At 46.0% G+C, this 57671-nt stretch carries 47 protein-coding genes (2 of these 47 cut by a window edge); 8 read left to right on the plus strand and 39 right to left on the minus strand.

Translation table 11 applies throughout. The annotated features are described in order from the left end of the window. On the plus strand, positions 1 to 489 hold the 3' portion of the coding sequence (locus BUR42_RS14235; protein WP_074239866.1) for a cysteine desulfurase family protein. 639 nt of this gene lie to the left of the window's left edge; the window shows 489 of its 1128 coding nt (coding positions 640–1128); its start codon lies off the left edge, out of view; its stop codon occupies positions 487 to 489. A gap of 97 nt (positions 490 to 586) precedes the next feature. Next, positions 587 to 1369 (plus strand): ATPase, encoded by a 783-nt coding sequence (locus tag BUR42_RS14240; protein WP_084185566.1) that lies wholly within the window; start codon positions 587 to 589, stop codon positions 1367 to 1369. An 80-nt stretch (positions 1370 to 1449) separates the two neighbouring features. Here the strand turns inward: BUR42_RS14240 and BUR42_RS14245 are convergent, their stop codons facing one another. The 3 genes from BUR42_RS14245 to BUR42_RS14255 all read right to left on the minus strand — a co-directional run bounded on the left by BUR42_RS14245 (position 1450) and on the right by BUR42_RS14255 (position 4770). Then, positions 1450 to 2142 (minus strand): LytR/AlgR family response regulator transcription factor, encoded by a 693-nt coding sequence (locus BUR42_RS14245; protein ID WP_074239868.1) that lies wholly within the window; start codon positions 2140 to 2142, stop codon positions 1450 to 1452. Then, positions 2120 to 3529 carry a sensor histidine kinase gene (locus BUR42_RS14250; protein ID WP_084185567.1) on the minus strand — a complete coding sequence of 470 codons (1410 nt, stop codon included), beginning with the start codon at positions 3527 to 3529 and terminating at the stop codon, positions 2120 to 2122. Before BUR42_RS14250 ends, BUR42_RS14245 begins: the two co-directional genes overlap by 23 nt. A gap of 239 nt (positions 3530 to 3768) precedes the next feature. Next, positions 3769 to 4770, minus strand: coding sequence for a Kelch repeat-containing protein (locus tag BUR42_RS14255; RefSeq protein WP_234979703.1), 1002 nt, complete (start codon positions 4768 to 4770; stop codon positions 3769 to 3771). Between the two features lie 321 nt (positions 4771 to 5091). Here BUR42_RS14255 and BUR42_RS14260 point away from each other — a divergent pair, with 321 nt between their 5' ends. Both BUR42_RS14260 and BUR42_RS14265 read left to right on the plus strand, forming a co-directional pair. Further along, positions 5092 to 6390 carry a DUF4270 family protein gene (locus tag BUR42_RS14260; protein ID WP_159442273.1) on the plus strand — a complete coding sequence of 433 codons (1299 nt, stop codon included), beginning with the start codon at positions 5092 to 5094 and terminating at the stop codon, positions 6388 to 6390. Between the two features lie 7 nt (positions 6391 to 6397). After that, positions 6398 to 7630: a BamG family beta-barrel-assembly machinery protein gene (locus BUR42_RS14265; protein WP_074239872.1), complete on the plus strand. Its 1233-nt coding sequence runs from the start codon at positions 6398 to 6400 to the stop codon at positions 7628 to 7630. Between the two features lie 90 nt (positions 7631 to 7720). Here BUR42_RS14265 and BUR42_RS14270 read toward each other — a convergent pair whose 3' ends face one another. Beyond that, entirely contained in the window at positions 7721 to 9064 is a 1344-nt protein-coding gene (locus BUR42_RS14270) for a GH1 family beta-glucosidase (RefSeq protein WP_074239873.1), read from the minus strand. A 123-nt stretch (positions 9065 to 9187) separates the two neighbouring features. On the opposite strand from BUR42_RS14270, the gene BUR42_RS14275 reads away from it, so the two are divergent. Beyond that, on the plus strand, positions 9188 to 10234 hold the full coding sequence (locus BUR42_RS14275) for a formylglycine-generating enzyme family protein (protein ID WP_084185568.1): 1047 nt from the start codon (positions 9188 to 9190) through the stop codon (positions 10232 to 10234). Between the two features lie 61 nt (positions 10235 to 10295). Here BUR42_RS14275 and BUR42_RS14280 read toward each other — a convergent pair whose 3' ends face one another. The 20 genes from BUR42_RS14280 to hisG all read right to left on the minus strand — a co-directional run bounded on the left by BUR42_RS14280 (position 10296) and on the right by hisG (position 30434). Then, positions 10296 to 12185, minus strand: a complete 1890-nt coding sequence (locus BUR42_RS14280) for a M56 family metallopeptidase (RefSeq protein WP_074239874.1) — start codon at positions 12183 to 12185, stop codon at positions 10296 to 10298. 64 nt (positions 12186 to 12249) lie between these two features. Continuing rightward, on the minus strand, positions 12250 to 12606 hold the full coding sequence (locus BUR42_RS14285; protein WP_074239875.1) for a BlaI/MecI/CopY family transcriptional regulator: 357 nt from the start codon (positions 12604 to 12606) through the stop codon (positions 12250 to 12252). Position 12607: 1 nt separating this feature from the next. Beyond that, positions 12608 to 13780 (minus strand): carboxypeptidase-like regulatory domain-containing protein, encoded by a 1173-nt coding sequence (locus BUR42_RS14290; protein WP_074239876.1) that lies wholly within the window; start codon positions 13778 to 13780, stop codon positions 12608 to 12610. A gap of 271 nt (positions 13781 to 14051) precedes the next feature. Next, a complete protein-coding gene (locus BUR42_RS14295; protein ID WP_074239877.1) occupies positions 14052 to 15194 on the minus strand; it encodes a TlpA disulfide reductase family protein in 1143 nt (380 codons plus the stop codon). Between the two features lie 79 nt (positions 15195 to 15273). Then, positions 15274 to 16377: a TlpA disulfide reductase family protein gene (locus BUR42_RS14300; protein WP_074239878.1), complete on the minus strand. Its 1104-nt coding sequence runs from the start codon at positions 16375 to 16377 to the stop codon at positions 15274 to 15276. Beyond that, a complete protein-coding gene (gene hisIE, locus BUR42_RS14305) occupies positions 16374 to 16970 on the minus strand; it encodes a bifunctional phosphoribosyl-AMP cyclohydrolase/phosphoribosyl-ATP diphosphatase HisIE (RefSeq protein ID WP_074239879.1) in 597 nt (198 codons plus the stop codon). The genes BUR42_RS14300 and hisIE overlap by 4 nt, the downstream gene beginning before the upstream one ends. Before the next feature lie 23 nt (positions 16971 to 16993). Then, positions 16994 to 17749: an imidazole glycerol phosphate synthase subunit HisF gene (hisF, locus tag BUR42_RS14310; protein WP_074239880.1), complete on the minus strand. Its 756-nt coding sequence runs from the start codon at positions 17747 to 17749 to the stop codon at positions 16994 to 16996. Continuing rightward, a complete protein-coding gene (hisA, locus tag BUR42_RS14315) occupies positions 17749 to 18894 on the minus strand; it encodes a 1-(5-phosphoribosyl)-5-[(5-phosphoribosylamino)methylideneamino]imidazole-4-carboxamide isomerase (RefSeq protein WP_074239881.1) in 1146 nt (381 codons plus the stop codon). Before hisA ends, hisF begins: the two co-directional genes overlap by 1 nt. Then, positions 18891 to 19484, minus strand: a complete 594-nt coding sequence (gene hisH / locus BUR42_RS14320; protein WP_074239882.1) for an imidazole glycerol phosphate synthase subunit HisH — start codon at positions 19482 to 19484, stop codon at positions 18891 to 18893. Before hisH ends, hisA begins: the two co-directional genes overlap by 4 nt. 6 nt (positions 19485 to 19490) lie before the next feature. Further along, a complete protein-coding gene (gene trpA, locus BUR42_RS14325) occupies positions 19491 to 20261 on the minus strand; it encodes a tryptophan synthase subunit alpha (protein ID WP_074239883.1) in 771 nt (256 codons plus the stop codon). Positions 20262 to 20267: 6 nt separating this feature from the next. Then, the gene (gene trpB / locus BUR42_RS14330) at positions 20268 to 21473 is read right to left on the minus strand and encodes a tryptophan synthase subunit beta (RefSeq protein WP_074239884.1); all 1206 of its coding nucleotides are present in this window, start codon (positions 21471 to 21473) and stop codon (positions 20268 to 20270) included. Between the two features lie 8 nt (positions 21474 to 21481). After that, positions 21482 to 22117, minus strand: a complete 636-nt coding sequence (locus BUR42_RS14335; RefSeq protein ID WP_074239885.1) for a phosphoribosylanthranilate isomerase — start codon at positions 22115 to 22117, stop codon at positions 21482 to 21484. Then, the gene (gene trpC, locus BUR42_RS14340; protein WP_074239886.1) at positions 22114 to 22917 is read right to left on the minus strand and encodes an indole-3-glycerol phosphate synthase TrpC; all 804 of its coding nucleotides are present in this window, start codon (positions 22915 to 22917) and stop codon (positions 22114 to 22116) included. The genes BUR42_RS14335 and trpC overlap by 4 nt, the downstream gene beginning before the upstream one ends. A 5-nt stretch (positions 22918 to 22922) precedes the next feature. Next, the gene (trpD, locus tag BUR42_RS14345) at positions 22923 to 23915 is read right to left on the minus strand and encodes an anthranilate phosphoribosyltransferase (RefSeq protein ID WP_074239887.1); all 993 of its coding nucleotides are present in this window, start codon (positions 23913 to 23915) and stop codon (positions 22923 to 22925) included. 10 nt (positions 23916 to 23925) lie between these two features. Continuing rightward, entirely contained in the window at positions 23926 to 24495 is a 570-nt protein-coding gene (locus BUR42_RS14350) for an anthranilate synthase component II (protein WP_074239888.1), read from the minus strand. A gap of 1 nt (position 24496) precedes the next feature. After that, the gene (locus tag BUR42_RS14355) at positions 24497 to 25906 is read right to left on the minus strand and encodes an anthranilate synthase component I family protein (RefSeq protein ID WP_074239889.1); all 1410 of its coding nucleotides are present in this window, start codon (positions 25904 to 25906) and stop codon (positions 24497 to 24499) included. Between the two features lie 198 nt (positions 25907 to 26104). After that, positions 26105 to 27235, minus strand: a complete 1131-nt coding sequence (gene hisB, locus BUR42_RS14360) for a bifunctional histidinol-phosphatase/imidazoleglycerol-phosphate dehydratase HisB (protein ID WP_074239890.1) — start codon at positions 27233 to 27235, stop codon at positions 26105 to 26107. Next, positions 27232 to 28278 (minus strand): histidinol-phosphate transaminase, encoded by a 1047-nt coding sequence (hisC, locus tag BUR42_RS14365; RefSeq protein WP_074239891.1) that lies wholly within the window; start codon positions 28276 to 28278, stop codon positions 27232 to 27234. The genes hisB and hisC overlap by 4 nt, the downstream gene beginning before the upstream one ends. A gap of 6 nt (positions 28279 to 28284) precedes the next feature. After that, positions 28285 to 29565: a histidinol dehydrogenase gene (hisD, locus tag BUR42_RS14370; protein WP_074239892.1), complete on the minus strand. Its 1281-nt coding sequence runs from the start codon at positions 29563 to 29565 to the stop codon at positions 28285 to 28287. Positions 29566 to 29576: 11 nt separating this feature from the next. After that, positions 29577 to 30434, minus strand: a complete 858-nt coding sequence (gene hisG / locus BUR42_RS14375; protein ID WP_200798259.1) for an ATP phosphoribosyltransferase — start codon at positions 30432 to 30434, stop codon at positions 29577 to 29579. A gap of 465 nt (positions 30435 to 30899) precedes the next feature. Here hisG and BUR42_RS14380 point away from each other — a divergent pair, with 465 nt between their 5' ends. From BUR42_RS14380 to BUR42_RS14390, 3 genes are read left to right on the plus strand one after another with little or no spacing between them, the layout of a single operon-like run. Beyond that, positions 30900 to 31934: a sensor histidine kinase gene (locus BUR42_RS14380; RefSeq protein WP_074239894.1), complete on the plus strand. Its 1035-nt coding sequence runs from the start codon at positions 30900 to 30902 to the stop codon at positions 31932 to 31934. Next, entirely contained in the window at positions 31903 to 32592 is a 690-nt protein-coding gene (locus BUR42_RS14385; protein WP_074239895.1) for a LytR/AlgR family response regulator transcription factor, read from the plus strand. Before BUR42_RS14380 ends, BUR42_RS14385 begins: the two co-directional genes overlap by 32 nt. A gap of 56 nt (positions 32593 to 32648) precedes the next feature. Beyond that, positions 32649 to 34571 carry a heparinase II/III domain-containing protein gene (locus BUR42_RS14390; RefSeq protein ID WP_159442274.1) on the plus strand — a complete coding sequence of 641 codons (1923 nt, stop codon included), beginning with the start codon at positions 32649 to 32651 and terminating at the stop codon, positions 34569 to 34571. 44 nt (positions 34572 to 34615) lie between these two features. Here the strand turns inward: BUR42_RS14390 and BUR42_RS14395 are convergent, their stop codons facing one another. The 15 genes from BUR42_RS14395 to BUR42_RS14465 all read right to left on the minus strand — a co-directional run. Beyond that, positions 34616 to 36277: a hypothetical protein gene (locus tag BUR42_RS14395; protein WP_074239897.1), complete on the minus strand. Its 1662-nt coding sequence runs from the start codon at positions 36275 to 36277 to the stop codon at positions 34616 to 34618. Between the two features lie 54 nt (positions 36278 to 36331). Then, entirely contained in the window at positions 36332 to 36742 is a 411-nt protein-coding gene (locus BUR42_RS14400) for a hypothetical protein (protein ID WP_074239898.1), read from the minus strand. Between the two features lie 9 nt (positions 36743 to 36751). Further along, the gene (locus BUR42_RS14405) at positions 36752 to 41170 is read right to left on the minus strand and encodes a DUF6443 domain-containing protein (RefSeq protein ID WP_084185570.1); all 4419 of its coding nucleotides are present in this window, start codon (positions 41168 to 41170) and stop codon (positions 36752 to 36754) included. 27 nt (positions 41171 to 41197) lie between these two features. Continuing rightward, the gene (locus BUR42_RS14410) at positions 41198 to 44446 is read right to left on the minus strand and encodes a hypothetical protein (protein WP_143197447.1); all 3249 of its coding nucleotides are present in this window, start codon (positions 44444 to 44446) and stop codon (positions 41198 to 41200) included. Between the two features lie 219 nt (positions 44447 to 44665). Continuing rightward, positions 44666 to 45478: an alpha/beta hydrolase gene (locus tag BUR42_RS14415; protein ID WP_084185571.1), complete on the minus strand. Its 813-nt coding sequence runs from the start codon at positions 45476 to 45478 to the stop codon at positions 44666 to 44668. Further along, entirely contained in the window at positions 45475 to 46653 is a 1179-nt protein-coding gene (locus BUR42_RS14420; protein WP_074239902.1) for a n-acyl-d-glucosamine 2-epimerase, read from the minus strand. The genes BUR42_RS14415 and BUR42_RS14420 overlap by 4 nt, the downstream gene beginning before the upstream one ends. Continuing rightward, on the minus strand, positions 46653 to 47585 hold the full coding sequence (locus tag BUR42_RS14425; protein ID WP_074239903.1) for a DUF4434 domain-containing protein: 933 nt from the start codon (positions 47583 to 47585) through the stop codon (positions 46653 to 46655). Before BUR42_RS14425 ends, BUR42_RS14420 begins: the two co-directional genes overlap by 1 nt. Before the next feature lies 1 nt (position 47586). After that, positions 47587 to 48255, minus strand: a complete 669-nt coding sequence (locus BUR42_RS14430) for a GDSL-type esterase/lipase family protein (protein WP_074239904.1) — start codon at positions 48253 to 48255, stop codon at positions 47587 to 47589. Further along, positions 48255 to 48926, minus strand: coding sequence for a GDSL-type esterase/lipase family protein (locus BUR42_RS14435; RefSeq protein WP_074239905.1), 672 nt, complete (start codon positions 48924 to 48926; stop codon positions 48255 to 48257). The genes BUR42_RS14430 and BUR42_RS14435 overlap by 1 nt, the downstream gene beginning before the upstream one ends. Continuing rightward, on the minus strand, positions 48923 to 50767 hold the full coding sequence (locus tag BUR42_RS14440; protein WP_074239906.1) for a sodium:solute symporter family protein: 1845 nt from the start codon (positions 50765 to 50767) through the stop codon (positions 48923 to 48925). Before BUR42_RS14440 ends, BUR42_RS14435 begins: the two co-directional genes overlap by 4 nt. 10 nt (positions 50768 to 50777) lie before the next feature. Continuing rightward, positions 50778 to 52058, minus strand: a complete 1281-nt coding sequence (locus tag BUR42_RS14445) for a DUF5009 domain-containing protein (RefSeq protein WP_200798260.1) — start codon at positions 52056 to 52058, stop codon at positions 50778 to 50780. 75 nt (positions 52059 to 52133) lie between these two features. Further along, on the minus strand, positions 52134 to 53525 hold the full coding sequence (locus BUR42_RS14450) for a family 10 glycosylhydrolase (RefSeq protein WP_074239907.1): 1392 nt from the start codon (positions 53523 to 53525) through the stop codon (positions 52134 to 52136). Between the two features lie 11 nt (positions 53526 to 53536). Next, on the minus strand, positions 53537 to 55216 hold the full coding sequence (locus BUR42_RS14455) for a DUF5018 domain-containing protein (RefSeq protein WP_074239908.1): 1680 nt from the start codon (positions 55214 to 55216) through the stop codon (positions 53537 to 53539). Between the two features lie 32 nt (positions 55217 to 55248). Continuing rightward, on the minus strand, positions 55249 to 56955 hold the full coding sequence (locus BUR42_RS14460) for a RagB/SusD family nutrient uptake outer membrane protein (RefSeq protein WP_084185573.1): 1707 nt from the start codon (positions 56953 to 56955) through the stop codon (positions 55249 to 55251). 11 nt (positions 56956 to 56966) lie between these two features. Continuing rightward, positions 56967 to 57671: the final stretch of a SusC/RagA family TonB-linked outer membrane protein gene (locus BUR42_RS14465; RefSeq protein ID WP_074239910.1), read on the minus strand. The gene runs 2490 nt beyond the window's last position; the window shows 705 of its 3195 coding nt (coding positions 2491–3195); its start codon lies beyond the right edge, outside the window; its stop codon occupies positions 56967 to 56969.

Here is a 57671-nt window from a genome sequence, read left to right on the forward strand (position 1 = left end):
TACATCAATGAGAATGTAAAGATCACTCCTTTTGTACAGGGTGGTTCCCAGGAACGTAACATGCGTGCAGGAACTGAAAACCTGTATGGCATCGTAGGATTTGCCAAAGCACTTGAACTGGCAACGGCTAATTACGAAGAACATAGCAAATACATCAACAGCATCCGCCAGTACATGGCAGATCAACTGGAAAAACATATTCCGGGCGTAGGTTTCAATGGCGATCTGCGTGGCCGTAGTTTATATACTGTGCTGAATGCATCATTCCCTAAATCTGAGAAGAGCGAAATGCTGCTTTTCAATTTAGATATCAACGGTATCTGCGCTTCCGGCGGCAGTGCCTGTACATCCGGAGCGGATGCAGGTTCTCACGTGATCCGTTCCATCAATAACGATCCGAATAAAGTAGCCGTACGTTTCTCTTTCTCCAGGGATAATACAAAAGAAGAAGTGGATAAAGTGGTGGAGAAACTGAAGGAATTAATATGATTGTAACGCAATCAAGTTATGAACCGGCGCATTTTATGTGCCGGTTTTTTTATAGTTTTATTTCTGTATTGTTAACCCATAAAGTAAACTAAAGCTTATGCCGAAGATGTATATCATTGCCGGTTGTAACGGTGCAGGAAAAACTACTTCATCGTTTGCCATACTTCCTGAGATCCTCCACTGTAAAGAGTTTGTGAATGCAGATAATATTGCATCCGGCATCTCTCCTTTCAATCCTGAAAGTGTGGCGATCGAGGCAGGAAGGTTGATGTTAACCCGTATTGATCAGTTGATGCAGGCAGGAGAAGACTTTGCATTTGAAACAACATTGTCCACCCGCAGCTATGTATCTCTGATCCAAAAAGCCCAGGCATTCGGTTATAAAGTGCAGTTATGTTATCTCTGGTTAGAATCTCCCCAATTAGCATTAAGAAGAGTAAAAAGCCGGGTAGCCAAAGGTGGCCATCATATTCCGGAAGATGTGATCATCCGGAGATACCACAGGAGTGTGGAGAACCTTGTTTCGCTTTACATTCCTGTGGTGGACAAATGGTCTGTGCATGATAATACCAGCAAAAAACCTGCATTGGTAGCTGAAGGGAATGGTATTGTCCCGTCCAATATTTCCATCCCGGAAACATGGTTTCTTATCAACAAACAAACAGATGTTATGGAACATTACAATCAGCCAGTGAGCGAGTTTTCTATTAAGGTTACGGAAGGCATCAGCGCTTATATGCGAAAATTAATTGAAACAAATGCCGCATTGAATCAAACGATGATCATCGGCGACGGCAAAGGAAATGTATTGGAAGTACCAGCAAAAGAGTTGCTGGCAGAATATGAAAGAGAAGATGCAGAAAAATTACGGCTGCAATAGAAAACGGACAATTACATCAACCCATTATAGATCACATTCTGAAACGTGCCGGCAGCAGCACGTTTCAACAACCTCCCCACCTAAGAATATTTCGTGATCACATCATAGAACTTATCCCTGTACCCCTCGCTGATCGGTATCGGCTGATTAGCGATCATCACTGTATTCCGTTCTACGGAATTGATCTTATTCATGGCCACCAGGTAGGAACGGTGTACGCGGATAAATTTGTCTTTAGGTAACCTGCTTTCAAAAGCTTTGAGGCTTTTCAGTGTCAGTACCGGTTGATTGGGAGTATAGATCTTTATATAGTCTTTCAGTGCTTCGATGTAAAGAATGTCTTCGAGATTGATCTTAATGATCTTGTATTCTGTTTTCACGAAGATGTAATCATTGTCCATGCTCTTAGGGCTGGTATTAGACAGGTATTCCTGCGCTTTGGTAACGGCTTTGATGAACCGCTCAAAGGGGATGGGCTTCAGGAGGTAATCTACCACATCCATGTTAAACCCATCCACAGCATACTCCTGGTAAGCAGTAGTGAAGATCACCATGGGAGGATGCTTCAGTGCTTTCAGGAATTGTATGCCTGTGATATCAGGCATTTTGATATCAAGGAATAACAGGTCTACATGTTCTTCCTGCATGTAACGAAGGGCCAGTGCGGCGTTCTCGAATGTTTTTACCTGCATGGGAAACGGCGCCTTAGCGGCAAAATCTGCGATGATCTCCAGAGCCAATGGCTCATCATCAAGAGCTAAACACTTCATCATGTTTCAGCGCAATTTTAAGGTCAGCAATAAATTCATCTCCATGCTCTCTGACAGTTATGGTATGTGCATCTGTATATAACAAACTCAAACGTTTGAGTACATTGTTCAATCCTACGCCGCCCTTTTCTGAAACGCGCTGCTTAAATAAACTGTTGCGCACGATCAAGTGTAATGTGCCGTTCTTTCCTATTTCCAGGCTGATGTTGATGAAAGCGCTTTCCGTATAACTGATCCCGTGCTTGAAAGCATTTTCCACGAAGGGGATCAGTAACATCGGTGCAATCTCAAGCCCTGCAGGATCGCCTTCCACGTTAAATTCAACCGGGATATTACGTGCCATCCGGAGGCGTTGTATATCTATATAATCCTGTAAATACCGTAGTTCGTTTTCCAGCATCACTTTATCTCCGTTGCTCTGGTAGATCATGTAGCGCAATATGGTGGACAGTTTCACCAATGCATGTTCGGTTTCCGGGGAGCGGCGGTGTGCCAGTGAATAGATCGTATTCAGGCTGTTGAATAAAAAATGCGGATTGATCTGTGACTTCAGGAACTTCAGTTCCGCATTCAGGTTAGCCACTTTCAGGGCTTCCTTTTGTTTCTCACTTTTAAACCATTCCAGCGCAATCTTTATAAAGCCGCTCATGAATAACATCAGCAATGCAAATGTGGCGGACTTCCTAAGCACTTCCGGAAAAAAGAAATGCCGCAGGAAAATACCATCTTCAAAGGGGCGCACTGCAGCAAGACTGGCCACTCCTCCCGAAGGAAAAGAATCCCTGTACTCCACTATCCTCGGCCGCTGGTTATGCCAGTTGGTGTATAAGCGTTTACGCCATGGCACCAGTGAAGGCTGATCTGCTGAATCAAACATCCTGTCCCTGAAGATCATTCTGCCATATCCATGATGCGGGCGCGGTACAGAATCTGCTGCAACGAAAGCTACTTGCTGTGGCGCAGTGGTAATTGCCATACTGCCGCCATACCCTGTATTGATCGCTATTGCAGGGCCAGGAACAGCATGCAGGGTATTCGCAGGCATGGTTACACCATAAAACCCCGCGGGGGACCGGTTCATCATGTAGGTCATGAACTTGTATTCCACAAAGGCCTGCTGCCCTGCGAGTAAAACAAGTACCAGTATCACGCAACCGATATAGATCCCGATCTTTTTTAAAGTAAAGAACTTCGGGATCAGCACGTATACATTCAGGTAAAATAATCCTATCAGGAATAAAGTATTGATCGCCTCTTTAATGTAAAAAGAATGATCCTGCACCCTGATACGATATACAAAGAATGGGAACAGGAAAAGGCACGACCAGGCTGCGAGATGCAAACCTATTATTACGAGACGATTCCTGAATATATTTCTTAAATTAAACATAGGTGCTAATCCGGGTTAAACATACATCACATTACTCTTAAGCAAGTGTTAAAACACCTTGCCTTAGTCTTAAGTAAGTGTTAAAGTTGGATGTGAGCCTTTTTTCCTGTCTTCTTAAACGTGGAACGGCACTGACCGGAGTAATGTTACAGACTTTTATTTCATCCTGACAATGAACTGATAGTAGTCCGAACATCCACCGGTAGTGCCTTCCATATTCCTCAAGCGACGGAATGCCTTTAATCGTTCTTATTATAAGTTGCGTTAGGCGTGAACTGGAACATGTTATCCAATTGCAGGCCTGCTGAACGGCCGGATAATACATACCCTTTTCCTCCCAGTGTAAAGGCTACTGCACCTTCACGCGCAACACCTTCAAATGCGCGCTTCTTGGCCCAAAGGTCTGTGATGGGATCATACTCCCAGTTCTCCGATGAAAGGCCCGGCTTAGCACCTGTGGTCAGATATGCTTTGTTGCCTGCTACAAAAACAACAGCATTGCTGCGTATCATTGTATACTCATTATCATAATCTTCATCTTCGTTGGAGTTATCTATCTTCCGTTTGGCCGTCCATTCATCTGTAAGGGCGTTGTATTCATAGAAGTCGGTTTTCAGCTCACTGTTATTGGTGCCTGTTACCACATAGGCTTTATCACCGATCACAAATGATACGGCATCCCTGCGTTTTTCTCCCCTGAAGGAACGCTTGCCGGACCAGCTATCTGTAGCGGGATTATATTCCCATACATCGTTCAGTGCGCCGCCATCATACCCGGAAACAACATAACCTTTTCCATTCAGCGAAAAGCTTACTGCATCCCTCCTTGCGAGGCTTACTGCAGCATCCGGGCTTTTCAGCCGGGCACATTCTTTCCACTGACCGGTGGCCGGCGTATAAGACCAGAAATCATCCAGGTATCTTTTTCCATCGAAACCGGTACCTACATAAGCAACACCATTCACTACAAATGCAGTGGCACTGATGCGCCCTACTGCCTGAGCCGGAAAATCCACTGCTTTTTCCCAGCCGCGGCCAAGGCTGTATTTCCAGAAATCATACTTATACTCTCCTTCTGTTTCATTCCCCAGCCCTGTTCCAATATAAACGGTATCTCCGATCGTAAAGGAGACTGCTTCAGAACGTGGTTTGCCGGACATTTCGCCCATCCTCACCCAGTTTCCGTTGTTCTCATCTTCATCATCAGTGCTTTTTGAACATGCTGCCAGCAGGCCCGCCATTATCAAGCACAAAAGTTTTGCATTCCGCATACAGATATTTTTTTAATCAGGCCAAAATTATCCGGGTAACTGTTATGGGTAATATAAAATAGACGGATAGGGAGCAATAGCGGATGAATATTCCCTTTTTATCTGCCAATGGGCTATTTCATGCAACCAGCGCAAAACAGCCTTATACGGCCTTAAAATGGCAACTAACGGCATGATGCAATTACTCATCGATAAATACCTGTCATTGGCATAATACCCTTAAAACAGGCAAGGCTTCCTGATTATCATTGCGCATCTATGCTAGTTTAAAACCATTGCTTAATGTTCAGGATGAGATTTATTGGAGTAATAGCGGTGTTGTTCTTTTCAGCCTGTGAAAAGAGCGGCTTCAGTTATGAAGATGTACCTAAGGACGGTGATCTGCAACAGACCTTACTGGATACTGTCAGCATCACCATGCGTACCGTGCAGATGGATTCTGTTATCACTTCAGGTACCGGCGTTGCGCTGATAGGAGGATACAACGATCCGTTCTTCGGAAGGATAGATGCCGGCACTTATTTCAGGGTTGGATTACCCACGGATAAAACTGTACCGGACCGTGCAGTATATGATTCCATTGAGATCATCATGAGGCCAACGGGATATTATTACGGCGATACCACAAAGCCGCAACGCATTATGGTACATCAGCTCACACAGGAGCTTAAGTTACCGGATGACTTCAATGCCTTTTATGCCCATCAGTCCTTCCCCGTAAAAGTGGCAACACTTGGTGATCAGCAGCTCGAGATCTTACCTACTTCCGGCAAACTGGTCAGGTTCCGGCTGGATGATATGAAAGGCCGTGAAATGTTTGACCTCCTCAAAACAAAAGCGCAGGAAGTTTCCACGGAAGACCTTTTCCTGGAATATATGAAAGGGCTGGCCATCAGGGGCAGTAATAATTCTGCCGCACTGGGCTTCCAGGCAAAAGACAGTTCTCTCTTCATCCGCGTGCATTACCATGTAACCACTACTGAAATTGAGAAAAAGTATTTCGACTTCTTCCTGTCCAGGCCCGATCTGCAATTCAACGAAATAAAAAAAGACCGCACAGGTACGCCGCTTGCAGCTTTACCACGTGGTGCCAACGGGCTTTTAACCAGCGCTACAGATAAGCAGGCATTTTTACAAAGCCTTACCGGCACTGCCATCCGCATGGACTTCTTCTCCCTGCCGGAACTGGTGAAGCTGGGGCGTTACGGACGGATCATGCGGGCGCAGCTGGTAATTAAACCAGTGAATGGTACTTTCCAGGATTATGCACTTCCTCCTAAAATAACTATCTGCCTTGCAGATTATAAGAATGTGGTGGCGCCGGGAGACACTGTACCTAACAGCAATTCAGCCCTGCAATACGGAGACCTGGTGGTAGACAAGATCAATCCTGAAAACACCAGCTACACCTATGATGTTACGGCATACTGCAAGGCGGTAATAGCCAGTGATCTGTATTCCTACAGGGGTTTACTGCTGGTACCTACCGCCGGGGATTACCGGACACAATTCAACCGCCTGATCATAGGCGATGGAAAAAACGCCGGCTACCGTGCACAATTGAGGATCTATTATCTGTTATACCAATAATACCGTGATGCGAAAAATTATACTGGGATGCTTTTTATTACTGGCCGCAGAACATGTACAGGCACAGAAAGGTGTGAATTCATTATACTCTGCTTTTGGTATTGGCGACCTGGAGGAAAAAGATTATAGCCGGAGCTTTGGAATGGGTAGTGCGGGTATTGCACGGCCATCCGGCAGTTTCCTGAACGAACTGAATCCTGCTTCCTATGGCCGTATACCTATGGAAACGTTCCTGTTTGAAGTATCGCTGGCTGCCAAAACTTTGCAATACAATACATCTACAGAAAGCCAGCCGGCCGGCGACGTTAATTTCAAACGGGTGGCTATGGGTTTTAAGCCACACAAGTTATGGGGTGTTGGTATAGGACTGATGCCCTACAGCCGTGTGGATTATAAATTGCTGAACACAAAGTTCATTGAGGGTACCAATACGGGTATCCGCAATGCCATAGAAGGAAGTGGTGGTATTAACCGTTTGTATCTTTCCAATGCGCTCCAGATCAGCAAGAATTTCTCTGTTGGCGTGTCCACTGCTTTCCTGTTCGGGCCTGTTACTACCACAGACAGTCTTGGCAGCAGCGGGTCAGATGAGGATATCTATTCTGAACAACGCCGGTCCTACCGCAGTTTTAATCTTACTACTGGCTTACAATACAGCGGCAGGATCGGGGAATGGCAATTAGGCCTTGGAGCCACCTACCGTTTTAAAAGTACGCTCTCAACGGACGACGATTTTTCCATTCACAGCAAAGATGCTACCGTACTCTATGAAGAGAAACGCAGTGCCAGCAATTATGTGCTCCCGGAGCAGATCGGTGCAGGGCTTTCTTTAACGAACGGGGCTATCACCTGGGTAGCAGATTACCGGCAGCAAAACTGGAAAGGAATGAATCCCAACCTTCAGGATTATAAGTACGTGAATTCCCGCCGTTATGCGGCCGGCGTGGAATACTCTTTCTATAAATATTACTTCGATTCACGGGTGGAGGGACTTTCGCTGCAGGCAGGCTTTAATTACCATACTGGCTATATGCAGATTAAAGGACAACAGATCAATGACCTGGGGTTCAGCCTGGGCGGCTCCCTTCCCAGTAAAACAGGGCACCTGCGTTATTATTTAGGAGTGGAAGCAGGGCAACGCGGAACTGCGCTGCAGGGCCTGGTGAAAGAGAATTACGTCAACTTTGTATTACATCTTTCCATGCGGGACAACTGGTTCTTCAAACGCAGGGAATACTAACAGCCCGGCGGGTAAAAGTCATCTCCTGGAAAATACGGCAAACCTTTATACATTCTCCCCCAAAACCAGGACCCTTTTGCCCGCCGGCGCTTATCTGCCAATACGCTCAGGCTGCAGCAGCAATTGCCTGAACCAGCGGCCGGAAGCTTTTATTGTTCTTTGCTGGGTAGCAAAATCTACATGTACAAGGCCAAACCTCGCTTTGTATCCTTCCGCCCATTCAAAATTATCTGTTAAGGTCCAGGCGAAATAACCTGTTACGGGCACTCCTTCTTTTTTTGCTTTCAACACCGCCTCCAGGTATTCTTTAAAGTATGCAATACGGTTTTCATCTTCCAGGCTATCGTCAAAAGCAGCCCCGCTTTCCGTGACCATCAGCTCCTTTACACCTTCATAAGCGCCAAACTGTTTCAGGATGTTGTACATGCCCGTTCCGCTGATCTCCCAGCCAAGGGAAGTGAGCGGTACATTGCGGTAGCGGGCCTTTACTTCAGATACCTGTACATAGGGCATAAAGGGGTTATAACGTACTACTAAAGGAAAGTAGTTCTGAATTCCTATAAAATCAAAATCGAAAGGCAGTTTATCCCAATCGCGCCAGAGGGCGTAACGGCGTTCAATCCTTTTAAGCAGCGGGAAAGCATCTGAAGGATACCCCATACCCAGCGCGGGTTCTATAAAGAGGCGGTTAAATAATGCATCTGCTCTTGCAGCGGCACGTACATCCTGTTCGCTCTGCGTATAGGGAATGATATGAGAGCAGGAATAAGTAGTGCCAATCCTGGCATTCGGCACTTCTGCCCTTATTACCCGTGCGCCTTCTGCCTGGGCAAGTGCCACGTGATGTACGGCGGGCAGGAAATAGGAAAGACCGAATTTTCCGGGTGCATGTACGCCCAGCATATAACCCAGGGAAGTAAAACCAAAGGGTTCGTTAAGGATGATCCAGTTCTTCACTTTATGGCCAAAGGCCTGTGCGCAAATGGTCGCAAAGTTTTCAAAGGCATGTACCGTACCACGGTGACACCATCCGCCCTTTTGCTCCAGGGCATGTGGAAGGTCCCAGTGATACAGGGTTACATAAGGTTCCAGGCCCAGTTCCAGGCAATAATCTATTACCCGTTGGTAGAAATCAATGCCGGCCTGGTTCACGGCTCCTGTGCCCTGTGGTATGATGCGCGGCCAGGAAAGTGAGAACCGGAATACGTTAAAACCCATTTGTTTGGCCAGCAGTATATCCTCCCGGTAGCGATTGTAGAAATCGCAGGCATGGCGGGCATCTGTTTTATCCCTGATCTTTCCCTTACGGGTAGTGAAGGTATCCCAGATGGAAAGCCCTTTGCCATCGGCATCGTAGGCCCCTTCATTCTGAAAGGCAGAGATCACAACACCCCATTTGAAATCATCCCCGAAATCATCACGACTAATGGACATGTAGATCCAATTATGATTTATAAATATTGCACGCTCGCTGTAATATGTAATTCGTATTTGATATTTCCATCTTTTACCAACAATTTAACAATTTCACAATCAGGGTCGTACATTTGCAACCGTATGAAGCGGAATACTTTCTATTCAATTGTCACTACAGCTGTTCTACTCTCAGCCTGCAGTGCCCCCACCACCAAACAGGCGCAACCTAAGATACCGGAAGCTGTGGCAAAGCTCAATCCGATGGTACTCATTCCCGGCGGATCTTATAAAATGGGCGCGGACGATGATACAGGCATGCCGGACGAATATCCCCTGCATCCGGTAAAAGTGGATTCCTTCTGGATAGATGAACATGAAGTAACGAATGCAGAGTTTAAAGCCTTTGTACAGGCAACAGGATATGTTACCACAGCTGAGATCCCCATTTCCAAAGAAGAGTACATGCAGGCAGCGGGGCCTGGTGCCCCGGCGCCGGACAGTGCGATGCTGCTTCCCGGCTCGCTGGTATTTGTACCTACCAAAGGAGCAGTGGACCTGAATGATGTATCCCAGTGGTGGAGCTTTGAACGCGGCGCCAACTGGAAACACCCTGAAGGGCCGGAAAGTAATATCGACGGGAAAGACCAGTACCCAGTAGTACATATTTCCTGGGACGATGCGCAGGCATTTGCCAGATGGGCCGGCAAACGTTTACCTACAGAAGCAGAGTGGGAACTGGCAGCCAGGGGCAAACTCGTTGGCAAACCTTTCCCCTGGGGAGATGAAATACCGCAGACAGGTAAAGCCAAAGCCAATATCTGGAACGGGCATTTCCCTTATGAGAATACACAAACAGACGGTTTCTATAACATAGCGCCCGTTAAATCCTTTGCACCCAATGGCTACCAGTTGTTTGACATGGCTGGTAACGTATGGGAATGGACGGCAGACTGGTATGATAATTCCTGGTACTCGAAAGAAAAACCGGATGTAGTTAACCCACAGGGACCTAATACTCCTTTTGACGCTATGGACCCACAATCTCCCAAACGTGTGATCCGTGGCGGTTCTTTTATGTGCAGCGATGAATACTGCAGGGGGTACCGGGTATCGGCCAGGATGAAAACCACGCCCAGCTCAGGATTATCCAACCTCGGGTTCCGTTGTGCAAGAACTTTCCATTACTAAAATGAAAAATGGATAGCGCACGGGAAGTGGCTATCCATATACTTTTCATTTTTATACTTTATCAGGTTTTAGAGAGCCTTGAAGTTATTTTCACGCCGGGTGCGGAAAGCGTGAGGATATATATGCCGGCAGGGAAACGGCTGAGATCTATTTTCTCATTAAAGTTCCCGGGGCCGGATATTTGTTTATTGTAAACAGGCCTGCCATTCATGTCCTTCACTTCGATATATCCCTTTCCCTCTTTCGGAAGATAATACGCCAGGTTAAATACGCCGGTGCCCGGATTAGGAGATACTGTTGCGGAAGCCCCGTTGTTATCGCTCTCGTAATTTTTATCCCTGGGGGTGGTACTCTGGGCCAGCCCGCTTACCTTGCCTGTGACACGGGGAGATGATGCATACCCGGTAACTACTACTTCTTCCACATCATCTCTTTTCACATTGCCCAACCGTGCGGAATCTGCCATCACTACAACACCTTTAAGCGTATGTGCTCCTTCCGGATCTGCGCTCCTGGTGCCATAACCTACTACCACTACTTCCTGCATCACTGGTTTTGATGCAATCCTCACCTCTTTCACCTGGGCTGCTTTTTTCTTGGTAGTGATAATGATCACACCATTGTTTCCGGCAGGGCCGTAAATGGCGGCGGCAGACTTATCTTTCAATACAGAGATGGATTCGATCTCATTGGGATTAACATGCTGCAGCGCGTTCTCACCTGGTGCGGGTTTCATTGGTTCGCCATCCAATATAAACAAAGGAGAGGCTTTGATATCATCTCTTTGCACAAGGCTCAGGCGTACAGAAGTATCCCTGGAAATGGCATAACCTGTTACCGTCTTCGTGTTATAAACTTTCAACATTTTCCTGGCAAGTCCGGTATCTGCCTTTGTATCCCTTTCTATTACAGCAAGGCCCACTACCGTGTCTTTCCTGCCGTCTTCCAATGTGATCATTACGGACTCCCCTGTTTCGTTCCTCTTCTTTATTTTTTCTACGATCACTGATTTGGCAGGAACCGTATCCTTCGGCTCTTCGATCAGTACACCTTTCACTTCTTTCACTACATTATGCATTACCGCGGTACCTGCTTTCGTAAAGTTGAGGGATAAAAGGACCCCGCATGTGAGGCATCCCAATAGCGCATATCTGTAGATATGCAGGCGGGACGATCTTTGTTTATTCATCATTTTAATGCGGTTTTTTAAGTGAGAAAAATTGAAGTTGTTGGCAATCCCTGCTGCATACTGTGCAGCATTCACCTGCACCAGGCTGTATTGATAAGACTTCTTATCCACGCCTGTTCGCAGCATTTTACGGTCTGTAAGGAATTCAAGGTTTTCCTTAATGGCTGTTTTCATCAGCCATGCACCGGGATTAAACCAATAGAAGATATTATTCACTTCACCCATCAATACATCCGCGGAGTGCCACTCTTTTACGTGGATGGATTCATGCTGCAGGATGGCCTGCAATTCCTCCGGTGAATGGAGGCTGGGATTAATGTATATATGGCGGAAGAAGGAGAATGGGTTCATGGCCTTACTCATCACCCGTACAGGGCGTTCCTGGATCTTAACAGTTCCTGTTTTCCTATGCAGGAAGAAAAGGGATACCAGTTGTACCACCAAACGCAGGAACATCACGGCCACACCAGCCCAGAATACCCAGGCCAGGAAGGTCCATACTGTAAAGGTCTCTGCCTGTGCAGGTTTCCATGCTGCAAGGTCCGGTACGTAAGTGACCACCTGCTGCGCCAGTTTTTCGTTGCGGTTAAAGAAATCATTTACATCCACCAACGGGAACAGGGATGAAAATACAATGCCGGTTAAAAGGAAAAAACGGTTGAGCGTATAGAACGTTAGTCTCCGCAGTCCCAGCCTGTATGCCAGGTAGAACAGGCACAATGCGATATTAGCTTTGATCAGGTATATGAACAGTTCAGACATGCCTTTGTGTTTGAGCGTAAATAAAATAGCAGCCGGTACCGGTAAATGTGGAATTTATAAATGCTTATTTCTTTTCTATCATGTTGATGATCTCCTGCAATTCCTCCGGACTGATCTTCTTATCTTTTGCAAAGAAAGTAACCAGTTCTTTATAGGAGTTTTCGAAATAATCTTTCACAAATCCGTTCATGAACTTCTTCTTATACTCTCCTTCTTCAATGGTTGGTGTATACTCATATACATTCCCCATTTTACGGGCATCCACATATCCTTTTTTCTCAAGGTTCTTGATAGTGGAAGCCAGTGTGGTATAAGGAGGCACAGGTGCGATGTGCGCTTCCAGGAAATCTTTTACAAAGCCCTTTCCAACTTTCCAGATAGCCTGCATTGCGGCTTCTTCTTGTTTGGTAAGTTTTTCCATTTTATTTTTTTGAGTTTGTATTGATAATTTTAAAATCGAGTGGCAGCATCTCCGCCATTTTTTCCCATCCCCAGTATTGTTCTACGATCAGATCTGTGGGTGATTCAATATTTCCATTCCCGTCTACATTTACTGCCGGCGCCAGTAATCGCAGGTAAGAGATCTGCGGGCCTGGTTTTACGTTTGCCGGGTAATTGTGATATTCCATATATTTCCTTTCCTGCTTCTCCCTTGTATAAGTGATAAACAGATAGTTCCCGAAGATCAGTGACTTTGTGCCGTTATTGTCTGTGATCAGGCTATCGTATGGTACCTGGCCAGGGTACAGATAGTTCACATACTTTGAAAACATGCCGTCTGATCTGATCTTTATATCCTTTGTTGTATCTATACCTGTGGGTGCTACAAAATCTCTCTTCTTTTCTTTCCTTACCATCTTCTGTACTAAAAAACCATCTTCCATCAGTGTTCTATTAAGCAGGCTACGGTAAAAATGCATGGAGGAGCCGTTGTACGCTTCTATCCGTTTCTTCTCCCAGTTCCTTTGCTGCCTTGCATTACGGGGCTTCATCAGTTCAAACAGCGGATTGCCGTAATACAATGAATAACCGGAGTAACGCTGGTATTCAAAATGCATGAGTAAGAACTTCACCCGGTACCCTAATGCCCTGTTCTCTAACACAATGAAATCGTCTGAGGTAGCTTTGAGTATTCCTTTATCTTCATCATTCACCAGGTCTATTACTTCATCATTCAGGATGGTACATTGCTCTGCGTTTCCACTTCTTCCTACCCAGATCGATTTAAAGATGTTCATCAACCTGTCCCGCTCCGCATTCCTCCTTACTACTACTTCCTTCAGAATGCCCGCTTTGGGCTTTAATACGGCCACTACCCCTGAAAGGTCATTACTTACTGTAACCGGCACTAATAATGGCTCATATCCGAGATAAGACACGATCAGATCATATTTTCCCGGTGGCACGCCTTTGATGGTAAAATTTCCGGCCTCTGTAGTTCTGTCTCCCAAAGTTGTCTGGCTAAGGAAGGCGCTGGCAAACGGTAAAGGCTTTCCTTTTTCATCCTGCACCTGTCCGGTGATCTTATACGTTTGTGCTGTTGCCGGACTGAACCACCCTATGCAAAACACGATAATTGCCAATACGATCTTCATTAGTACGAGTCTGTCGTAAATCTACGAACAGTTCGTAACTAATCCAAATTTTATTTTTTAATTGTCTGAAATAACCCTTCAAGGGGTGATATGGCCATTTATTATGACCTCATAGTGTATTGATAGTGCGTTGATAGTGCGTTGTAAGAGCGTTGTAAGTGTATTGGTAGTGTATTCTAATAGCGCTGATAGTGTATTGGTAGTACGGTGGATATACGGGTGCAAAGCCATTGAGAAGCCATTGAGAAGCCGTTGAGAAGTAATAGAAGCCCTATTTCAGTAACTCTTCCAGCTTAGCTTCTAATGCTTCCGCGCGGAGATTTTTGGCGATGATCTTTCCCTGGGGGTCCAGCAGGAGGTTTTGAGGAATAGCGCGGATACCGTATAACTGGCCTACTGCATTTCCCCACCCTTTGAGGTCGGATACCTGCGTCCATGCCAGCTGATCATCCTGTACTGCCTGCAGCCACTTTTCTTTGTTTTCATCGAAAGAAACACCGAGGATGGTGAATCCTTTTTCTTTATACTTATGGTAGGCTTTCACCACATTGGGGTTCTCTGCACGGCAGGGACCGCACCAGCTGGCCCAGAAATCAACAAGCAGATATTTACCCTTGAAAGAACCCAGGTTTACGGGTTTACCGGCTGCATCGTTCTGGCTGAACTCAATGGCCGGATTGCCAACGGTCAGTTTCTTTGCAAGTTCAAGGCGGTATTCAAACTGTTTACCGGAAGGGTAATTCCGTACGGTTTTAGAGAGTGTATTGAAAACGGGATAGAATTCATCTGCATCCAGCTCATATCCTGCCACCTGGTTGATCACGTACATGCCAATGGGGGTATGCGGATTATCTTTCAGGTATTTGCTCATTACGGCCAGGCGGCTCGCATTTAATTCATCGAGGCGGGACTCATATTTCCTGATCAGCGCATCATCCTTTGCCCTGGCAGCTTTCATGTATTTACCATACACCTCGTCTGCTTCTTTGGTAAAGGGCCAGGTAAGGCTGTTCAGCTGATTGAAGGCTTCCTGTTCCGGTGTACCGGTAGCAGTGCCGCGGCTGTTAATATCATTTATATTGACGGTGGTGGCACCCTGGCCCAGGAATAACATGATCACTTCTTTGCGGCCAACGGGATTCTCCGGCGTGGGGGCTACCTGTGTAAATAATTGTGCGGTTTGCGGTTCGGGTATATTACCCAGGAAGAGGAACCTGCCATCGGGTGTGATCACACTGTCTATGATCATTTTCCCTTCTGTTTTTCTACGGAGGTATATTTTAGTGGGTTTGTCCTGCTTTGCTATATTCCCTTCTACCTGAAAGGAATATACTTTCTCTTTTTTTCCTCTTTCCTGCGCAAACAGCATTACAGCCGGACATAGGAGCACAGCTGTAAATATCAATATCTTCATGTTAACTAGCAGTTTTTGATCTTATTAGAACAAAATTGCTGATTCCGCTACGGAATAGCAAATGCATAGTGATAAGCGGTTACTGCAATACTTCTGCCAGTTTTCTCTCCAGGGCGCCGCCACGGAGATCTTTAGCGATAATGTTGCCGGAAGGGTCTATGAGGTAATTCTGCGGGATACTTCTCACGCCATATAATGCGGCTACCGCATTACTCCAGCCCTGAAGATCAGATACCTGGGTCCAGGTGAGTTTGTCTTTTTCAACGGCATCCAGCCAGTCTCTTTTGTTCTTGTCAAGGGAAACACCTAAAACAGTGAAGTTCTTGTCTTTGAATTTATGGTAGGCAGCCACCACGTGTGGATTCTCTACTCTGCAGGGGCCGCACCAGCTGGCCCAGAAATCGATCAGTACATATTTTCCCCGGAAAGAAGACAGCTTCACCATTTTTCCATTGGGATCTTCCTGCTCAAAGTCCTTTGCCTTGATGCCGGTCATCACCGCATTACCACCGGAACCGGATACCTCTGCGATCTGCTCCCCTATCTTCTTACCGAATTTGGTGTTCTTTACGCTGGCATCGAGGGAATTGAATTGTTTTGCAAACTCGTCTTCCGTGAGGCGGCTCCGCAGTTCTCCCATGAGCAGGAACAGGCTGGCCTGGGCTTTGGGATGGGCCTTGATGAAGTCCGTTCCTGTTTTCAGTACTTCTCCTTCAAATGCTTTTGCTTTTTCGCGGAAGGCTGCCTTTGCATCTTCATCCGTTCCGCTGATGCCTGCAGCTTCTGCATTGAGCGCATTGGCCTTGCTGATCACCGGTTTGAAAGTACGGTGATATTCCTGCATCCATTCCGCCTGCTGCCCTCCTTTGAAAGTAGTGGCTACAGGGAAAATGCTTTGTTCTGATTGCAGGGCTACTTCCGGTTTATCTGCTACCAGGATCATGGGATATGGACGCCCTTTCAGGATCAGTGCAAACATATCTTCGCCGGAGGTTTTATAAGGTGTGCTGAAAGAAAACTCCCCGTTCGTTAAAACAGTGGAATCTGCCGTACGCCCATCTTCACTAAAGAAGAACAGTTTAGTACCTTCTTCCGTACCGGCAATCTTTCCGTTTACTTTAAACTGCGCATGCGCTGTTGTAATAGCTGCAAAACAAATGATCAGGAATGAAATACGTTTCATTTATGACGGTCTTTTAAAATGTTCACTACATCTTCCAGTGTAAAGCCTTTGGCCTGTAACAGGATCAGGTAATGAAAAAGCAGGTCTGCTGCTTCGTTTATAAAAAGGTGATCGTTATTGTCTTTTGCTTCTATCACCAGTTCTACTGCTTCCTCCCCTACTTTCTGCGCTACCTTATTGATGCCTTTGGCAAATAAGGAAGCAGTGTATGATTTATCAGTCGGGTTTTGCTTCCTGTCCCTGATCACCTGCTCCAGGTTACCCAGGAAAGAAGCTGCGTCTTTATTCACCTCATTCCAGCAGGTATCTGCCCCGGTGTGGCAGGTAGGGCCTTCAGGATGAACTTTCAGTAGTAGCGTATCCGCATCGCAATCTATTGCCGCATGTTTCAACTGAAGGAAGTTACCACTCTCTTCTCCTTTGGTCCACAGCCTGTTTTTAGAACGGCTGAAAAAGGTCACTTTCCCTTCGGCCAGTGTTTTATCCAGCGCCTCCTGGTTCATGTACCCCAGCATCAATACCTTATTGGTAATGGCATCCTGTATAATAGCTGGCACCAGGCCGTCCGGGGACTTTGAAAAATCTACCTGCATTAAATATAATAATTATTTATCAATTAAAACCGGATCTGCACACCTCTTTTGTAGAGATATGTTTTCAGGTCCGGGATTTCCATTTCTTTGTAGTGGAAGATGCTGGCTGCCAGGGCTGCATCTGCCTGTGCTTTTTCAAATACATCCGCAAAATGTTCCATGGTACCAGCACCGCCGGAGGCAATCACGGGTACATGCAGGTTTTGCGATAAGCGGGATGTGATATCCAATGCAAAGCCCTGTTTGGTACCATCGTTATTCATGGAGGTGAGCAATATCTCTCCTGCTCCGCGTTCCACAGCTTCCCTGGCCCAGTCCGTTGTTTTCGTTTCTGTTTTTACCCGGCCGCCATTGAGGTATACGTACCAGTCCCCTTCTTCAAAACGGGTATCGATGGCCAGTACAATACACTGGCTGCCGAACTCCCGGGAAAGGCCGTTCAGTAATTCCGGGTTGCGGAAAGCGGCGGTGTTCACGGATACTTTGTCTGCACCCGCATTCAGCAATACGCTTACATCTTCCACAGAAGAAATGCCGCCACCTACGGTGAAGGGAATATTTACGTGACGGGCAATGCGGGTAACCAGTTCAGAAAGTGTCTTCCTTCTTTCGTTGGTAGCCGTAATATCCAGGAACACCAGTTCGTCCGCCCCCTGGTGGGCATAGAGCGCGCCGAGTTCAATGGGATCGCCTGCATCGCGGATATTCTCAAAGTTCACACCTTTTACGGTGCGGCCATCTTTTATATCCAGGCAGGGTATGATGCGTTTTGTAAGCATTATAAAAATTTCTTTAATTCAGCGAGTGTGATCAAACCTTCATAAATGGCTTTGCCGATGATCACACCGGCCAGCCCTGCTTCCTGCAGTTCGTAAACATCTTCTATCTTACTTACTCCGCCACTGGCAGTCAGCTGAATGCCCGGCAGTTCTTTGATGATCTTCTTATACAGTTCTGTAGAAGGGCCCTGCAGCAGGCCATCCTTCGCAATATCGGTACAGAATATTTCCTGCACCCCTCTTGCCATATTACTTTTCAGGAAATCGTATACACTCAGTTCCGTGGTTTCCAGCCAGCCACCTACTGCAATCTTTTCTTCTTTCACATCTGCGCCCAGGAACATTTTATCTGCGCCGTACTGTTGCAGCCAGCTAAAGAAAAGTTCCGGCTGTTTCACGGCCACACTTCCGATAGTAGCCATGGCAGCCCCTGCTTCAAATACGATCCTTACATCTGCATCACTTTTAATGCCTCCACCAAAATCCACTACCATACTGGTTTTACCGGCGATGGCTTCCAGTACTTTCCAGTTCACCACGGCACCTTTTTTAGCGCCGTCCAGGTCTACCAGGTGCAGGCGGGTGATACCACTTTCTTCAAATTCCTTTGCTACTTCCAGCGGATGTTCGTTGTATATTTTCTTCTGCTCGTAATCGCCCTGCGTGAGGCGCACGCATTTTCCACCAATGATATCAATGGCGGGAATGATGCTGAAATTCTTTTTTGCAGCTGGTTCCAGGCTGATCTCCATTTTGTAATAAGCAATATTGTCTTTATAAAATAATTCGCTGCTGCGTTTAAAACCGAGTTGCTGATAGAATGATTCCGCCGTTGTGCGTGCGTTGCACCAAAGGCTTTCCATCTGGCGCTGACGGCATTCTTCCATCAGGTGTTTCAGTAATAAAGAGCCATAACCTTTCCGCTGGCGGTTGGTAACCGTGGCCAGTTTGCGGAACTGTGCCCTTTTACCTTTAAAGAACAGGGACACCACGGTAACCAGGTCTTTTTCTTCGAACACGCCAAAGTGCAGGCCTTCCGCATCATCGCTGATCCTCACATCGTCCAGCCCCCAACCGGGATATAACATATCCCTGCGTAAATGCAGTGTTTCTTCTGCGGTGATGTATCGGATATTCACACTCATAATTTCAGGAAGCTCTCCAGTATACGCTGCCCCCCATCGGCAGACTTTTCCGGGTGGAACTGAACTGCATAGAAATTATCCTTTTGCAGTGCAGCGCTGTAATTGATCACATAATTGGCGATAGCCGTTGTTTCCGGGCCAAGGGCTACAAAGTAACTGTGTACAAAGTACATGTAGGAGTTTTCGGGCACATGTTCAAAGATCACGCTATGCAGGCCGGCAATATTGTTCCAGCCTATCTGCGGGATCTTGAGCAGGTTCTCTACCGGGGATTCAAATTTCTTCACCGGCAGGTCAAAGATGCCCATACATTCCGTATCGTTCTCTTCTGAATGTTTGCATAATAACTGCATCCCGAGGCAAATACCTAAAACGGGTTGTTTAAGGTCTTTGATCAGCAGGTCCAGCTTACGCTCTTTCAGGTAATTCATGGCAGTGCTGGCCTCTCCCACTCCCGGAAAGATCACTTTATCCGCAGCACGCAGCTCTTCCGGGTCATCGGTAACTGTGGCTTCCACACCCAGGCGTTCCAGGGCAAAGAGCACAGAGCGGATGTTACCGGCGTTGTATTTAATGATGGCTGTTTTCATGTTTGATCAACCTTTTATGCCTTGCACAAAACTTTGTATTGAAGACTGCAAGTTAGTACTGTTTTCGATGGCTTTTACAAAAGCGCTACCAATTATGGCACCATTGCTGTTGGCGCAGGCAGCCTGGAATGTTTGCTTATCCTTAATCCCAAATCCTATCAGCACCGGGTTCTTTAATTTCATTTCCTTCAGACGGGCAAAATAGGCCTGCTGATCTCCCATGTCCTTATCCTTTCCGGTGGTGGAAGAAGAAGAAACGGCATATACAAATCCTTTACTCAGGCTATCGATCTTGCGGATGCGCGCTTCGCTGGTTTCAGGTGTTACCAGGAAGATCAGGTGTAAGCCGTATCTTTCGAAGATGGCACGGTATTCTGTTTCGAATTCATCCATCGGCAGATCAGGCAGGATGATGCCATCTACACCTGTTTCCGCGCATTTCTTACAGAAATTTTCCACGCCGAACTGTAATACCGGGTTCATATATCCCATGAGGATAACGGGCAGGGAAATACGGTCGCGGAATCCTTTCAGCTGCTCAAACAATACACTGATCCGCATACCATTGGCAATGGCGCGGGTGCTGCTTTCCTGGATCACCGGGCCATCTGCCAGGGGATCGGAAAAGGGCATGCCCAGTTCTACCATATCTGCACCGCTTTGCTGCAGGGTTTCCATGATAGTGAGGGTATCGTTAAGGGCCGGAAAACCGGCAGTGCAATATATATTGAGTATCTCTTGCGGTTTATTGAGAAACAATTGATCTATGCGGTTCATTGCCTTTTACTTTAAATGTTTGATATAGGTTTCCAGGTCTTTATCACCACGGCCGCTCAGGCATACTACCACTACGTCTTCCGGTTTCAGTGGCAGGTCTTTCAGCTTGGCCAGTGCGTGCGCAGATTCCAGTGCGGGGATAATACCTTCCAGCAGGCTCAGTTCATATGCTGCTGCCAGCGCTTCATCGTCTGTAGCATTCAGGAATTGCGCACGGCCTGTTTCGTACAGATGTGCATGTAATGGCCCTACGCCGGGATAGTCCAGCCCTGCAGAAATGGAATGCGGCTCTACGATCTGTCCATCGTCCGTTTGCATGAGCAAAGTTTTACTGGCGTGAATGATCCCCATCTTTCCCAATTGGGAAGTAGCTGCTGAAAAACCGCTGTTTACCCCTTTCCCTGCCGCTTCCACGGCAACAAGCTTCACCTGCTCTTCATCCAGGTAATGGAAGAAAGCCCCTGCGGCGTTACTGCCTCCACCCACGCAGGCAATTACATAATCAGGATTGGCGTTCCCTGTTTTTTCCTGCAGCTGTTTGCGCATTTCTTCACTTACTACAGATTGGAAACGTGCCACCATATCCGGATAAGGATGTGGCCCTACTACAGAACCAATGATGTAATGCGTATCTACGGGATGATTGATCCAGTGACGGATAGCTTCGTTCGTGGCATCCTTCAGCGTTTTGCTGCCGCTGGTGGCTGCTACCACGGTGGCTCCCAGCATTTTCATACGGGCCACGTTCGGCGCCTGCCTTTCTATATCTATACTTCCCATATATACCACGCATTCCAGCCCCATAAGTGCACATACGGTAGCCGTTGCCACACCGTGCTGCCCTGCGCCTGTTTCTGCAATGATCTTTTTCTTACCGAGGCGTTGGGCCAGCAGGATCTGGCCAATGGTATTGTTCACTTTGTGGGCACCTGTATGGTTCAGGTCTTCCCGCTTCAGGTATATTTTTGCTTTATATTTTTCGGATAAACGTTTGGCGAAGAACAAAGGGGAAGGGCGGCCTACATAGTCTTTCAACAACTGCTCAAACTCTGCCTGGAAAGCAGGTTCACCAATGATCTGCAGGTACTGTTCCTTTAATTCCTCTACGTTGGGATAGAGCATTTCCGGAATGTATGCTCCGCCAAACCGGCCGTAATAGCCTTTATCGTTTACATGATATTTAGAATGTGATGTATTCACGGCTATGTCCATGATGCGTCTTATTTTACTTTTACGGGTTCTTTTTTAATTGCTTTCAGAAAGGTGCCAACTTTCTCCATGTCTTTTACGCCGGGTGAAATTTCAAACCGGCTGTTCACATCCAATGCGAACAAGGATTTGTGGCGCCATCGCTGTATGGCTTCCACATCATCCGGACCAATTCCCCCGCTCAGGAAGAAAGGTTTATCCAGCTTATAATTATTCAGCAGCTCCCAGTTGAACTGTTTGCCTGTACCACCATACTCTTTACTGGCAGTATCGAACAGGAAGTAATCGCTATGTGGCAGATAAGGGGCTGCATTCTGGAAGCCATTTGCGTCTACAGGAAATACTTTAATTACAGGTACTGTTAATCTCAGCTGCTGACAGAAAGCAATGGATTCATCCCCATGCAGCTGCACGGCATCCAGGCCATAATCTTTCACCGTCTGCAATACCTGCTGTACATCCGCATTTACAAATACGCCTACTTTGCCAATGTTCTTACCGGCTTCCCGTACGGTGCGGCCATCCAGCCTGTTACCCACAAAACGTGGTGACCTGTTATAGAAAATAAAACCGGCATAGTCTGCACCCAGTTCCACGAGGGCTTCCAGGTCGTCCCGCTTAGTGATGCCACATACTTTTACTTTCATAAGGCTGCGAGTTTTGTTTTAAGCACTTCTGCAAAAGATTCAAAAGCACTGCCGGGGTTTTCATCTCTCATGAAATGTTCCCCGATCAGGAAACCGTCAAAACCGGCTTTCTTTAAGGTGATGATGGTATCTGTATCGTCCATGCCGCTTTCAGCTACTTTGCTGTGACCAGCGGGTATCTGCTTCAGCAGTTCCATGGAACGGTGAATATCTACTTTGAATGTTTTAAGATCGCGGTTGTTGATGCCCACCAGGTGTGTGTGCGGTGTGATCTTCTCCAGCTGGTCTCCGCTGTGTACTTCCAGCAATACTTCCAATCCCAGGTTATGGGCAAAAGCAGCGAGGTGTTTCACTTCTTCTTTGCTGAGGCATTCTGCTATCAGCAGGATCACATCTGCACCGATCGCTTTGGCTTCTACGATCTGGTATTCATCTATCACAAAATCTTTGCGGAGGATGGGGATATTATTCACTGCGCGGGCTTGCTGGAGATCGTCCATAGAGCCGCCAAAATAGATCTGGTCTGTAAGTACGCTCAGGCCGGATGCGCCGCTCCTTGCATAAGCAGTAGTTACATCCTGTACCATGGCTGTACCATTGATCAGGCCTTTGGAGGGCGACTGCCTTTTGAACTCGGCTATAATACCGGTACGGTCAGGCTGTTTGAGGAAGTTGCGGAGAGAAAGTGCTTCGCGGCTGAACATGGAAGCTCCTTCCAGTTCCTGTACACTTCTTACTTTCTTGCGGTCGGCCACTTCCGTGATTTTACTGGCCACTATTTCAGCTAAGATATCCTTCATAATAATTATTGTAACGCAATCAGTTTCTGGAACGATCTATAGGCAGCGCCGGACTCCAGGGATTCTACCGCAGCCTGGAAACACTCGTCGTAGGTAGGATATTTTTCCAGGCAGAACAGTCCCATAGCGGCATTGGCCATTACTACGGAATGTTGTGCCCAGCTTCCTTCTCCCTTCAACACTTTCATAAAGATCTTTGCAGCTTCTTCTATGGAATTACCGCCGTAAATATCTTCAGGATGTACTTTGCGTTTACCTAATGCTTCGGGCGTCCAGTCCTGCTCTCCTTTGTTGGTAATGATGCGGGTATCGCCGGTGAGGGAGATCTCATCATAACCATCCAGGCTGTGAACGATCGCAAACCGCTTGTCCGTTTGCTGGAACAGGTAATTGTAAATACGTGCCATTTCCAGGCTGTACACTCCTATCAGCTGATGATCTGCAAAAGCAGGATTCACCAGGGGCCCCAGCATGTTAAAAAAAGTACGGACACCTAACTGGCGGCGAACAGGGGCAACATTTTTCAGGGCGGGGTGAAAGAGCGGGGCGTGTAAGAAACAGATACCTGCCTCTTCCACTTCCTGCGTTAATTTGCCCTGGTCTGCCTTGAACTTGTATCCTACAGATTCCATTACGTTGGAAGCGCCGCTGATCGAAGATACGCCATAGTTACCGTGTTTCGCTACCTTTCCGCCGGCACCGGCTACAATGAAGCAGGACAGGGTGGATACGTTGAAGGTATTCTTCCCGTCCCCGCCTGTACCTACAATATCCAGTACGGCATGGCCATCCAGGTTGATGGGTACGCAGAGTTCCAGCAAGGCATCCCGGAAACCCAGTAATTCTTCGATAGTGATGCTGCGCATGAGGAACACCGTCATGAAAGCAGCGAGCTCACTTTCGTTATACACGCCTTTGGAGATATTCGTCAGGATCTCTTTGGCGCCCTCCCGGCTGAAGGTTTTATGTTCAAACAGATAGTTGAGGATCTTTTTCATCTTTTATGATTTAAAGGGCTAACCAGTTGCGTAAAATTTGTTCTCCTTCCGGCGTCAGCACACTTTCCGGGTGGAACTGCACACCACTTACATCATACTTTTTATGCTGCAAAGCCATGATGTAACCATGTTCATCCCTCGCCGTTACTTCCAGTTCCGCCGGTAAAGTGGATTCATCCACTACCCAGGAATGATAGCGCCCTACTTCCAGTTCATCCGGCAGGTTGTTAAAGATCCTTCCACTGCGGGAAGTTACTTTCACAGGAGTAGCGATGCCGTGATACACTTCTTTCAGGTTGGTGAGCTTTGCACCGAACGCTTCCCCAATAGCCTGCTGGCCAAGGCATACACCAAAGATGGATTTGGTGGGAGCATATTGTTTGATCAAAGGCAGCAGCAAACCTGCTTCTACCGGGATGCCAGGACCGGGGGAAAGGATGATCTTATCGTACTGATCTATATCTTCCAGCTTGATCTCATCATTCCGCACCACGGTTACTTTATCATGGATGATCTTTTCAACAAGGTGTACCAGGTTGTAAGTGAATGAATCGTAATTATCGAACACCAGGATCTTCATATCAAATATTTTGCGCCAGGATAATGGCCTGTTTTAATGCGTTGAGTTTATTGTTCACTTCCTCCAGTTCAGAACTGGCCACTGATTTAGCCACAATACCTGCTCCCGCCTGGTAGTATAAAGTATTATTCCTGCTCAGGATAGAACGGATCATGATGGCATGATTGAAGTTGCCGTTAAAGCCTACAAATCCTACGCAGCCGCCATAAAAGCCCCTGGCTGTAGGTTCATAGCTATCGATCAGTTCCATGGCTTTGTACTTGGGTGCGCCGGACAGGGTGCCTGCGGGGAAAGTAGCGGCCAGTATTTCAAAGGGATTGCTGTTCTCCGGCAGTTGCCCTGTTACTTCACTCACCAGGTGGATCACATGCGAGTAGTATTTGATCTGGCGGTAAGTTTCCACTTCCACCTCTGAAGCTTTCCTGCTGAGGTCGTTGCGGGCAAGGTCTACCAGCATCACGTGTTCTGCATTTTCTTTCGGATCTTCCAGCAGCTGTGCTGCCAGCTCTTTATCCTGCTCATCGTTGCCGGTACGTTTGAAAGTGCCTGCTATAGGGTGGATCACCGCTTTGCGATCTTTGATGATCAGCTGTGCTTCCGGAGAAGAGCCCATTAATTTATAATCGCCGTAATCGAAATAGAAGAGATAGGGAGAAGGATTAATGGAACGCAATGCACGGTATACATTAAATTCATCTCCGGAGAATTCACGGCTGAATGCACGGGAGAGTACTATCTGGAATACATCACCGCGGAAGCAGTGCTGTTTACCTTTCTCCACCATTTCCATGTATTGCTCATTGCTGAGATTGCTTTTTTCTTCGCCTTTTCCGGTGAAGGTATAACTGGGAAAATCTTTGTTGCGGATGAGGGATTCCAGGTATTCAAACTCGCTTTCCTGGCCATCTACCTGGTTTTCTATGAGATGCAGTTCATCTTTGAAATGGTTGATGGCAATTACATACTGGTAAAAACGGTAGCGCATCAGGGGAATGGTATTACCTGCTTTCTCCCGTTTTTTAAACACGATCTTCTCAAAGAACTGAACGGAGTCGTAGGTGCTGTAACCGAAGAGGCCTTCCGCATATGGCACCGGGGACTTTTCACTGAATGAAAAGCTCTTCAGGAAAGCATCCATTTCTTTCACTACTTCCTTGCTGCTCTTCAATTGTTTTCTCTCTACCGGCTGGCCGGGGTATTTGAATTCGAAGATATCCGTAGAGGTTACTTCTATCCCCGCAATAGGTTTGATGCCTATAAAAGAGAAGCTGTTCTCACTGGCATGAGAGTCCGTACTCTCCAGAAGGATGGAGCCGGGGAATTTGTCCCGGATGCGGAGGTAGATGCTCACAGGTGTGAATACATCTGCCAGCATTTGTTTGGATCGTGTTTTTACCTGGATCTTTTTCATCTTGATGATGTGTTTAAAACGAAGAAGGCCCGCTGTGTACAGCGAGCCTTCTTAAAGTATTTAAAATACGAACATGGCAGCGTTACACAGCGAAGAGATTCGTTGCGTGCCACCAAAGTTTGTATGTATTGTTCATTTGCATTATGAGGGCAAATATGGGGGGATTTCTCCAAATATGCAAATTTTATTTCGCTCATCTTATAAAACCCCTTTTGTGCTTGGTAACTGCATATTGTCAGGATTCCGCTTCACGGCCATTTTGATGGCCTTTGCAAAGGCTTTAAAGATGGCTTCTATCTTGTGGTGTTCATTCTCTCCTTCCGCTTTGATGTTCAGGTTACATTTTGCGGCGTCTGAAAAGGATTTGAAGAAGTGGAAGAACATTTCCGTGGGCATATCCCCCACTTTCTCCCTTTTGAATTCCGCGTCCCACACGATCCAGTTGCGGCCGCCAAAATCAATCCCTACCTGTGCCAGGCAATCGTCCATGGGCAGGCAGAAACCGTATCTCTCCATTCCCTTCTTGTCCGCCAGGCCCAAGGCAAAAGCCTCTCCCAGCGCTATGCCGGTATCTTCTATGGTGTGGTGTTCATCGATATGCAGGTCTCCTTTGGCAGTGATGTCCAGGTCAATGCTACCGTGGCGGGCTATCTGGTCCAGCATGTGGTCAAAGAAGGCAAGGCCTGTGTGGATGTTGGCTTTGCCGGTACCATCCAGGTTCAGTTCAATGCGGATATCCGTTTCCTTGGTAGCCCTTACGTGGCTCACCTTTCTGAGGCCGATCTTGAGGAACTCATAGATCTTTGCCCAGTCCGTAGATTCCAGGGCGATAACCGTACCCAGGTCTGTGCTGTCTACTTCCGCGCCACCAAGACCGGTTCCTTCATTCAACCAGATGGCTTTGGCACCCAGGTTCTGGGCCAGTTTCACATCCGTGATCCTGTCGCCGATCACAAAGGAGTTGGCGAGGTCGTAATCTTTGGAGAAGTACTTTGTGAGCATGCCTGTACCGGGTTTGCGGGTAGGGGCATTATCAGCGGGGAAGCTCCTGTCTATATATTCAGCTGCGAAATGAATGCCTTCATTCGCGAAGCTTTGCATGATGTGTTTGTGCGGAGCCGTGAAGGTTTCTTCAGGAAAGGAGGCCGTGCCTAAGCCATCCTGGTTAGTTACCAGTACCAGTTCGTAATCCAGCTCTGCGGCAATTTTGCCGAGGTAGGTGAATACTTTGGGATAGAACTCCACTTTTTCCAGGCTGTCTATCTGGTAGGTTGGTGGTTGTTCTTTGATCATGGTGCCATCCCTGTCTATGAATAGGACTCTCTTCATACGAAAGATTGTAAAGTGTTAATTAATTCCACATTCTCTGCCGGTGTACCTACTGTTATACGAAGGCATCCCACACAGAGTTCCACTTTGGAACGATCTCTCACTACGATGCCTTTTTCTATCAGATGATTGTAGATACCTTTTGCATCAGTTGTTTTAGCCAGCAGGAAGTTAGCATCACTGGGGTAAACTTTCTCTACGAAGGGCAGCGCTTTCAATGCAAACTCCAGCTTATCCCGCTCCAGTACTGTTTCCCTGATCCAGGCATTCACCTGGTCTATATTGTTCAGCGCTTCCAATGCCAGTTCCTGTGAGGCCTGGTTAATATTGTAAGGCGGTTTTACTTTGTTGAACACATTGATGATATCCTCACCGGCAAAAGCCATACCTACCCGCAATGCGGCCAGGCCCCATGCTTTGGAGAGGGTTTGCAGGATCACGAGGTTGGGATACTCTGTAAGTTCCCGGATCAGTGTTTTTTGTTTGGAGAAGTTGATGTAGGCTTCATCCACTACTACAATGCCGTGGAAGTTATTCAGTACTACTTCAATGTCCTCCCGGTTGATGGCATTTGCCGTAGGGTTGTTGGGAGAACAGATGAAGATCAGTTTGGTATTGTCGTCAATAGCTGCTTCAATAGCCGGAAGGTCCAGCTGGAAGTCTTCTGTGAGTGTAGCTTTGCGGATAGTTACATCGTTGATGTTTGCGCTCACTTCGTACATACCGTAAGTAGGCGGGCATAATACCACGTTATCAATACCGGGGCGGCAGAATGCGCGGAACAATACATCGATGGCTTCGTCGCTGCCGTTACCGAGAAAGATGTTCTGCGGTGGTACGCCTTTGATATCTGCCAGGCGGTATTTCACCTTCCATTGCAAAGGGTCCGGATACCGGTTGTAATCCGTGGCTAAGGGAGAGCCGTAGCTGTTTTCGTTAGCATCGAGGAATACAGATGCTTCTCCTTTGAACTCATCGCGTGCGGAGGAGTAAGGGACCAGTCTTTTGATATTATCTCTTAAGAGACTATTAAGATCGAACATACGCCATTAATTAGATTTTATACGAATACTTACCGCGTTCTTATGTGCGTCCAGTCCTTCCGCAGCAGCCATGGCTTCAATGGAAGGTGCCAATGCCAGCAGGCCTTCGCGGGTAAGGCGCTGAAAAGTGATCTTCTTCACAAAACTATCTACACTCACTCCGCTGTATGCAGTGGCATACCCATTGGTAGGTAAGGTGTGATTGGTACCGGAAGCATAATCCCCTGCACTTTCCGGGGAATAATTCCCCAGGAATACAGAACCTGCATTGATGACGCGGGTGGCTAAGGCTTCATCATTTTCACAAGCCATGATCAGGTGCTCGGGTGCATAATCGTTAAGCATGTCCATGGCTTCATCCCTGTCTTTTACAAGGATCAGTTTGCTATTGTCCAGTGCCTGGGCTGCCAGCTCTTTACGAGGCAGCAAAGCCAGTTGCGCTGCTACTTCTTTTTCCACTTCCACGATCACTTTTTCGGATGTGGTCACCAGCAATACCTGGCTATCCGCACCATGTTCAGCCTGGGACAAGAGGTCTGCCGCTACAAATGCAGGCACACATGCATCATCCGCAAATACCGCTACTTCAGAAGGCCCTGCGGGCATATCGATGGCAGTGCCTGCACTGTTCACCAATTGTTTGGCGCAGGTTACATACTGATTGCCTGGCCCGAAGATCTTATAGACTTTCGGCACGCTTTCCGTACCATAGGCCATTGCGCCGATTGCCTGTACCCCGCCGGTTTTGAACACCTGCGTGATACCCGTGAAATGTGCAGCCCATAATACGGCGGGATGCACGAGGCCATCTTTGCCGGGAGGTGTGCAAAGCACTATTTCATTACAGCCGGCCAGCCGTGCCGGAATGGCCAGCATCAGGATGGTAGAGAACAAAGGGGCTGTGCCGCCCGGAATGTATAACCCCACCTTTTCAATGCCTACCGGTTTACGCCAGCATTGTACACCCGGCATGGTTTCTATGAGGGTAACAGATTCCACCTGTGCGCGGTGAAAAGCTTCGATGTTGAGCGCCGCCTGCCGGATAGCATTTTTCAATGGTTCATCCAGGATGGCATCTGCTGCTTCAAATTCAGCTGTGGTTACGCGGATGTCAGTCAGCGTTACCTTATCGAACTGCTGTGTATACTTACGCAAAGCAGCATCACCGGTGACCTTTACATCAGCGAGGATGGCAGACACGGTGGCTTCCAGCTCACGCGTATCAAATACCGGGCGTTGCAGCAGTGCGTTCCATGTATTCTTTTCCGGATAGCGGATGACTTGCATAATACTATTCTTTAAATAACCATTTTCTCGATCGGTACTACCAGGATGCCTTGTGCCCCGGCTTCTTTCAGGCTTTCAATGATATCCCAGAATTCGTTTTCGTTCAGTACGGAATGCACAGAGCTCCAGCCGGCTTCTGCCAAAGGCAGTACGGTTGGGCTTTTCATACCCGGCAGCAGGCCAATGATCTCAGAGAGTTTATCATTTGGTGCGTTGAGCAGGATGTATTTGTTGTTCTTGGCTTTCTTCACTGCCTGGATGCGGAAGATCAGTTTGGCCAGCAGTTGCTGCTGTTCAGCAGTGAGTTTATCATTTGCCACCAGGATGGCTTCCGACCTTAACACTGTTTCCACTTCTTTGAGGCCATTCATGAACAGGGTGGAGCCGCTGCTCACGAGGTCGCAGATAGCATCTGCCAAACCAATGCCAGGTGCTATTTCAACGGAACCGCTGATCTCGTGGATCTCTGCTGTAATGCCCATTTTTGCCAGGAAGTCTCCCAGGATGCCGGGATAGCTGGTAGCAATGCGCTGGCCATCCAGGTCTTTGATAGAATTGTACTCCATGGACCTGGGCACTGCCATGGCTAAACGGCATTTGCCAAAGCCCAGTTTCTCTACGGTACGGATAGGCGGGCGGCTTTTTTCGAGCACTACGTTCTCTCCCACGATACCGATGTCCGCTACGCCGTCTTCCACGTATTGCGGAATATCATCGTCCCGCAGGAAGAATACTTCCAGCGGAAAGTTAGTGGCTTCCGTTTTGAGTTTGTTCACGCCGTTATTGATGTCTATCCCGCATTCTTTCAGCAGTTTGATAGAATCTTCGTGCAGGCGACCTGATTTCTGAATGGCAATACGCAGTTTCATAATTTTCTGATTGAAACAAAAAAAGGCTTACCGGGATGCGGTAAGCCTTTGATGGTGAATATCTGTGTGTACATTACAGCATTCCCTGCCTACCGGTCTGGTAAGTATGGTGATGATGTATGTGTACGTTGTTGATCATGTTTTAAAAATCTGGTGCAAAAATAGGAAGTAATCTGAATAATCAAATCATGTTTCCCTTTTATAGATAATTTACCGTTAAAATGGCATTTTGTTAGATAAAATCTAACTGCCTGGCCCTTTAAGGCACAGGCAGTCAGGAATTAATGGTGAAAACAAACACTGAACCAGGTTAAAATGGCGGAAAACAGTTTAATCTGACGCAAAGCTGCATCATGATAAGTTATCACCAAAAAAAGATTGATCAAATGCCCGTTGCGGGTGACGAACGCCGTATATCAGAAAATCACCGAATTTTGGGCCTTATCGTACTAAATTGCCGTTTGTATGGCGCAGAAGAATATATTGAACAACAGCTGGGTGGTGAATACGCTCTTCCTGATCGTTCTCCTGACCGTGATGGTGCTGGTGAACATGCAGTATGAGCCCATCAATAATGTGCGGTTGTATCTGAACAACGGGGTATCTGTTATTTTCATTTATGTGATGTGTGCGGTCCACAATAAATACATGCTGAATATGCTGATCATGAAACGGCTGTACTGGCAGTATTTAGGGCTATTGGTGGGCTGGCTGGCCTTTACCACCTGGGGTTCCTATACTTTAAGGGTGAATATCTTCCGAACGGATATGGACATGATCTGGGTGAGCGACCTGGTATTTTCCCTGGCCTGCCTGCTGATCGGCATCGGGCTGTGGTTCCTTTACCGGCAGGCTACCTGGCATACCCTGGAATTAAGGAACTCGCTGCTGATGCGGGATAAGGAGATCCAGTACCTGCAAAGCCAGCTGAACCCGCATTTCTTTTTCAATACCCTCAACAACCTGTACGGCGTAAGTCTCCGCTATCCTAATAAAACACCGGAACTGATCCTCAGCATTTCCGAGTTGCTGCGCTACCAGTTACAAAGCTCCCGCAAGCAACTGGTGCCCCTGGAAGATGAATTGCAGTTCGTGCGGAATTATGTACACCTGGAAAGAGCGAGGGTAAGACAAAGATGCCAGGTAAGCTTTAAAAAGAAAGGCAGTGAAAAAGACCTGCTGATCACCCCGCTGATCCTGATCACTTTTGTAGAGAACGCATTCAAATATGCCCCTTCCAGCATCCAGGCCTCCTACATCAAAGTGGAACTGGAGATCAAAGGAGAAACTTTGCTGCTCAAGATCCGCAACACCGTTCCGGAAAATAAACAATCCGTATCTTCGACGGGCGTAGGATTGAACAATGTGAAACAGCGGCTGGCCCTCGCCTATGCGAAACGGCATACCCTGGTCACGCATGAAGAGAACAATATTTATTACACAGAACTGCTTTTAACTTTAGAACGCCATGCAAGTACTCCGCTGCCTGATCGTAGATGACGAACCCGGGGCACATTATGTGCTGGAAGCGCATATTGAAAAAGTGCAGGCCTTACAGATAGTAGGGCATTGCTACAATGCCATGGAAACCGCCAATTTCCTGCATCGCGAGAAAGTGGATGTGGTGTTCCTGGATATCAATATGCCGGAATTAAGCGGGCTGGACCTTCTGAAAACGCTGAACAACAATCATCCTAAGATCATACTTTGCAGCGCCTACAGCGAGTTTGCACTGGAAAGTTATGAATACGATGTAGTGGACTATATCCTGAAACCCATCAGCTTCCCCCGTTTCCTGAAAGCGGTGAATAAGATCCTGCAACAGGAAGCGCCGGCTGTTAATCCGCCGGAAGAACCCCTGCTGCTGAAAACCGGCAGTACCCAAACGTCTGTAGATCCCGGCGATATCTACTACGTGCAAAGTATGGGCAACTACGTGAAAGTATACCTAGAGAATAAATGCCTCATTGTAAACGCTACCACAGCAGAAATGGAAAAGCTGCTGCCTGTTTGCAATTTTGTGCGCATCCATAAATCCTACATCATTGCCGCGGACAAAGTGGACGAATGGGGACCACGCCATGTGGTGATCCTGGATGAAAGCCTGCCCGTTGGTCAAACCTTCAAGATTAACCTGAATAAGCTAAAAGAAAGATAAGGCCCGCTTTGATGCCAACAGAAATGAGAGTATTTTCACAATCAAAATTCCACATTGTGAAAAGTATCTTCTTATTATTGGTATCCGTATTCCTGCCCGCCAACGTTTCCGCACAGGATCATAAAGACCTGCTCACCAGCCGCTACAGCGAAGCGCAGCTGGGCACCATGCTTACCAAAAACCAGGATTGGGTTACACTTCCGGCTTATACACAACGCTCATTCTGGGACGCCCTTCCTTCCGGTATCCGTGAATCCCTCATTAAACAAGGGGAAGCATCCCTGCCTTTCAAATGGGACGTTGTAAAAGCTACAGACATCATGGAGTTTACCCGTACAGGTAACCGCAATACCATGCAGAACCCTAACTCTGCCCGTAAGAGTGCGTTGCAGAACCTTGTGCTGGCAGAACTGGCAGAAGGGAAAGGCAGGTTCATGGATCAGATCATTAACGGCAGCTGGGCCATCTGTGAACAAAGTTCCTGGGTGCTCTCTGCACACCTGCCTGTTACCAAAGGGTTTGAACTACTTCCGGACATCACCAAACCTGTGATAGACCTGGGTTCCGCCGATGCTGCGGCTTTGCTGGCCTGGGTGCATTATTTCCTCAAAGCCCCCCTGGATAAAGTGAATCCGCTGATCGCCGACAGGATCAAATACGAAGTGCGTAAAAATGTGCTGGTCCCTTATTATACCCGCAATGATTTCTGGTGGATGGGTTTTAATGAACGCCCGCAGAATAACTGGAATCCCTGGATCAATTACAACATGCTGCAATGTATGCTGCTCATGGAAGATGATCAGGCAGTGAAGGTGAAGAACGTGTACAAAGCCCTGCAATCCATCGATAAGTTCACGAACTCTTACAAACCGGATGGAGGCTGTGATGAAGGCCCCTCCTACTGGAGCCATGCCGGCGGTAAATATTTTGAATGCCTGGAATTATTACACCATGCCACCCATGGTAAGCTGGATGTATTCGCTCATCCGCTCATTAAAAACATGGGCAACTACATCTGCAATATGTACATCAACAGCCCCTACTTCGTGAACTTTGCGGATGCGAGTGCGAAAGGCGGTATCAATGCAGGAATGGTATACAGGTATGGCAGAGCGATCAAAGATTCCACCATGAGCGGCTTTGGCGCTTTCTATGCGCAAAAAGGCAAAATGCCTGGAGCTGGCACCATAGAAGCTGTGATCACAGACCTTACCACCATGAATGAGGTCCTGGCTTATCCGGCCAAAGAACCGCTCATTGGTTCTTATTGGTACCCTGACAATCAAATTGCGATTGCGCGGGAATATCCGGGCTCAAAGCAGGGTTTTTATTTTGCCGGCAAAGGCGGGCATAATGCAGAATCACATAATCATAATGATGTAGGGACTTTCATTCTCTATTACAACGGCTTACCCTGCCTGGTGGATGCAGGGGTTGGTACTTATGTGCGGCAGACTTTCAGCCCCGACCGTTATAAGATATGGACGATGCAATCTGCTTTCCATAACCTGCCGATCATCAATGGTGTGCAGCAACAGAATGGTGCGGAGTTTAAAGCGGCTTCTGCTGCGTTCTCTTCTACCGCTAAACAGGTTTCTTTTACGGCTGATATTGCTACAGCATATCCTGCTGCCGCTAAAGTGAAAACATGGAAGAGAGGTTATCAGTTAAACAGAGGGGGCGCATTTGTGATCACGGATGATTATGTACTGAATGAATTTGTAGCAACGCAGCAGTTGAATTTCCTTACGTTCTGTAAAGTGGTGGAAACTGCGCCTGGCCGGTTGAAGTTAACGGGAGAGAATTTTGTACTGATCATGCAGTACGATGCGAAGCAGTTCGATGCGGAGATCACGCATATTGATAACAATGATCCGCGGCTGGAGAATATCTGGCCAGGTGGGTTGGAGAGGATCCTGCTGAAGGGGAAGAATACTTCGGTTAAGGGAAGTGCTAAGATAGAGATAAAGAAGGGTTGATTGACGATGCAGTATTTGCTGTACCAAAACCAAGGCGGAAGCTTTTATTCATTTGTGACCACAAAATTAAACCTTCCCCCGGGAGCGGCATCTCCATTCACGTACCAGTCCAGCGGGTTTTCTTCCTGCATATTATCAGACCATTTAAATTCAAAGCTCTTTGTTGTAATGAATTTAGCTGGTATGCTGATCATTAATTCATTCCCTTTCAGTTGATATTTCACCTTTGCTATATACTTCCCATTATGTTGTAATTGATCCCCTCCCACAACACGGTAATCATATTTACCGTTACGATCTGTATCCAACCATAACGTCATCCAGTTTTTACCGGTATTGGGCGTGATGGGTGCAACGGTCCTCGCATAAAAATAAATCCATTGTTTATCTCTTGCCACTTTCATCAACTCAAGATCGTTCCGGCCGGTTGTGTTCTCATACATCACTTTTGGTTCAGATTGTGCGCCAGGAAATTTCCTGTGCAATACATCGCCGGTATAATCTTTAAATTCAGGTGATACCTGGCCCCAATCTCCCCAACCTTTGATCGTCTTCTCTCTAAGCAAAGGTATTGCCTCCATACCTTTATACCGCCTGATATTGCTCACCATCTGCATGTAGTAATGATCTTCCAAACCAGCAGTCAGCGAAGGTTCTATATCTCTGCTATACTCCGGGCTGGCCTGATCTACAAAGACCGCGGTGTCTTTACTTTTCTTGTATCTCCATTTCCCAGCAATCCATTCATTCCACCCTGTTATAAATATGAATGGTACGTCCTGCTTCAATGCATAATCCCACTGCTCCTGTATGTTGTAGCCGTAAGGCAGATCTGCTGCAGTACCTTCTGCACCATTCCGGTAACTCCTGCCCCAGTTGCCATGCCGTTTATAAAAAGCTGAATGCCCCATAGGCACAGCAGGATGTTGTGCGGTGGAAACATTCACGATCTCTCTTTCCCCTTTATGATTACGGTATACATGCTGCGGGCGCTGGAATTCTATCCAGGGCCAGGCATTCTCTTTAAATGCTTCCGTAGGCCATTGGGATTCGCGTATGGTAAAAAAGGAATTTCCAGCTTCTTTGGAAATGCCAATGATCAGGGGTTTTCCATCGAGATAAAACCAATTTTCCGGGTAGCGGTAGGGCGCGCCTGCTTTATAACAACTGTCATACAGCTCCTGCATGGTTTCCCCGGATTTTGTATTCGTATAGAAAACCACCTTAGGCGTTTTTCTTCCCTGTTTGCGGACTGCTTCCAGGGCACGCATTAATGCATCTGTTTGTTTCAGATAGGTGAGGCGGTTGGTGGCATCGAGGATTAAGATATCTACGCCCGCATCCGTTAATAATTGTACGTTTTTTAAATGCACCCAATAATCTCCGCCCTGGTAATACCCATAAATGGGCTGGCCCCAGAAATAGTATTTACCTGCCACTCCGGCACCACCACCCCAGCCGGGAGAATTGAAATCATTGAATACGGAAGAATCCCGGTTCCACATTTCGGTAAGGTCCCAGTATTTTTCGGAGGTGGGGGAATCTCCCTGCCAGAGGAAGTAAAAGAGGGCAACATGTTTATCAGCCTTTGGAGCGCCTGCTTCTTTTTGCTGGGGCAGTACGCGGCCTAATCCGTCTGTGGCGGCTAAGGTCTGGGCTGTTCCTATTATAGGAACGAATAATAGCATGGTTAATAAGAGCCTCATGCATACAACATACGGGATTTTGGGGATAGGGGCATCCTGTACTATCCTTTTAATTTATTTAATCTTATACTTCTTCTTAAATCTCCGCATTTTCACCTGAGCAGCTATAGCAATCCCCAATCCAAAAAGCCCCAAACCTACTCCTGATATCAGCCCTTTAATTCCTGACTCATTTGGCCATAAGATTCGATCAGAGCCTTCCAGCATTCTCACTTCCATAAGCTCTCCTATATGATGCTCATTACAAAAGTTGCCCCTTGTTCTTTTATCATATAATTTACCTTTATAACTGAATGTAACAAAGTAAGTCACTTTTGATCCTATGCAGGATGCAGGCAAATTTTCAATCCGCATAGTAACCACATGCCCATGCTCACCTACCCTATATTCATCGTGATTGCTGATTGTTAAAATAATTGATCCGATAAAAAAAACAATCCCTGCAAAAAAAATAAACTTCATCATAACTAACCATTATCTTATTTTATATATAATATCTGGCCGGCGAATTGAGGTATTATCGCTGGCTGGTCTGTTTGTTGAGGTAACAGATACCGGAACTTTCGTCATTCCTGATGCTACACCGAGCGTTGTATTTGAAACTGCTCCCGATACTGCCTGCTGCGCCCCCTGGTTGGTAGCTTTCTGCACAGATAGCTGGCTATTCAGTTTCTCAACAGCAGCAACTCTACCGCTACTGGTTGGGTCTCCGTTAGCAACACGTTGGGCCCTGTCCAACTTGCGCTCTGTGGTTGCGACAGAACCATTACTATGTATCTTCACATTAGTTGTTAGTTCGCCTGTGATTCTGCCTACTGTTACATCCGCTACGGTTTGCTTTAACGAAACACTACCAGTTTCATTATATTGCTGCAATGCGGATTCTCCCGCATCTATTGCTGTTGATACAACTTCTTTCACAACTTTACCAGCAACACCTTTAGGAACAAAAGCAGATACCCCCGATGACGCAAAACCTGCAACTGTAGAAATCCCTATTGCAGCCAGGTCAACCTGGGTTAGTGACTGCTTCAATGATTGGCCTTTTATAAGGTTAGATGTAACCTGCGATCCATATTCAACTGCAGCTCCTACAATCGCTCCTATTATATTACTCCAGAATTTTCCTTCCGGATCATTGTTCTTTATCGGATTGTTTACTGCATAATGATAGGGTGTATAACTTTCCTGACCTCCTTTGTCAGACAATGGGTCGATTTGAATAAACCTTCCGATCTGCTGGTCGTAAGTGCGGGCATTAAAATCATACAACTCTAACCCACTACCATCATTGAACTCCTTATTCTGCAGCTCATTCCCATTATATCCCCGTTTGTTTTCCAGCTTCCCTATTGCCTTTGAGCTAATCCCACTCATGGTGAGCCCAAATGGATAATAATGAGTTTCCTCTAATAACCGGCTTGGGATATGCATAACTGCTACATCATCAAAGAAAATGTCCTGTGGTGTTTCATTACTTGTATAAACATACAGAAATCCACTCCTTTTTATGACCATTTTCCCTTGCTGCAGCATCTGCAATTCATCCGGCTGTTCTTTAACCTGCTTTACACCACTATTCTCATCTACCAACTTCAATTTTTCGTCAAACAATACGTAATTCAAATAAGCTCTTGGCCGGCCCGGCAAAAGATTATTCTGCGGCTCTCTTTCCCTTAATCGTTCATAATCGTTATTATAAAAACTTTCATTAAAGAGAGTATTATTTCCTGTCTGATCAACCACTTTCGAAACAGCGCCGGGCACAGAATTCCCAAAAGCCTTTACCAGAGAGGCAACCATATCTGCAACAGCAATCAGCTTTTTCTGTTTTGCACCTCCCACAGATTTGTAAAATGCTGTGGCGCTGATCGCAATGGTATCTCCAGTCATCACTTTTAAGATCACTGATGGCCCAATCTTCTTATCCGGATTGTTGGCATTCAGCTTGGCTACAAATTCATTTTTCTGCTCCCCTTCTTTCTGCGGATATCCTGCTGGTTTTGTTACTCGTGTGCCATCTATATTAGCAAACAATAAATTTTCAACCGGAGCCCGATTTTGCTCCATAGTAGCAAGATACATAGAAAAATCAGTTTGCTCCGATAGTACAACCCTGACATTGCCCAGATGGTCCTTTACAAAATAATCATATTCATATGTTACCGGGACATTTAAACTGCGAACAGGCCTGATCCTACCCTCTTCATGCAGCAATAGGCTTAACTCATTATTTTCATAAATAAATCCGGACATATAATCCGTTACGGTAACTTTGGGAGTGGCGGTGGTAATATCCGTCACTGTCTTCCTCCGCTTCTCTCCCAATGCGTCATACTGATATACAATCGTTCCTTTTCCAGTGATCTGTATACTTTCGGGAAGATTAAGGTGATTGTATGTTATTTGTTCAATCCCTTTATTTTTATCCAGTTCCAAGTTTCCATTCTCGCTATAACTATAGTCAAAGTCTGTATCCGGATTATTCAGGTTAGAGGCATTATTGGCGGCCGGTTCTTTAAAATCGCCCAAAGTGCTGGATATGTCATTCGCCGCATCTCTCAAAAAACGCAGTTTATTGCTGTTGGCTTCGTAAGCATAATGGAAATTGTCAATTGCGGATGAAGTAGTTCCCTTTAATCCCATTTGCAACATGCCCAATAAATTTCCATTCCCATCATAACCAGTTACAGGGTCTATTCCATCTCCGACCCGCATGCTATAATCCTCAACAGTATGATTCCAGGATGATTCATACTTATCAAAATCGGCTTTAAGCAAACGGTCATTTTTGTCATAGGAAAAATCATACTTCCTTTTGACATTATCGTTAGAACCACGCCAGATCATTCCGCTGATATTCCCATTGTAATTAGGGGATGCATAGACGGCACCCGAGATGCCTGTTACAGTATTATCATATCCAAGGTCATATCCAAAATAATTGGTCTCTTCATCCTTCAAATACTTTCTGTTCATCCCCAAAGTCCAGCCAAGTATATTGTAATCATAAGTAAGTGACTCAATTCCATCCGGGCCAAGATCAGGACTTAAGATCTTCTTCTTCAACTGTCCCAGTGCATCATACTCCTGTTTTGCTATCTTTTTACTTACCAAAGCGCCGTTCAACATTAATCCCTTCTTAACATCTGTAATTCGCCCGGCATTATCATACTCCATGCTTGTTAATACCCCTGTTATTGGCTCTATAGTATTATTTAGATTATGGTGCTGTTGATAAACACTCAGCGTCTGTCCTTCAAAGTTGTATAATATGCTTTTCACATCCTTACCCTGAGATGTATTATCAGAGATCACCTGTATTACCCGAGCCTTTTCATCATAATACGTAGAAGAAATCAACCATTGATTAGTTCCCAGGACCTTGACCTTAGTACCGGTAATCAGGCCTTTGGTTCGCTTGCTCACAGCAGAAGTTGTCTCGGGAGACACGTTATTTCCGGCAACCAGATTATTAAAATCGGTCATTACAGGAGTTTGCTTTCCCTCATAATTATAGTCATCATAGTATGTATAGGTAAGCGGTTCAAGCAGTATAGGATCTATACCTGGCAAGGGATTATTGGCAATGATGCTTTCTGTGCGAAGATTATACCCAGGTTCAATAAAGGTTTCCATTTCACCATCCGGCACCTCAAAACCTGTTTCAAAAGTTATACTGCTGTTAGCTTTATAAACCGTCTGTGTATGCTGGTTGACAATAAGGTTATCTATCCCCGGGATATTATGTGTAATAATCTGTGAGGAAGAAGAAGTATTTAAGCTATTCTGCAATGTTATCCTGTCTGCATTGCTGCTATACAATGCTGTCATAACAGGCCTGTTCAAATCGTCATAAAAAACAACATGCCATTTTTGTAAGCCTGTAAGATAACCATCCCTGGTAAACACAAGCCTGTCTCTGGAATCGTATACCATTTCCTGCACAGCAGAGCCGGGGATATATTTAGCCGTCTGCCTACCTTTCTCATCATAATCATAGCGATAACACAGTCCATCAAATACCTCAGGGTAATCAGATAAAGACCAGGTATTTTTGATCTCATCAACGGCTTTTGGAGGTAATACGAATCTCAAGCGTTTATACTCATCATAAATATAATATGTGCTTAGCCACCCGACATAGCCATCCTGGTTCCCGGTTAGCTCTTTTTTCGTTAAGAGTATCCTTCCCTCCTTGTCTTTAAATTCAACAGTCTGCGAACCATTCTCATCAGTAATTATCCGCTTATAGATTGCGCCCGGAGCATATGCTTCTGCACTATATGGTATATTACCACTATTTTCATTAAAGATCCAAATCCTTACGTTATCAGCAAATGTATTAAACAAATACTGGTAAGTTTTCCCCCTATTACTACCTGACCAGCTGCTCCCAGGCCGCATTTCTTTTTCAACTCTTCCCAGTGGAGAAAGCTCAATATTTGTCTGATTATAATAAAAAAGCTCACTGCTATAATTGGTACTCATAAAACCAGCCTGCTGTACAAAGGGGTCCAGCTTAAACTTACCATCAGAGGTAGCAGCCGGGTATGGCAGGTAACTAAATTTCTCCATGCCAAATTTGTCATATACAAAAGGCGCTACAAGATCATTCCCATTTCCTGCCATTCCTTTATCTATATTCTGTAGTGGCTGGCCCAATCCGTCCAGGTACTGCGTTTGCTGTTTTACCTCCTTTGTGGTTTTATTGACATTTATGATATCAGCTGGATTATTTGAAGGTATGCCAGCGGTCCATGTACGGATATAATTTATTTTAATAGCCGGACTGTATGGAGTAGGTATAGGTTCTGGCGTTTGTGCCAGTACAACATTGATCAAACCAGGTAAACATAGCAGCAGTGAAATATAAAAAAAAGTGATTTTCATTTTATCCGGATTATAGGGTTACAGGGATTATTGCTGATAATTAGCATCATATTGATAGTCAATTACCTTCAATACATTACGTTGTGCATCACGCACATATCGCAACCGTTGGTTAGCATCATACTCATAGTAGATGATCCTGTTATTCATATCACATTCACTGGTTACGCCTACTAACGGTGCATAGGTAAAAGTTGTCATTTGCGCTTTTGCAGGATACAATCGCACTTCATCAATTTGGCCGCTTCCAGAAATGGTAACAGTGCTTACATTCTTTGCCCTATGCTCAAAATAGGACCATCCACCATAGGATGGTCCGGTAACGGGAATTCCGGTATTCCCTGTAACGGTTAATGGTCCAGTATTTGACCAGTAAGAAACGATATATTCTGTACTACTAGAAAGATTTGATTTGCTCATTGATCCTGTACCTATATTATATGCTCTGTCTCCGGTTACACCACCGGCCACTGTCAACACTGCTCCAGGGAACGACCAGTTACCGGTTCCATATGCCTCAAATGATGTATAAGCAATATCAGCCTGGTTTGAATTCGTCACTTTAGCAATAGGGAACTGCTCAAGATAATCCCAGATATAACTTGTGGTAAGATCATGTTCTTTGGTCACCTGCAGCATATTTCCTTCATTATCATACCCTGAAAAGATCACTTTTTCAACTGGGGCATCACCCATGAGTATCTTGGTGATCTCTTTTGGTTTAACGAGGCGTTTGGAAGCATCCCACACTTTATAGGTCGTCTTTAGATCTGTATGGGCCTGTATCCTGTTTTCCATATTCATGTCAATTACGGACTCTACATGCGACAGGGGCTGTGCTATCATATTCCGGCGGATCATAGTATCCACTGCTTCTTTAAATTCAGGATTGGTAATAGAATTCACCAGATCTTTTGGCCTGTCATAAGAGCTGTTATAGATCCTTCCATTGCTTCCTGTTTTAACCACTAAAATGGGCAGGCCATGAGACGTTGCATAAGAATAATCTTCAGTGGTCACCATTGTTTGTCCACCTTCGTATTCCTCAACCCTCTTTGAAGCCAGCCGGATAGATTTGTTATATATCGTATATGCCTTATAAACTATTGGAGGATCGTGGGGGATCGAAAACCCCGGAGTTGTGACTAAAAAAGGGTAATCCTGTACCATGTCCCGTTCATAGCTACTACCGGAACCAGAAGGGTATGTGCGGCTATGCCTGCTATAATGATGCAACCTCAGATTTGTAAGATCAGGCATTGCCTCTCCACTTCCATAAATATTAACTTCTTTCCGAACTGGTAAATAACTGTTACCCTGTTTTTTGAAATACTCTGTTTCTAATAACTGACTATAATATTCAGCAGGATAAATACCCTCTTCTGCTGCAGGCATCAAAGGCTGTGCAATTGTTGGGCCCGCCGAATTAAAATATTCATATGATCCTACTGACGAAGGTGTTACTGTGAATAACGGATCATTATACCGATATATAGTTTTACCAGCATTTTCCATAATGTCTAAAACGTTTACCTGGTATTTGGCCACTTCTTTATAATGCACTGATGAAGAAAAATTGGTCTGTTTTGCCAGGTAATTAGTAATATTTGTATGTAATCCATGGCTCGAAAAATACTGTATGAGGGTGTTGTTAGGGCAAGTTAAGAATGATGTACTCCCCCAATCGTAAGATTCAACCCTGGACACAAGGTTTTCAAAAATCGGCTCTATTACTACTTTTCCTGCACCATCTTCGTTCTGTCCATATTTATAAACCTCCCGGGTTATATTACCAGCTGCATTATTATTCTCAATACTGGAAATCCTTAGTCCCCCTGCGTTTTTTATCAGGCCGTCAACAACAGATCTATACTGATTCATTTCAAAATTAAATGTTGTACTTCCTCCCGTTGGATAAATGATCTTATTCAATATGAGGTTCTTCATATGATTATTAGACTCGCGGCTAACATTACTGTATCCAAAATTTTGACCAGTAAAAGGCATTGTCATTGGAGGAGTCATTGCTGAAGGGTAATATGAACCATTATAGAAGCCCCACCAATCTTCACTCAGGTCCCCACCTACAGCCAATGGCTCATTATTATATTCAAAGTGGTATACCTCTCCTGAATTCAATGTAACAGCATCGAGTTTATTATAGGCATAACCGGGATGGCTCTGGTAAGCTGATAATGTAAAATCGATCGCTCTGATCTGTTGATCCTGCCGGTTAAAAATTGTGATAGATGTAAGCTTGTTTGCAGTAGAATAGTTAAACTTCAGAAAGCCATTCTTAAAAAGGATCTTATCTATTGTTTTCTCGTAGTAATAATTGAATATTGGATTGGAAGAAGTTGACTGTTCAAAGCTTATAGGTTGATACCCAGGTATGCAGGAATTGTATAACAGAAAGTCTGTTCTTACGGAGGTATTGTAAGAGGGAAGTGTATAAGTTTGATAAACGTGATCATTATAAGTGAACCTGATAGTATCAGTAAGATCAGGAGAAATTATTTCTGTGAGCAACCAACTCGTATTACTTTGTGTCACGCCACTAAAACTTCCCGTCCTTTCAGTAGCATTAGCGCCATCAGTTAATGATTTCCCGTAATGATATCTGATACCATCTTCCCTTGTTACATCAAAGGCTTGAATAGTCGTATTTCCTTCCAGGTAACAATATATTTGTTCCAGCTTTTTTTCATTGGCCAAAATGGCTGTAGCTGTTCTTGTACCTCCAGAATTGGTACCAATCAAAGAAAAAGTTCCGGAAGTTCCGGAAGCAGAATAAGAAAAGATATCATATTCGGAATCCTGCCCCCTGTTTTCTATATTAAACAGATAATCATATACATCCATCTTATACATTCCTAAAAGGTCAGTAGTATTGTACTTTTTGCTGGTAAGTAAATATCCATCAGGTCCGTAGTCATCTGGTATTCCTCTGATATCCCGGGATATGATCCCTCCGGTATGAAGTGTCCAGTAAAGTCCCAGAATTCCATCCCTGTCTGATGGCCTGAAACCGGCGGCATGGTACTTCATAGTAATAGGAAGCGACAATTCTCCTGATTCAATCTCGTAAATAGGAATTGAAATGTCCGGCACTCCTGTAGTATGGGATACAGGGTATTTTCCATACCTCTGAAACGCCTGAGCTGAAGGAGATGGTGGAATAATGTTCGGAATAGAAGAGGTTTGCTGGGCATGGCAAAATCCTATAGGCACAACAACGGCTAAAATCAACCAGATGATCACTGAGTTAAACTTCATAAGTATAGCTTCTTAGATTAGATTACCATAATAGGTATAGTAATTCGGGCAACAAGATATAGAAACTCTACGCGCCTGCAGATTTTTAACAAATGAACTGTAGGTGCATAAAGTTCAAAGATGTGAATTTTAATGCAAAAAAAATAGCATTGACTAAAAATAATATATTTTAGACAGCGTACATTGCAATGTGGGGCAACAAACAGGTATTCATGAAACCTACAACCTCACCTCCTTAGCCCTCAACCTCTCCCCTTTCACCACCGCCTTCATAAACCCATCCATCTTCTCAAACTCCCTGAACATGAAATTACTCACTTCATGCCCCTTCCCCTCATAAGTATATAACACCACCGGCTTCTTCCATGCCTTTGCCTGCTCGAAGATCGTCTTAGCCCCAAACATGATCATCCAGCCTAAAGTATTCGCTTTACAGAAATGATGCGCCGCCGTACCAAAAGGTACCAGCTGATCTTTAGTGCCATGCATGAATAAAGCAGGTATCCAGTTATCCGGAGTAACTGTGTTCATATCCAGCAGGGCGCCCGAAAACACCATAGCACCCCGGAATTTAATATCATTGGCAACACCAAAAGGATTATACAGCAATTGCAGGATAGTTTCTGCCCCGGCACTGCTGCCTGCTATAAAGAACATATCCTTATCAATGTTCAGGCTATCGCGGATAAAACGGGCAGCGTCTGCGGCATCTTCTACAGCGAGCCGGATAGCTTTCAGTTTCTCCGGTGTAGTGGTATTGCAACTAAAACTACCTCCTTTAAGATACAGGCGGTAAGAGATCACATACACATTATACCCCAGCTTGCCCAGGCCATCTGCCATGGGTTTCTGATTAGCAGGATCACCGCCGGTAAAACCTCCGCCATGTACAAACATCACAGACATGCCGTTTGGTTCAACGGTTGGTTTGTAATGATCGATGTACAAAGTCTGGGTATCTTTCACCGCGTAGGTCATCCGCGTTTGTGCCTGTACACTGACAGCAAACAATAATAATAACAGCGTTCTCATGCTTCAAGATAACTAAATGCCGGCGCTTTTTCAAGCGTTTGCCATACCTGGTATAATGCGCGGGGTACATGGAAACAACCTTTCCATTTACCGCCTTTCAATTGTAATAAAGGTTCTCCCTGGCGGTTCAGGTAACCGAACCATTCAGGATGTTCCGCATCTTTAAAATGCTTCCAGGTGTAGGCGTGTACTTTTTCAAACCAGCTCTTACAGGCTTCACTGCCGGTAAGCTGCCAGCCTTTAGCAAGGAACACCAGGGTTTCCATATGCACCCACCATAACTTCTGGTCCCATTCTAATTGCTGCGGAGGTTTGTTATGTACATCCATGAAATAGAAGATCCCGCCGTATTGATGATCCCATCCATGCTCCAGCATCCGCAATCCAACTTCCATGGCTTTGCCGGCCAGGGGCATATCGTTCAGGCGTACGGCCAGGTCCATGATGAACCACATGGCTTCGATAGCATGACCGGGATTTAATAAGCGGCCTTCGAAGGAATCAGAGAAGCTGCCATCTTCCAGTACATTCTCTAAGATGAGGCCTTTATCTTCCAGGTAAAAGACATTCATTACTTCTTCCAATACTTCCGGGATGAACTCGTTCACCTTTTCACTGCCCAGGATATGTTCCAGCTCCAGTGAAAGATTGCAGAGGATCATGGGTAATGCAAAGTTCTTCAGGTTGCGTGTGCCCGGAACGTTTTTGGTGTAATGCCCTTTGGGATTCTTTCTGCGGCGCAGGATGTTTTCAAATGTATCCTTTGCTATTGCATGGTATTCCGGCTTCGGATCTATTTTATACAATGCGCCAAAGGCCATGGCAGCAAAACAATCCGAAAAGATATTATAGGGTTGGATGAGGGGCTGGCCTTCCTGTGTGGTAGAAAAGTACCAATTGCCCTGTTCATCCCTCCCATATTTTTCCATGAAAGTGGCGCCGTGCAGGGCCATATCCTTCCATAGGGGGTTCTGTTCTACTTTGTCGTACAGCATGGAGAACATCCATACTTCCCTTCCCTGCAGCCACATGAATTTATCTGTGTCAAATACTTTTCCGTAACGGTCAAGACAGGTAAAAAAACCACCATGCTGTTCATCCCTGGAATTACTTGTCCAAAAGGGTAACACATTCTCCAATAACTCCTTCTTATAAAGTGTGGCTAGATGTTTCATTAAAAATTGGCTAAATATTCTTTGTATCGGTTATATAAATGACCAGCCTGCAAGTAGGCAGACTGTGGGCTCATAAAATGAGAGAATTCAAAAGTGATGGCTTTATCATATCCTGCCAGTCTTGCTGCTTCCAGCTTCAGCCGCAGTTTCTCGAATTTGATGGGCAGGAACTTAATGGGCATGTCACGGTCAAAAGATTCTGCGTTGGTCCAGCATTGCATGCCGAATTTATCTGCCATCCTTTTATTCACGGCGAAGAACTCCGGTAACTCGTGGTAATCAATATGGCCATCCTGGAAGGCAATGGCATCCACTGCACCACGTACCCCGTCAAAGATCTCACTCCATTCCTTTTCATGCTCCTGTATGGAAACGGCATCTTCTTTTGTAAGACCGGCTGATGCGGCCATTACTGCTTTCTTTCCATCTATCCATGGCGAGATGAAAGTAGGCAGGCCATTGCTCACCGCTTTGCATTGTTTGCCTAATGTAGAAAAGGCTTCCACAGCTCCTTTCGTACGGCGGCTGATCTCCATGCTCAGGTACCAGCCTTTAAAGCTTTTATAGTGGCCATACTGTTGCCATACTTCATCTATCACATAGCGGTTGGCATCTATCTCTGACTGCATATTACCGGTATCCCAGTAATGACCACTATCATAGAGGCCAAAGTAAAACTGCATGCCATGTTTATCTGCCAGCTCCAGGTACATCTTCACCAGGTCTGCCGGTGGCTCATAACATCCATGCTGCTTTTGCAGGTATGCAGAAGGGTAAGTGATAAAACGACGGTAACCACTGCGGATCAGGATCACGGTATCGATACCAATGGCTTTCATGTGACCGAAATCCCGGTCCCATTCCTCACGCCCCCAGTTCTGATGCGGGATATCATGACTGATCTCATCCAGGAAAGTGCCTGTTATCTTCATGTTACAACTGTTTTTTCTGTTTTAACCAATTCACCCAATCCACGTAAGCAGCCGGCTCCAGGTGAATACCGTCTTTAGTATAGGCGGCCTTCAATTCTCCCTTTTCATCCGCAAACAATTCATGCAGGTTCAGGTAAGGAAGGTTGAATTCTTTTGCAATGCGTACAATACCTTCATTCAGTGCCTTTACTTTCTCCGCTTTTCCTTTGAGATAATCATAAGGCAGCTTTCCTTCGTTCATGGGCAATACGCTCTGAATGATCAGCTTTGTTTTTGGCAGGCCTTGTGTGAGCCTGGTAACGATGTTGCGGTAATTGTTCAGGATCACTTCCGTGGGCAATCCCCTGCCGATATCGTTGATGCCAATGAGTAAAAATATTTTCCGGGGCCGCTGTTTGATCACGCCATCCAGGCGGGCCAGCACACCGAAAGTATTATCTCCGCCAATGCCCCTGTTAGCGATCTTCCTGCCTGACAACAGCTCTGCCCACTCCCCTCTTTCTGTGATACTGTTACCGAGGAACAGGATATCCGCCGGTTGGTTATTGAGTTGATCGTAAAGGTCCATACGCCCTTCGTAATACCAGTTATTATAACTGCTGTCTATCTTCTGCTGTGCGAATCCGAACACAGGCAAGAGGCAGGCAGCTAATAGTAATTGCTTCTTCATTATAGATATTTTTTACTGCGCAGATAATTCACCCAGGCCGGATAAGAACTTACTTTCAGATGCAGGCCATCCGGCGTTTCTGCTCTTTTCAACTGACCTTTTGCATCTGCAAAGGGTTCATGCAGGTTCACGAAGTTGTATCCATACTGTTTGGCCAGTTGTTCATAAGCTTTATTCACCAGCGCTACATTCGCATTCGTTACCTTTTTGAATGGCTCTATGAGGATAGTATCATTCACGGGCAGGATGCTTTGCACGTACACTTTGGTACGGGGCGATCCGGCTTTGATCATGGATAACATCCGTTCGCAGTTGTTGATGATCACGTTCGCCGGCACTTCCCTTTTCAGATCATTCACGCCGATCAGCAGGAAGATCTTTGCAGGTTTAGCCTGTACGATCTGTGGCAGGCGCGCCAGTACGCCGAATGAATTATCACCGCTGATGCCCCTGTTCTGCACAGGAAGCCCGGGCAGGATCTCATTCCATTTACCTGCTTCCGTAATACTGTTCCCCAGGAAAACGATCGCATGCTTCTGTTGTGGCAGGCTGGCGAATAATGCCTGCCTGTCTTTATAATGACCGTTATCATAAGTACTGTCAATCGTCTGCGCCATAGCGGAAAAGCCCATAGCTATCAACAGCGCCGTACCTTTCAGTTGCTTTATCATTGTTTATATTTTTCGTCTGCTTTGCCAAGATGGTTCCACCAGTTCTTTTTCAGGATCCAGGTAGTAGCGATGAAGATGATCGTCCAGCCCAGCATCTGCCAGTTTTCCCTGATCATGAAATAGATCGGGATCACTACCTGTGCCATCTGCCATATAATACCGATCAGGATATTGAACATATCGCGTTTGAATTCACCATTAGGTTTGAAGGTTGGATCTTCTGCCATCACCTCTTTTTTGATAGGTCCCCAGAAACCCCAGGGGTTCGTTTGTTTATAGAACGCTTTCACTGCCTCGCGGTTCACCAGCGGAGAAACATAAGTACCAATGATGCAACCGGCGAAAGAAAATGCCAGGATGATGGGGAATACGTAGATGTCCACTATCTCCGGGAAGAAGAACAGCTTAATGGTAGAGCCGATCAATCCGAACAGCATGCCGTAGAAGTAACCATATCCGGTGAACCTCCACCATAACCATTTCAGGAAGTTAGAGGCTGCATAACCACCATACAGCGCAGAAGTGATCCAGAGTGTGAGTTTATTCAGAGAGGCGCCCATAAAGCCAAACATGATACCAACCATCACCAGTACGAGGGAAGAGATCACGCTGATGCGGATGTATTTGGCATCTGAGGCGTTTGTATTGATGTATTTCTTGTAGATGTCGTTCACCACATAGGCAGGTGCTGCATTCACAAAGGCAGCAAAAGTACCCATGAAGGAAGCAAGCAAACCGGCCAGTAATAAACCTTTAAAACCTGCGGGAACAAATTTCGCAATAGCCAGCGGGGCTATCTTTTCAAAGTCGATATTACCTCCCTGCTGGTTCAGCTCAGTTTGCATGTACACAAGTGCCAGCACGGCAAAAGCAGCTACCATCAGGTAACGGGGAATGTACATCACCCAGATAGTGGTGAAGCTCATTTTAGCAGCATCGCCGGGTGTACGGGTAGACAGCACACGCTGCATATCGTAACTCGGAACAGGGCCTGCGATGGAAGCAAAGATACCTTTGAACAGCATCATCATTAAAAGGATGCCAAACAGGCCAAATCCATCTGAAGCGATCTTACTGTCCACACCCGGGAAAGGTGTACCACTCCAATCGAGGCCAAGGTCCCATCCAAAGGACAGGTCTTTCCAGCCTGCAGGAATAGCTGCATTGATCTGCTCTGCGGTAACAGAAGTATAAGCAATGTACCCGATCACCAGGCAGGAGATGGTCATAATGATGAACTGCATCACTTCTGTAGCTACCACGCTGTACATACCACCTTTGATGGTATAAAGGGTAGTCATAATGCAAAGGATGAGTGCGTAACTCCTTTCAGAAGAAAGATGGAACGAGCCGATCTGAAAGGAAAGGTCCCAGGGCAAAATAGAAGTGGAGAACTTACCGATGCCTTCAAAGAAATAAGCGATGAAACCGATCACGCTCACAATGGCAAAGATCACAATGATGATGTGGGATAAACGGGCGCCATTTCCATCTCCGAAGCGGAAGGTGATCCATTGTGCCCCCGTCATTACATTTGAGCGGCGCATCCAGATGGCGAGGTATACAAATACGAATACCTGGTTCCATACCGGCCATAGCCATGGAATAAAAGCGCTCTTCAATCCATAGATGAAGAGGATGCTCACCGTCCACATGGTACCTGAAATATCAAACATGCCGGAAGCGTTGCTCAGCCCCAGCATATACCATTTCATTTTATTCCCTCCCAGGAAATAAGATTGCAGGTCCTTTGAAGCCTTCCTTGCTATGTAAAAACCCAGGAACAGGATGGCTATCACATAACCGATAATGATCCCTATATCCAATACACTTAACGACATCTATAATTTTTTATGTTTTCCAATACCATTTGCGCTGAACAAAAAAGATAGTGATGAGTGATACAATGCCGGTGAACACAAGCCCACGCAGCACACCCAGCCATACATTATGCTCCATCGCACTTAACAGATCAATTGCTCCCGTGAGCTTTAATAAAGGCAGCAATAACAGGTTACCTGCTACATACGCCACCATCGGGTTCCTGCCGTTAATCGCCAGGTAGCCGATAATGCGTTTACAGTACCCGTAATATTCCAGCACCATAAAACCCAATACTGTGAGGAAGGCAAGCCCTCCGGTCACAAAATAATAACTATAATTAGAGGGATCTTTTTTAATGCCACCCTGCGTACAATCAAAACATAAACCCAGCCATAGTAAATACACGCCGGCCTGCAAATAGTTCCTCCAGGCCTGCACCTTTGTTGCCATCACCAGCATAAAGGTGCCTATCAAAACAGATAAAGCGAGATTTAATACTACCTGCCTGCTGAAAAGGCATACCACGTTCACGATCACCAGCAGGAATGCTCCTGCCGCAATCATCATCCATTTCCTTTTATCCCATGCAGGAATTTCAGGAACGGAGAGCAGTAACCATTCCCCGGCAAAAGTGCCGGGGAGGATAATGAACAGGTATTTGAGATAATAGAACTTATACATCCAGGGAAGCGGAGACCAGTTGTAGATGATCTCTGCCCAGCTGCCGGGCGTTTCGGCAGCTAAAAAAACGGCTGCTATAAAAGGTAACACCCCTAATCGGAGCAAGGGCTGTTTAGCCGTGAGCCACCAGGTAATACCTCCAAAGAAAGCCATATTCGCTAATACCAGGATGATGATATCGCTTTTGTAAATGTCCACGCCTTTGCAGATCAGAAAAGTGACAGCTGTAGCTAACGCTATAATCTTAGGGATCCAGGATTCCACCCTGATGAACAGGAAACATAACAGCACAAATGCGCCGATGGAAATAAACCCCAGGTTCCGTGTATGTAATGTAAATACGGCAAAAAATATAAGTAAGATGAAACGTTGTACCAGCCCGCCTAACACTTTCTTTTTAGTATGCAGGGCTAAGGGAATAGCCGCGCCCATGCTGAACAAAAAGAAAGGGAACACTAAGTCTACCCAGGTAATACCGGGCAGCTCAGGATTAAATTTATGCGATGGCGGTGGCGTTTGCGCATGATACATCCAATCCGGCAGGATGCCGAATGCGATGCTGCTGGACAAAACCATGGCCAGTATAGCAAAACCGCGGAGTGCATCAAGACTATTGCTTCGTTTCATATCGATTTGTACACTTAGTAAGCTGCCGGCTTTCACCGGCAGCTTATGCTTCATTGGCCATTCTGTGATTCGTAACTATTTTTTCAACCCATTCCTGACAGCTTCCCATAGTGGTTGCTTCAACCTGTTGTATTGCGGTGCATAGATGTGTACCACATCAAACAACATCACACCACCACTGGCTTTCCCTAAAATGTACTGGATGGTCTTAGAGATATCCGCCTGTGATGTCCAATCCACATTCCCCATATCGATACTGCCATACAGCGGCATTTTATTACGGGTGATATACATCCCTCCTATAAGAGAACCTTCCACGCTCCACCAATGGTATTTCAGTCCGGCAGTAGCGGGGTTGTCCGCCAGTTTCAGTTGTGTGAAGTAATTACCTGTCATCAGCAGGTCCAGGTTTTCTGCATAACCGGTTTCACCGTATTTAGGATAAGCCCAGTCGAAACGCAGCTCCTGGTCGTTGAAGGGATCGTAATCTTTGCTCGCCCAGTTTACCCCTACCTGGTAATAAGTAGTGTACCATGCGCCTACATAAGTACCGAACTTCATATCCGGTTTCACGGATTTTACCGCCTGCCTTGCTTTGATAAAGAATTGCTGGATAGTGTGGCAACGGTACATCAGCCATTTCTTGTAATACTTTCCTAAAGTGTTAGGCAGTGTTTGCCCTGCATTGGTCCTCCAGGTGGCTACAATATCCTGCGGGAACTTCATGTTCTTTGCGTCATTGTCCTGGTAGTTTGCTTCCAGGTATTTGATGAACTCTGCTTTGGAGAAATCAGAGAAATCCGCATCAATATCTGTATAACGGCAATAGTCCAGGATCAGGCCATCAAAGGTGTATTTAGTAGCGATCTCTTTGATGATATTGAGCGCACGGGTTTGTATTTCCGGTTGTGCAGGATTCACAAAAGCATTCCTTCCGGTAGAAGTGATGGGAACACGTTTGCCGTTAACATCACATACAATGCTCTCAAATTTACTCCTGAAGCTGGCGTCATCAAATACAGTTCCGGTGCTGCGGGAACCATCTCCCTCTACAAACGTAACGATAGAAGCATATACCTTGAAGTTACGTTTACGTGCTTCCTGGATCATGTAGCCTACATAATCAACACCGGTAGTGATGGACTTCCCATCCTGTGTGGTTACCTGTTTGGTATAGGCGCTGGGATACATGGTGTACCCGCTGCTGCCTTTTACGTCAATTACCAGTCCGTTCACACCTACCTGCTGGAGTGTATCCAGTACGGTTTTGATGTTTGCGGTATCGTTGAGGCGGCCGTATGTTCCAAATACATTGGAGCGTGCATCCACCCAGGCAATCACATCCCCTTTAGGCGTGATAACGGTATCCCCTCCACCGGGGGCCGGTGGAGCAGGATCCGCATTTTTCTTACAGGCTGCTGCAGAGATCATGATGATCACCAGCAGCGCACTTATAGTTCTTTTCATCTTTTACTTTTTTACTTTGCGTATGTAGTGAACTCATGTGCTACGATACCACCATTGGTGAGCAGCGTATACACCTGCATCCTTTCCTTGTTCTGAGAGAAACCTACACAGATATCCGCCGTACCGTTACCATTCAGGGTACCGTTCTGCTCAGCAGAAGTGAATACATTGAAAGTGGAGTAATTCGGATCTGCGGAGGAAGTATTTAACCTGGAAGTATTGGTTACATCAAACAGGCAGGTATGAATGCGGTTCAGATCATAAGTGGCCACATACTTCACAATAGCGAGGTAGTTGGCATTATTGAAACGAACATAAGCAGTAGGCATGTGGAAGATACCGAAGTTGGCCACTTCATTGGCAAATGCGATCGTTCTTGCCTGTGTGGCACCATTCACAAATGCAATGTCCTGCTGGTAGTTGATAAAGTAATCTGCATTAGCGCCTGCAGATACAGGTTGCGCCTCCGCATAGAACCCAAAGTTGGCAGCCCCGTTGGCAAGACCGGTATAAGTAAGTGTTTCAGGCGTTTGGCTTACCACCGCACCATTTTGCACCCTCCACCTGAAGATGATATTAGATTGACCTGCCGGTGCCATGATCACGGCGTTACCATCCAGGTTACCGTAAATATTCACCCTGCGGCCTACACCACCATCCAGCGTAATAGCAGCCGGGTTGTTGTTGGTCCATTCGATCAGTTTCACAGGAGCGCCGTCTAATGCATTTTTATACTTGTAGAGTATGAACTTGGCATTCTTGGGAGCCCAGGAAGCTGCCAGCAGGTTACCTACCGTATCTTCCACCATCTGGAAAGACAGCTGGGACCCGAATGGATTATACATCTCCTGCACATAAGCTGCCGTGAAACGGTTGTATACGCTGAACTTCGAAGGATTCGTTCTCCTTACCAGGATCAGGTGATCTCCGCTTACAGCAATACTCACTTCATTATTTGCAGTAAAGCCGAAATCAGAACCCGCTTTAGCCCACAGTTGGCGGTTGATACCAATGCCATAAGCCAGTTTGATAGGCTCTGCGGTTTTCAGCGTATAGGTTTTGGTTACACCATCCTTGCCTGTTACTACTAAAGGAAGTGGTTGAGACAGATCAACTGCAGCATCGTTTGCAATGGAAGCGGTGGAATGTTTATTGATCTCATAGGTCACCTTTGTATTGTTCATAACCGTGCCGGGTAATACATAGAACAATATTTCACCACTGGGTTGAAGCACCCCATCCAGTTCCTGTGCTGCACCCCCTGCATCTGTATACTTCACTTTCACATTCGTTAAGGAAAGGTTGCCTACCTTCTTTGCCATCACCACATATTTCTTAACGGCACCGGTACCTGAAACAATAGATAAGGTGTAAGGTTTGGAGAGATCGGTGAATACGCCGATAGCCGGTGTGATATAGGAATCCGAAGGAACAGAGCCACGCAGGATGATCTTGGTGAGGTCCATCTCATTATCGGAATCTTCCGGGAAGTAATAGGGAATATCGAAATAGATGGTGTCGTTGCTGTAACGGGGATTGAATAAACGGTCCCGGCCATTGCCGTCTTTGGTGGCATAAATATCGCTGAGGGTATTTGCCGGATTACGTTTGATCTCGTCCGCTTTGCGGCAGGCAGTGAATAAACTGCCGGCAGCCATGGTGAATATGATAAATGAACTGATACGTTTCATAGTTTGCATTTTTGTGTGAACAGGTAAAAACCTTACCAACCCTGGATTTGTTTCATGGCAGCATTACGCTGGATCTCATCTACCGGAATGGGGATGTAATACAAAGCAGGTGTGAACTGGCGATTCACATTATCTGCCGGTACCACTTCATATTTCCAGCCTGCACCCTGTGGTGTGATCCTGTGGCCGGTGAACTTCACACCGTTCAATACGGTGTGTGCTTTGCGCCAGCGGCGGAGGTCCCAGTAACGGTGTCCTTCAAACGCCAGTTCCACTTTACGTTCGTGTTCAATAGCTGTCATCAGTTGTGCAGCATCACCGGCTGTTGTACCAGGCAGGCCACGTTTGTTCCTTAACGCATCCAGTGCTGTAGTAGCACCTGAGAGATCATTGATCTTTGTTCTTGCTTCCGCAGCGATCAGCAATACTTCTGCATAGCGCATTTCGATGGAGCTTTGTGTGCTCTTGTTCACTACAAAGTTGGTATTGGTGGAATCCAGCATTTTTTTGATGTAATAGCCGGTCACTGTTCTTTTGGGTTCAGGGGAAGCAGCATATTCTATAAAGTTTTCCACGCCTGAACCAGCCTGTGAATTGATGGTCCTGCTTTTCCAGGGAGCGCCATTGTAAAGGATGGTGGCGTAAAACCTTGGTTCGCGGCCCACATATGGGTTGGCTGCCTGGGTAGCATTGCTCCAGGAGAATTTGGAACCATCGGCCATTTCAAATTCATTCACCAGTTCTGCAGTAGGCACGCCATATACCAATCCCTGGCCAGGAATATCACCCGGAGGTGCAAAACCCAGGTCAAACTGATGGGTGAATTGCGGTGCGATGTAATCCAGTTTAAAGAGGGATTCTTTGGAATCCTTTTTCAGGAAGATGGCAGCAAAGTTGCTTTCCAGTGCATAAGTGCCCTGATCTGCCAGTTTGATCACTTCAGCAGCAGCATCTGCTGCATTTTTATAATAAGCAGGTGCGTTGGCAGCAGGTACGCCGGTTAAGGGATCCTGGTTGTATAATTTCTTATCGTATTCAGCGATGGAAGCTGCATACAACCATGTACGGGCCAGCATACCATAAGCAGCTCCTTTAGTAGCGCGGCCTGCACGTGCAGCCGGTTGTGTAACAGGCAGCTTTTCTGCCGCATAGGCAAAATCTGCTGCGATGTATTTCCAGCAATCATCTTCACTGGAACGGGCATTGTCCTTATTCGCATATCCCTCCAGTTCAGGCATGATCACCACACTGCCATGTAATTTCACAAGCCAGAAGTATACATACCCACGGATAAAACGGGCTTCTGCTTCATACAAAGCTTTCTCCTCATCACTCACCTTTGCATATTTGTAAAGGCCGTAAATAAACTCATTGAGCTTGCGGATCCGGGAATAACCAGTGCTCCAGTAATTCAGTTGCGGGCCGGCAGCATCTACACGGCTGGCATCCATGGCAAGGATATTCACCGTTCCGTTACCAGAGGTGGTGGAAGTATATTTCATCACATCGGTGAGTGCATCTGTTGCGTTACTGTAACCGATAGGGAACTGGCCGAACTGGAAAGTATTGAACTCGGAATACATGCCGCCGATGTACAGCTCCATATTCGCCGGATTTTTATAAATGGCTTCTTCCGTATATTTATTGGTAAGCGGGATATCAATTTTACAGCCGTGCGCCAGTACCACAATGCCTGCCAGTAAAAACGATCTCTTTATTGTTGAAAATATTATACTCATCGCTGTACTTTTTAGAATGAAAGGTTTACACCTGCTGATAAAATGCGTTGTTGCGGATAGAAACCGTTGTTAACGTTCGGCATCTCAGGGTCCAGGTATTTGAGCTTGTCGAATGTGAACAGGTTGAAACCTGAAACATATACGCGGAACTGCTGGATCTTTGCCTGTTTCATCCAGCTAGCAGGAATGGTATATCCCAGTTGCATGGATTTTACACGCAGGTAACTACCATCACGGATCCAACCGGAGTTGATATGTGCGTTGTGAGCAGTTAATGGTGCTTTGTAAGCAGAGAGACGCGGGAATTCTGCATTCGGATTATCAGGCGTCCATGCTCCTTCTACCAGGAAGTAAGGAGAGTTACCATAACCGTAGAAAGACCTGGTGAAAGGTGTGTTATCGTCTACACCGGAAGTTCCGCTGGAACCTTCATAAGTACCTGCCAGGTTCACACTGCTGAGCGCAGCACCCTGCAGCAAGGCTGAGAAATCAAAACCACCATATTTCAGGTAGATGTTCAGGCCATACATGATCTCCGGCAGATTGCTGCGGCCAATAGCCACGAAATCATCCGTACGGGTAATACGGCCATCACCATTAATATCTTTATACCTGAAGAAACCGGGTGCCACTACACCAGCACTTGGTGAAGGTGCATTAGCTGCTTCCTCCCAATTCTGATACATACCATCTGCAACAAAGCCAAACTTGGTACC

Source organism: Chitinophaga niabensis, from assembly GCF_900129465.1.
Lineage (GTDB): Bacteria > Bacteroidota > Bacteroidia > Chitinophagales > Chitinophagaceae > Chitinophaga > Chitinophaga niabensis.

What these genes read in the sequence shown, in the direction of transcription:
- BUR42_RS14285 (WP_074239875.1), bottom strand. Translation starts at nt 12,606, where the DNA reads ATGGAAAAACTTACCAAACAAGAAGAAGCCGCAATGCAGGCTATCTGG.
- hisG (WP_200798259.1), bottom strand. Translation starts at nt 30,434, where the DNA reads ATGAAACTGCGTATTGCCATTCAGAAATCAGGTCGCCTGCACGAAGAT.
- trpC (WP_074239886.1), bottom strand. Translation starts at nt 22,917, where the DNA reads ATGAAGGATATCTTAGCTGAAATAGTGGCCAGTAAAATCACGGAAGTG.
- BUR42_RS14300 (WP_074239878.1), bottom strand. Translation starts at nt 16,377, where the DNA reads ATGAAACGTATTTCATTCCTGATCATTTGTTTTGCAGCTATTACAACA.
- BUR42_RS14380 (WP_074239894.1), top strand. Translation starts at nt 30,900, where the DNA reads ATGGCGCAGAAGAATATATTGAACAACAGCTGGGTGGTGAATACGCTC.
- BUR42_RS14280 (WP_074239874.1), bottom strand. Translation starts at nt 12,185, where the DNA reads ATGTCTGAACTGTTCATATACCTGATCAAAGCTAATATCGCATTGTGC.
- trpA (WP_074239883.1), bottom strand. Translation starts at nt 20,261, where the DNA reads ATGAACCGCATAGATCAATTGTTTCTCAATAAACCGCAAGAGATACTC.
- BUR42_RS14250 (WP_084185567.1), bottom strand. Translation starts at nt 3,529, where the DNA reads ATGTTTAATTTAAGAAATATATTCAGGAATCGTCTCGTAATAATAGGT.
- BUR42_RS14395 (WP_074239897.1), bottom strand. Translation starts at nt 36,277, where the DNA reads ATGAGGCTCTTATTAACCATGCTATTATTCGTTCCTATAATAGGAACA.
- BUR42_RS14455 (WP_074239908.1), bottom strand. Translation starts at nt 55,216, where the DNA reads ATGAAACGTATCAGTTCATTTATCATATTCACCATGGCTGCCGGCAGT.
- BUR42_RS14275 (WP_084185568.1), top strand. Translation starts at nt 9,188, where the DNA reads ATGAAGCGGAATACTTTCTATTCAATTGTCACTACAGCTGTTCTACTC.
- BUR42_RS14265 (WP_074239872.1), top strand. Translation starts at nt 6,398, where the DNA reads ATGCGAAAAATTATACTGGGATGCTTTTTATTACTGGCCGCAGAACAT.
- BUR42_RS14245 (WP_074239868.1), bottom strand. Translation starts at nt 2,142, where the DNA reads ATGATGAAGTGTTTAGCTCTTGATGATGAGCCATTGGCTCTGGAGATC.
- BUR42_RS14405 (WP_084185570.1), bottom strand. Translation starts at nt 41,170, where the DNA reads ATGAAAATCACTTTTTTTTATATTTCACTGCTGCTATGTTTACCTGGT.
- BUR42_RS14445 (WP_200798260.1), bottom strand. Translation starts at nt 52,058, where the DNA reads ATGAAACGAAGCAATAGTCTTGATGCACTCCGCGGTTTTGCTATACTG.
- BUR42_RS14415 (WP_084185571.1), bottom strand. Translation starts at nt 45,478, where the DNA reads ATGAGAACGCTGTTATTATTATTGTTTGCTGTCAGTGTACAGGCACAA.
- BUR42_RS14335 (WP_074239885.1), bottom strand. Translation starts at nt 22,117, where the DNA reads ATGAAAGTAAAAGTATGTGGCATCACTAAGCGGGACGACCTGGAAGCC.
- BUR42_RS14430 (WP_074239904.1), bottom strand. Translation starts at nt 48,255, where the DNA reads ATGAAGAAGCAATTACTATTAGCTGCCTGCCTCTTGCCTGTGTTCGGA.
- BUR42_RS14410 (WP_143197447.1), bottom strand. Translation starts at nt 44,446, where the DNA reads ATGAAGTTTAACTCAGTGATCATCTGGTTGATTTTAGCCGTTGTTGTG.
- BUR42_RS14400 (WP_074239898.1), bottom strand. Translation starts at nt 36,742, where the DNA reads ATGATGAAGTTTATTTTTTTTGCAGGGATTGTTTTTTTTATCGGATCA.
- BUR42_RS14240 (WP_084185566.1), top strand. Translation starts at nt 587, where the DNA reads ATGCCGAAGATGTATATCATTGCCGGTTGTAACGGTGCAGGAAAAACT.
- hisA (WP_074239881.1), bottom strand. Translation starts at nt 18,894, where the DNA reads ATGAGTGTGAATATCCGATACATCACCGCAGAAGAAACACTGCATTTA.
- hisH (WP_074239882.1), bottom strand. Translation starts at nt 19,484, where the DNA reads ATGAAAACAGCCATCATTAAATACAACGCCGGTAACATCCGCTCTGTG.
- BUR42_RS14435 (WP_074239905.1), bottom strand. Translation starts at nt 48,926, where the DNA reads ATGATAAAGCAACTGAAAGGTACGGCGCTGTTGATAGCTATGGGCTTT.
- BUR42_RS14270 (WP_074239873.1), bottom strand. Translation starts at nt 9,064, where the DNA reads ATGTCCATTAGTCGTGATGATTTCGGGGATGATTTCAAATGGGGTGTT.
- BUR42_RS14460 (WP_084185573.1), bottom strand. Translation starts at nt 56,955, where the DNA reads ATGAGTATAATATTTTCAACAATAAAGAGATCGTTTTTACTGGCAGGC.
- BUR42_RS14385 (WP_074239895.1), top strand. Translation starts at nt 31,903, where the DNA reads ATGCAAGTACTCCGCTGCCTGATCGTAGATGACGAACCCGGGGCACAT.
- hisB (WP_074239890.1), bottom strand. Translation starts at nt 27,235, where the DNA reads ATGAAGAGAGTCCTATTCATAGACAGGGATGGCACCATGATCAAAGAA.
- BUR42_RS14355 (WP_074239889.1), bottom strand. Translation starts at nt 25,906, where the DNA reads ATGAAAAAGATCCAGGTAAAAACACGATCCAAACAAATGCTGGCAGAT.
- hisC (WP_074239891.1), bottom strand. Translation starts at nt 28,278, where the DNA reads ATGTTCGATCTTAATAGTCTCTTAAGAGATAATATCAAAAGACTGGTC.
- BUR42_RS14450 (WP_074239907.1), bottom strand. Translation starts at nt 53,525, where the DNA reads ATGAAAAGAACTATAAGTGCGCTGCTGGTGATCATCATGATCTCTGCA.
- trpB (WP_074239884.1), bottom strand. Translation starts at nt 21,473, where the DNA reads ATGGACATAGCCGTGAATACATCACATTCTAAATATCATGTAAACGAT.
- BUR42_RS14440 (WP_074239906.1), bottom strand. Translation starts at nt 50,767, where the DNA reads ATGTCGTTAAGTGTATTGGATATAGGGATCATTATCGGTTATGTGATA.
- BUR42_RS14295 (WP_074239877.1), bottom strand. Translation starts at nt 15,194, where the DNA reads ATGAAGATATTGATATTTACAGCTGTGCTCCTATGTCCGGCTGTAATG.
- hisD (WP_074239892.1), bottom strand. Translation starts at nt 29,565, where the DNA reads ATGCAAGTCATCCGCTATCCGGAAAAGAATACATGGAACGCACTGCTG.
- BUR42_RS14260 (WP_159442273.1), top strand. Translation starts at nt 5,092, where the DNA reads ATGAGATTTATTGGAGTAATAGCGGTGTTGTTCTTTTCAGCCTGTGAA.
- BUR42_RS14425 (WP_074239903.1), bottom strand. Translation starts at nt 47,585, where the DNA reads ATGAAGATAACAGGCACTTTCCTGGATGAGATCAGTCATGATATCCCG.
- BUR42_RS14255 (WP_234979703.1), bottom strand. Translation starts at nt 4,770, where the DNA reads ATGGCGGGCCTGCTGGCAGCATGTTCAAAAAGCACTGATGATGAAGAT.
- hisIE (WP_074239879.1), bottom strand. Translation starts at nt 16,970, where the DNA reads ATGCAGGTAGATTTTTCAAAGTCCCCGGACGGCCTGGTGCCAGCTATT.
- trpD (WP_074239887.1), bottom strand. Translation starts at nt 23,915, where the DNA reads ATGAAAAAGATCCTCAACTATCTGTTTGAACATAAAACCTTCAGCCGG.
- hisF (WP_074239880.1), bottom strand. Translation starts at nt 17,749, where the DNA reads ATGCTTACAAAACGCATCATACCCTGCCTGGATATAAAAGATGGCCGC.
- BUR42_RS14290 (WP_074239876.1), bottom strand. Translation starts at nt 13,780, where the DNA reads ATGAAGATCGTATTGGCAATTATCGTGTTTTGCATAGGGTGGTTCAGT.
- BUR42_RS14350 (WP_074239888.1), bottom strand. Translation starts at nt 24,495, where the DNA reads ATGAAGATCCTGGTGTTCGATAATTACGATTCATTCACTTACAACCTG.
- BUR42_RS14420 (WP_074239902.1), bottom strand. Translation starts at nt 46,653, where the DNA reads ATGAAACATCTAGCCACACTTTATAAGAAGGAGTTATTGGAGAATGTG.